Annotated in this window: 38 protein-coding genes; 9 read left to right on the plus strand and 29 right to left on the minus strand. The window is 57.4% G+C overall.

Going from position 1 to position 51829, the window contains the following annotated elements:
* The 3 genes from LBO03_03085 to LBO03_03095 form a co-directional block, all read left to right on the plus strand.
* On the plus strand, positions 1-282 hold a 282-nt coding region (locus tag LBO03_03085; protein MDR3348579.1), incomplete at its 5' end, for an anion permease.
* 115 nt (positions 283-397) lie between these two features.
* Positions 398-1132: a Fic family protein gene (locus LBO03_03090; GenBank protein ID MDR3348580.1), complete on the plus strand. Its 735-nt coding sequence runs from the start codon at positions 398-400 to the stop codon at positions 1130-1132.
* 97 nt (positions 1133-1229) lie between these two features.
* On the plus strand, positions 1230-1508 hold the full coding sequence (locus LBO03_03095) for a hypothetical protein (protein MDR3348581.1): 279 nt from the start codon (positions 1230-1232) through the stop codon (positions 1506-1508).
* Positions 1509-1776: 268 nt separating this feature from the next.
* On the opposite strand, the gene LBO03_03100 is transcribed toward LBO03_03095, so the two are convergent.
* Positions 1777-2931, minus strand: a complete 1155-nt coding sequence (locus LBO03_03100) for a sodium ion-translocating decarboxylase subunit beta (protein MDR3348582.1) — start codon at positions 2929-2931, stop codon at positions 1777-1779.
* Between the two features lie 608 nt (positions 2932-3539).
* Between LBO03_03100 and LBO03_03105 the strand changes: the two genes are divergently transcribed.
* From LBO03_03105 to LBO03_03115, 3 genes are all read left to right on the plus strand, one after another.
* Positions 3540-4577: an ABC transporter substrate-binding protein gene (locus tag LBO03_03105; protein MDR3348583.1), complete on the plus strand. Its 1038-nt coding sequence runs from the start codon at positions 3540-3542 to the stop codon at positions 4575-4577.
* 161 nt (positions 4578-4738) lie between these two features.
* A complete protein-coding gene (locus LBO03_03110; GenBank protein MDR3348584.1) occupies positions 4739-6427 on the plus strand; it encodes an iron ABC transporter permease in 1689 nt (562 codons plus the stop codon).
* A 55-nt stretch (positions 6428-6482) separates the two neighbouring features.
* Positions 6483-7535, plus strand: coding sequence for an ABC transporter ATP-binding protein (locus tag LBO03_03115; protein ID MDR3348585.1), 1053 nt, complete (start codon positions 6483-6485; stop codon positions 7533-7535).
* 77 nt (positions 7536-7612) lie between these two features.
* On the opposite strand, the gene LBO03_03120 is transcribed toward LBO03_03115, so the two are convergent.
* The 9 genes from LBO03_03120 to rpoB form a co-directional block, all read right to left on the minus strand.
* Positions 7613-8344 carry an isoprenylcysteine carboxylmethyltransferase family protein gene (locus LBO03_03120; protein ID MDR3348586.1) on the minus strand — a complete coding sequence of 244 codons (732 nt, stop codon included), beginning with the start codon at positions 8342-8344 and terminating at the stop codon, positions 7613-7615.
* 237 nt (positions 8345-8581) lie between these two features.
* Positions 8582-10945: an endonuclease MutS2 gene (locus LBO03_03125; protein ID MDR3348587.1), complete on the minus strand. Its 2364-nt coding sequence runs from the start codon at positions 10943-10945 to the stop codon at positions 8582-8584.
* On the minus strand, positions 10946-13396 hold the full coding sequence (locus LBO03_03130; GenBank protein MDR3348588.1) for a U32 family peptidase: 2451 nt from the start codon (positions 13394-13396) through the stop codon (positions 10946-10948). It abuts the gene before it with no gap.
* A gap of 94 nt (positions 13397-13490) precedes the next feature.
* Positions 13491-13754, minus strand: a complete 264-nt coding sequence (locus LBO03_03135) for a cell division protein ZapA (GenBank protein ID MDR3348589.1) — start codon at positions 13752-13754, stop codon at positions 13491-13493.
* Between the two features lie 33 nt (positions 13755-13787).
* A complete protein-coding gene (locus LBO03_03140; GenBank protein ID MDR3348590.1) occupies positions 13788-14471 on the minus strand; it encodes a hypothetical protein in 684 nt (227 codons plus the stop codon).
* Positions 14468-15664 carry a pyridoxal phosphate-dependent aminotransferase gene (locus tag LBO03_03145; GenBank protein ID MDR3348591.1) on the minus strand — a complete coding sequence of 399 codons (1197 nt, stop codon included), beginning with the start codon at positions 15662-15664 and terminating at the stop codon, positions 14468-14470. Before LBO03_03145 ends, LBO03_03140 begins: the two co-directional genes overlap by 4 nt.
* A 96-nt stretch (positions 15665-15760) precedes the next feature.
* Positions 15761-16339, minus strand: a complete 579-nt coding sequence (locus tag LBO03_03150; GenBank protein ID MDR3348592.1) for a hypothetical protein — start codon at positions 16337-16339, stop codon at positions 15761-15763.
* Positions 16340-16553: 214 nt separating this feature from the next.
* Positions 16554-20504 (minus strand): DNA-directed RNA polymerase subunit beta', encoded by a 3951-nt coding sequence (rpoC, locus tag LBO03_03155; protein MDR3348593.1) that lies wholly within the window; start codon positions 20502-20504, stop codon positions 16554-16556.
* A gap of 17 nt (positions 20505-20521) precedes the next feature.
* On the minus strand, positions 20522-24247 hold the full coding sequence (gene rpoB / locus LBO03_03160) for a DNA-directed RNA polymerase subunit beta (GenBank protein MDR3348594.1): 3726 nt from the start codon (positions 24245-24247) through the stop codon (positions 20522-20524).
* Between the two features lie 383 nt (positions 24248-24630).
* On the opposite strand from rpoB, the gene LBO03_03165 reads away from it, so the two are divergent.
* Together LBO03_03165 and LBO03_03170 are read left to right on the plus strand one after the other, a co-directional pair.
* The gene (locus tag LBO03_03165; protein MDR3348595.1) at positions 24631-24996 is read left to right on the plus strand and encodes a cell division protein SepF; all 366 of its coding nucleotides are present in this window, start codon (positions 24631-24633) and stop codon (positions 24994-24996) included.
* A gap of 134 nt (positions 24997-25130) precedes the next feature.
* Complete coding sequence (locus LBO03_03170; protein MDR3348596.1) at positions 25131-28571, plus strand: DNA polymerase III subunit alpha; 3441 nt, start codon at positions 25131-25133, stop codon at positions 28569-28571.
* A gap of 39 nt (positions 28572-28610) precedes the next feature.
* Here LBO03_03170 and LBO03_03175 read toward each other — a convergent pair whose 3' ends face one another.
* The 15 genes from LBO03_03175 to LBO03_03245 form a co-directional block, all read right to left on the minus strand.
* Positions 28611-29579 (minus strand): P1 family peptidase, encoded by a 969-nt coding sequence (locus tag LBO03_03175; protein ID MDR3348597.1) that lies wholly within the window; start codon positions 29577-29579, stop codon positions 28611-28613.
* 15 nt (positions 29580-29594) lie between these two features.
* Positions 29595-30866 carry a nickel-dependent lactate racemase gene (gene larA, locus LBO03_03180; GenBank protein ID MDR3348598.1) on the minus strand — a complete coding sequence of 424 codons (1272 nt, stop codon included), beginning with the start codon at positions 30864-30866 and terminating at the stop codon, positions 29595-29597.
* A gap of 59 nt (positions 30867-30925) precedes the next feature.
* On the minus strand, positions 30926-31573 hold the full coding sequence (locus LBO03_03185; protein MDR3348599.1) for a hypothetical protein: 648 nt from the start codon (positions 31571-31573) through the stop codon (positions 30926-30928).
* 78 nt (positions 31574-31651) lie between these two features.
* Entirely contained in the window at positions 31652-32257 is a 606-nt protein-coding gene (locus LBO03_03190) for a hypothetical protein (protein ID MDR3348600.1), read from the minus strand.
* A gap of 738 nt (positions 32258-32995) precedes the next feature.
* Entirely contained in the window at positions 32996-33775 is a 780-nt protein-coding gene (locus LBO03_03195) for a putative hydro-lyase (GenBank protein MDR3348601.1), read from the minus strand.
* Positions 33776-33858: 83 nt separating this feature from the next.
* A complete protein-coding gene (locus LBO03_03200; protein MDR3348602.1) occupies positions 33859-34878 on the minus strand; it encodes a DUF4392 domain-containing protein in 1020 nt (339 codons plus the stop codon).
* Positions 34879-34927: 49 nt separating this feature from the next.
* Positions 34928-35692: a LamB/YcsF family protein gene (locus LBO03_03205; protein ID MDR3348603.1), complete on the minus strand. Its 765-nt coding sequence runs from the start codon at positions 35690-35692 to the stop codon at positions 34928-34930.
* A complete protein-coding gene (locus LBO03_03210) occupies positions 35689-36696 on the minus strand; it encodes a biotin-dependent carboxyltransferase family protein (GenBank protein ID MDR3348604.1) in 1008 nt (335 codons plus the stop codon). Before LBO03_03210 ends, LBO03_03205 begins: the two co-directional genes overlap by 4 nt.
* On the minus strand, positions 36690-37412 hold the full coding sequence (gene pxpB, locus LBO03_03215; protein ID MDR3348605.1) for a 5-oxoprolinase subunit PxpB: 723 nt from the start codon (positions 37410-37412) through the stop codon (positions 36690-36692). The genes LBO03_03210 and pxpB overlap by 7 nt, the downstream gene beginning before the upstream one ends.
* Positions 37413-37610: 198 nt before the next feature.
* The gene (locus tag LBO03_03220; protein ID MDR3348606.1) at positions 37611-40469 is read right to left on the minus strand and encodes an insulinase family protein; all 2859 of its coding nucleotides are present in this window, start codon (positions 40467-40469) and stop codon (positions 37611-37613) included.
* A 261-nt stretch (positions 40470-40730) separates the two neighbouring features.
* Complete coding sequence (locus tag LBO03_03225) at positions 40731-42257, minus strand: YifB family Mg chelatase-like AAA ATPase (protein ID MDR3348607.1); 1527 nt, start codon at positions 42255-42257, stop codon at positions 40731-40733.
* Between the two features lie 24 nt (positions 42258-42281).
* Complete coding sequence (locus tag LBO03_03230; protein ID MDR3348608.1) at positions 42282-42641, minus strand: YraN family protein; 360 nt, start codon at positions 42639-42641, stop codon at positions 42282-42284.
* 228 nt (positions 42642-42869) lie between these two features.
* Positions 42870-44063 (minus strand): betaine/proline/choline family ABC transporter ATP-binding protein, encoded by a 1194-nt coding sequence (locus tag LBO03_03235; GenBank protein ID MDR3348609.1) that lies wholly within the window; start codon positions 44061-44063, stop codon positions 42870-42872.
* Positions 44060-44923 carry an ABC transporter permease subunit gene (locus LBO03_03240; GenBank protein ID MDR3348610.1) on the minus strand — a complete coding sequence of 288 codons (864 nt, stop codon included), beginning with the start codon at positions 44921-44923 and terminating at the stop codon, positions 44060-44062. The genes LBO03_03235 and LBO03_03240 overlap by 4 nt, the downstream gene beginning before the upstream one ends.
* 17 nt (positions 44924-44940) lie before the next feature.
* Positions 44941-45936, minus strand: a complete 996-nt coding sequence (locus LBO03_03245; protein ID MDR3348611.1) for an ABC transporter substrate-binding protein — start codon at positions 45934-45936, stop codon at positions 44941-44943.
* Between the two features lie 376 nt (positions 45937-46312).
* Here LBO03_03245 and LBO03_03250 point away from each other — a divergent pair, with 376 nt between their 5' ends.
* On the plus strand, positions 46313-48067 hold the full coding sequence (locus tag LBO03_03250; GenBank protein MDR3348612.1) for an NFACT family protein: 1755 nt from the start codon (positions 46313-46315) through the stop codon (positions 48065-48067).
* Here LBO03_03250 and LBO03_03255 read toward each other — a convergent pair.
* From LBO03_03255 to LBO03_03270, 4 genes are all read right to left on the minus strand, one after another.
* Positions 48064-49008: a nitronate monooxygenase gene (locus LBO03_03255; GenBank protein ID MDR3348613.1), complete on the minus strand. Its 945-nt coding sequence runs from the start codon at positions 49006-49008 to the stop codon at positions 48064-48066. The genes LBO03_03250 and LBO03_03255 overlap by 4 nt on opposite strands.
* A gap of 121 nt (positions 49009-49129) precedes the next feature.
* Positions 49130-50263 (minus strand): acyl-CoA dehydrogenase family protein, encoded by a 1134-nt coding sequence (locus LBO03_03260; GenBank protein ID MDR3348614.1) that lies wholly within the window; start codon positions 50261-50263, stop codon positions 49130-49132.
* Positions 50264-50395: 132 nt separating this feature from the next.
* Positions 50396-50854, minus strand: coding sequence for a PaaI family thioesterase (locus tag LBO03_03265; protein ID MDR3348615.1), 459 nt, complete (start codon positions 50852-50854; stop codon positions 50396-50398).
* Between the two features lie 20 nt (positions 50855-50874).
* A complete protein-coding gene (locus LBO03_03270; protein ID MDR3348616.1) occupies positions 50875-51462 on the minus strand; it encodes a peptidoglycan-binding protein in 588 nt (195 codons plus the stop codon).
* Between the last annotated feature and the right edge of the window lie 367 nt (positions 51463-51829).

Genomic DNA, 51829 nt, shown 5'->3' on the forward strand with positions numbered 1-51829 from the left:
TTCATGTCCAACACGGCGGCCTCGGCGCTTTTGTGCCCGATCGGCGTATTTATCGCCGGCAACGTCGGCGCCGACCCGAAAGCGGTGGTCATGGCCATAGCGGTCGCCGCCTCCTGCGCTTTCGCCACCCCGGTCGGCACGCCGCCCAACACCTTGGTGCTCGGCCCCGGCAACTACAGATTCCTGGACTATGTCAAAGCCGGCAGCGGCCTGGTGCTGGTGTCCTTCGTGGTCTGCCTGCTCATTATCCCGATTGTCTGGCCGTTCTTCCCGGGCAAATAAACCTCTTTGGGCAAACAAAGCGCGCGGGGACAATCCCCGCGCGCTTTGTTTGCCGCCGCCCTTGACGGGGCGGCGGCATTGAAGTTATAATATGCTTGCGCAAGAGGAGCAGGCAATGGATTTTACGAAAATAGACGAGTTGAAAAGCAAGCTAGCGGCCATGCGTACCTTCAACGAGACGGAACTGCAAAGGCTGCGGCAAGAATTTGTAATTGAGAACACTTACAATTCCAACGCTATCGAGGGAAATACGCTGACCTTGCAGGAAACCGCCCTTATTTTACAAAAAGGGATAACGGTAGCGGAAAAGCCAATAAAAGAACATTTAGAAGCGATAGGGCATAAGGACGCTTTTGAGTATATATTGAGTATTGCAAAAGCAAACGCGCCGCTTACGGAGAAAATTATCAAAGACATCCATTCCTTGGTTTTGTTAAGCGATGCGCCAAATAGAGGCGTATATCGCCGCCTTCCCGTAACTATTTCCGGGGCGGCGCATACGCCGCCGCAGCCTTACCTTGTGCCGGTGCAAATGGAAAAGCTCATAAGGGACTATGAAAGCATGAAACAAGGGCGGCACATTATTGCCGCCGCGGCGGAGTTTCATTTGCGTTTTGAGGGCGTCCATCCCTTCATTGACGGAAATGGGCGGACAGGCCGGCTCATACTTAACTTGGAGCTTATCGGGGCGGGGCTGCTGCCAGTCGATGTCAAATTCGCCGACCGTCGGAAATACTACGCCTGCTTTGATGATTATTTTAAAAGCGGACAGGCCTGTATGCTTACGGAACTGATAGCGGACTATGAGATGGAGCAATTGCAAAAATATATTGACATCAAAGCGCTCTGACGCTATCGGAAACGCTCAGGGAAAGGGCGTTGGCCGGCCAGCGGCGCGTCCCCCCGCAAGCGGCAAATATTAACCATTTCGCGCAAGGAGTGAGAAAATGGAAGAACTTACGGCCGCCGACTTCATCTACGCCAAGAAAATCGGCGTAACCCTCGTGTTCGCTTTCTGCCTGTTCGCCCTTATCGCCGGGATAATCGGCGAAGAACGCAAGGCGCGCTGGTTCAAAAAAAGGACCACTTATTCTTTTTTTACGCGGCGCGGCGCGTTGGGGGACTTCATTAATTTCGGCTATCCCCGCACGCCGGAGGGGATAGCGATCTTTATCGCCGCCATTGGCAGCATCTTTTCTTTTGGCTATTGGTATATCTTCCTGTAGATCCGCCTTCTGCCCCGGCATTTTGTTTTCAGGCCGCGCGCGGGGAGCGGGCAAGTTAAGGCCGCCGTGCGAGCAGAGCCTGTCAGCGCTATCCGAAATGTTTAGATTTTGAGCGAATTTTTCGTCCTGCGTTTGGCCGCGCAAAGCGGCGAATTGTCTTTACAATCTTAGCCCGCGTTTTGAGCTTGGAACAGACCAAGGCCGCCGGCAGGCGCGAAAAAACATCCCCCGCGGGGGATGTTTTTTCGCGGCACACGCCGGTCATTGGTTATTTGTAAATGGTCAGGAACACGCCGGCCGCTACGGCGGTGCCGATACACCCGGCCACGTTCGGGCCCATGGCGTGCATCAGGAGGAAGTTGAAGGGATCCACTTCCGCGCCGACCTTCTGGGAGACGCGGGCGGCCATCGGCACGGCGGACACGCCGGCGGAGCCGATGAGCGGGTTGATCTTGCCGCCGGAAAGGGCGCACATGATGTTGCCGAAAATCATGCCGCCAAAAGTGGAGAAAGCGAAGGCGATCAGGCCGAGAGCCAGTATGCCGAGGGTCTGGCTGTTCAGGAAAGCCTCGGCGGAAGCGGTGGCGCCGACGGTTACGCCGATGCAGATGACCGTGATGAACATCATGGCGTCGCCGGCCGTCCGGGCAAGGTTAGGGGTTACGCCGCATTCGCGGAAGAGGTTGCCCAGCATCAACATGCCGATGAGGGCGGCCGCGCTCGGCACGAGCAGGGAGGCGACGATGGTGCTGACGATCGGGAAGACGATTTTCTCGCGCGCGGACACCGGGCGCAGCTGATCCATCACTATGGCGCGGTTCGCCCTGCTGCTGCACAGCCGCATGATCGGCGGCTGGATGATGGGGACCAGCGACATGTAGGAATAGGCCGACACGGCGATCGCCCCGAGCAGGTGCGGCGCGAGCTTGGTCGAGAGGTAAATGGAGGTCGGGCCGTCGGCGCCGCCGATGATCCCGATGGAAGCCGCTTCCTGCGGGGTGAAGCCCAAGACGATGGCGCCGAGGAAGGCGACAAATACGCCGAGCTGGGCGGCCGCGCCGAGGAAGATGCTGATCGGGTTGGCGATGAGCGGCCCAAAGTCGGTCAGGGCGCCGACCCCGAGGAAGATGAGCGGCGGGAAGATGCCGAGCTCATCGCCCTGGTAGATGTACCACAGCAGGCCGCCGACCGCGTGCGTGCCGTCGGCGTTGACTGCGGGCGGAGCCATGAGGTAGGTCAGGGGCAGGTTGACCATCAGCATGCCGAAAGAGATGGGCACCAAAAGGAGCGGCTCATAGTCTTTGGCGATTGCCAGCCACATCAGTATGAGCGACACGGTAACCATGATGATCGTTCCCACGTTAATGCCGGGCAAACCGGAATCCTTAAAAAAATCTAAGATTGCGTTAATAAATAAATCCATCTTTTATCCTCCTAAAAAATCTTGAAATGCTTATTGTCCCGTCATTCTTTCTTGTTGACCAAAGGGATGAGCAACAGCATGCCGTACAGGATGCCGAGCACAAGAAAAACCACCAGCATGCCCACTACCAGGGTAATCGAGCCGTTAAGCAGTTGTTCAGCCATATTTTCACCTCGCTTTCATACAAAAATGGCGGCAACCCGCCTGCTACTGGCGCGAAACGATCGGCCGACGGCGGGAAGAACCCCCGCCGCCCGCCGGCGCAACGGCGTCAATACATGATTGTCCCGCCTTTTTTCATATATACAGTATATATGAATTCCCCAATATATACAATACTTTTTGGAATTTTTCGGCGGCGGCGAAATCCGGCGCCGACCGGACGGCTTGGGCGGGGCTGTTTGTCTTTTGCAAAAAAATTTTGCGCTCCGCCGATAATTTAATTATAATAGACATGGAAAGACAACGAGAGATTGGCAAACGGCGGCCCTTGAAACGGAAGATTCCGCCAAAACGCGGCTTAGGAGGGATGCGGTTACCGGCGGCGGGCGCTTCCGCGAAGATAAAGGGATGGGAAAAAGACAAAAATTGAGGAGGTTGGTTTGAAGATGGTTTTTTCGGTCAAAAGGTTGGCCGCGGCGTGCGCGGCGGCCGCCCTGATCGCCGCCCTGGCGGGCTGCGGCGGCGGACAGAAGGAGGCGCCGGCGGCGGGCGGGGGTGCCTCCGGCAAGATAATGATCTATACGTCGATTTATCCCGATATAATCGACATGGTAAAACCTATTATCAAAAAGGCCCTGCCCGGCTTGGAAGTGGACTGGTTCCAGGCCGGCACGGAAAAGGTCATAGCCAAAATGGCCGGCGAGATGGAAGCGAAAAAGATTGCCGCGGACGCTTTGATGGTCGCCGACCCTTCTTATTATTACACCTTGAAAGACCAGAAGATGCTGCTTAATTACGCTTCGCCCGCCGCCAAGGACGTCGCCATCGAAAAGGACAAGGACGGCGCCTGGACGCCCGTCAGGATCAGCAACATGATCATCGCCTACAACACGTCCAAGCTGAAAGCCGAGGACGCGCCCAAAACTTGGAAGGACCTGACCGACCCGAAATGGAAAGGCAAGATCGCCATGCCCAACCCGCTGATGTCGGGAACCGCGTTTGTCGCGGCGGCGGCTTTGTCGGAAAAATACGGCTGGGAGTATTTTGACAAGCTCAAAGCCAACGGCCTGCGGGTGGAGGAAGGCAATTCCGCCATCCAAAACAAGCTTTTGACCGGCGAGTACCTGGCTGTCATGATTTTGGAAGAGAACATCCTGAAAATGATTGAAACCAAAAAAGAACCGGTAAAAGTCGTCTATCCCGAGGACGGCGTCGTCGTCGTACCCAGCCCGATCGGCATCATGGCCGCCAGCAAGAACCCCGCCGGCGCCAAGGCGGCGGTAGACTGGTGGCTGTCCAAGGCGGGGCAGGAGACGGTCGTTACCGGCTGGATGCACTCGGTGCGCGAGGACGTCAAGCCGCCGAACGGGGCGCCCGCGCTCAAAACCTTTTACGGCAAAGCCGTGAAAACCGATTGGATAAAATTCTCCAAAGAGAAGGAAAAATACAAAGAGGAATTTCGTACGCGGGTGATAGAAAAATAAGGCCGAAAATGTTATAATGGCGCGGGAGGGAGCAAACAAGGGGCTTTGTTCCCTCTTGCCCAAAACGCCGGGCAAAGGCCGGCGCTTTGCGGCTGCCCGTTGCGCGGGGCTTGTTTCGCGCTTGATTAATTGGTTTCATTGCCGGTTGGGAGCGGTGAATTTTGCCAAAACGAAATTTTTCCCTGCCTTCGTTTGACAGCAAGACGACCGTCATTTTGCTGTGCGTCGCCTTGCTGCTGATTTTTACGGCGCTGCCGCTGCTTTATCTGGCGGCGTCCAGTTTTATGTCGGGCGGCAGCTTCGATTTCAGCAATTATAAGGACGTTTACAGCCGCAGCGTGAACTGGCGCGCCTTGCTCAATACGCTGAAGCTGTCTTTTGCGACGATGGTCTCCAGCGTGCTTCTCACCTTTCCCTTGGCCTGGCTGATCGGCAGGACCAACCTGCCGGGACGGGGGGGCTTTCGCACCTGGCTTGTCGCGACTTACATGATCCCCCCCTATGTCGGGGCGATTGCCTGGGTACAGCTTTTAAATCCCAGCGTGGGCTATTTGAATATGGTTTTAAAATGGGCGTTCGGCCTTGACGCGTCGCCTTTCGACATTTATACGATGGGCGGGCTTACCTGGGTGCTGACGCTTTTTTATTCCCCTTTCGCTTTCATCGCCATATCCCGCGCCATGGAGAAGATGGACCCGGCGCTGGAGGAAGCGGCCCGGATCGCGGGCGCGTCCCCGCTCCGGACCCTGCGGGACGTTACCATGCCGCTCATGGCCCCGAGCATCCTGGCGGGCGGCCTTTTGGTGTTCATATCGGCGGCGTCCTGTTTCGGCATACCATCGATCGTGGGCATGCCCAGCAACATCGAGGTGATGACGACCCGGATCGTTACCTACGTTTATATGGGCGACAGCAAGGGCATCCGCGACGCCACCGCCCTGGCGACGATCCTCATGCTGCTCGCCAACGCCCTTTTGCTGGCCATGGGCCGGTTTGCCGGGCAAAAGGACTATACTACCATCGGCGGCAAAAGCACCCGCCCCAATATCGTGAACTTGGGCGCATGGCGCTGGCCGGCGCTGGCCGCGGTCGGCTTTTACACGGCCGTGGCGGTCGCGCTGCCGCTTGGCTCCATACTCCTGACTTCGCTTATCGGCACCATGTCCAAGCCCATCGGTCTGGACAACCTGACTTTTGAAAACTGGAAGCCGGTCATCGCCAGCGACCAGTATCTGGCGCCGATTTTCAACAGCCTCCAATACGGAGTGGCGGCGGCGACGGTCGGCACTCTGCTGGCGGTGTTCATATCGTACCTTTTGGTGAAAACGACGGCCAGGGGACGGCAGCTGCCGGATTTATTGGTTACGGCCGGCGGCGCGGCGCCCAGCATCGTGATAGCGCTGGCGCTTATCATCGCCTTTTCCGGCAAATTCGTCGTCAATTTGTATTCCACCGCCGGCATATTGGTAGCCGCTTATCTGGTCAAATATATGACCATGGCCGTCCGCACCATTTCCGCCTCGCTCGTGCAGGTACATTCTTCGCTGGAGGAAGCGGCGCTGAGTTCGGGCGCCGGCTGGCTGCGCGCCTGCCGGGACATCATCCTGCCGCTGATCGCCCCATCGGTGGTGGCGGGCTGGTTTTTGATCTTCATGCCGTCTTTTTATGAACTTACCATGTCCATTTTGCTCTATGGTTCGGAAACCAAGACAATCGGCGTGCTTTTATATGAGCTGCAGACTTACGCGGACACCCAGAACGCTTCCGTGCTGTCGGTAATCATACTGGCGATCGTTTTGATCGGCAACATCATCCTCAATAAAGCCAGCAAAGGCAGCATCGGCATATAATGGCAAAACGAGGCCGCGCTGCCGGGCGCGGCGTTTCGGAAGGCGGGGGACTAATTTGGCGCAGGTAAAGATAGAACACGTAAGCAAGAAGTTCGGCGAAGTAACCGCCGTGAATGATTTTTCCGTAACCATAAGCGATGGGGAGTTTGTTTCCATACTGGGGCCTTCCGGCTGCGGCAAAACCACCGTGCTGCGGATGATCGCGGGGTTTGAGCGCGCGAGCGGCGGCGACATTTATCTCGGCGACAAGCTGGTGTCGTCCGCCGGCAGCCGGGTGTTCCTGCCGCCGGAAAAGCGCGGCATCGGCATGGTGTTCCAGTCCTACGCCGTCTGGCCGCACATGACGGTGTTCGACAACGTCGCCTATCCGCTGAAAATCCAAAAGAAAAGCAAGGAGGAAATCCGGCGGCGGACGGAAGAAGTCATAGAATTAGTGCATCTTGCGCCGTATATTTCCCGCTACCCGCACCAGCTCTCCGGCGGCCAGCAGCAAAGGGTGGCGCTTGGGCGCGCCCTGGCGGGCAAGCCCGCCCTGCTCCTTTTGGACGAGCCTTTGTCCAACTTGGACGCCAAGCTGCGCGAAAGCATGCGGTTTGAAATAAAGTCCCTGCAGGAAAAGACCGGCGTTACCGTCATCTATGTAACCCACGACCAAGCCGAGGCCATGGCCATGTCCGATCGGATAGTGGTCATGCACGGCGGCGTCATCCAGCAGATCGACCGCCCGATCATGGTTTATGAAAAACCGGCCAACAAAGTGGTCGCGGATTTTATCGGGCTGGTGAACTTTATCGGCGCGACGGTGGAGGGCAACATGGCGCAGATTCACGGTCTGCGCTATGAAATCAGCAACGAGGCGGGCATAGCGGGCAAGGCCCTGGCGGCGGCGCGGCCGGAACACATCAAGATCGGCAAGGCCGCGCGCCCGGACGCCCTGGCCGGACGCCTCCTGCACAAGGTTTACCTGGGCGATTCGGTGGATTACCGGGTGCAAATCGGCGGGGACGAAATACGCATTATCAACAAAGCCACGCATTTTGAGGAATTTGCCCTTGGCGACGAGGTCTATGTCAATTTTAAAAAGCTGATGGTCTTTAAGGCAGAGTAAAAGCCCGCGTTGACAGCCCCCCCATAGGCAAAAGCCGCGCCAACAAAGCAGGGCGCGGCTTTTGCCTATGGGGGGGCTTAACGGTCAAGCCGGTTGGAAAACTGGACGATGAGCGCGACGCTTAAATAAACCGCGCCGGAGAGGGAAAAAAGGGCGAGCCAGGACGGTTCGATGTGCAAAGCCTGATGGTCCAGATAGTATTCGGCGATTTTCAGCGCCCAGATGGTTATGACCAGGGTGAAAACGCTTATACATTCGCGCCTTACCGCCATTTTCCAGGAAAAGGGAAGATCCGGCCTTTTCCAGAGGGAGAGGTCGGGGAAGAATATCGGCGTCTTTTTGGCCCATTCCTCGTATTCGCGGCCGAATTTTTCGCGCAGGAAACTTTCTTCGGCGAAAATGATGCGTTCGTGGTAGAGGGCGAACACCGGCAGATACAAAATGAGCAGCCAGAAGTGCCGGACGAACAGCACTGGGGCGAGAAAGGTGAAAAAGTTGCCGAAATATACCGGGTTGCGCATGAGCGAATACATGCCGCTGGTATTGAGCCGCTCGGCGTAAGGGCGGCTGGTGCCGCGCCCGGAAGTCATGTAAGGGACGAAGGCCACGGTCAGGACCCGGATCAGTATCCCGGCAAGCCCGACCAAAAGGCAGACGGCGGCCCAGCGGGCGTCGTCAAAATGGCCGTTGCGCGCGGGATGGCTGAAGTATTGCGTGGCGAAGGTCGCGCCGAGGAAAAAAAGCGGCAGATAGCCCCGCCAGCGGAAGAGGAAAAGGCCGGACTGTTTGAATTTTTCGTCGATCAGCATTGTCTCCACCTTTTTTCATAATTATTTTGCCGTAATGAAGCCATAAATAAATTATATGAAAAAAACATGGTTTGCGCAACTGTGTTTGGCGCGGCGCCCGGACGCGCCGGAAACGCCCCCCGGCTTGTTTTATATAAGGCGCGGCGGTTCGGGATTTTTCGCAAAACGGGCGGCAAGCGTTAAGGCAGCCCCGAACAAGCGCCGGCGGCACCGCGCCGCAAGGTACGGGCGGCATCCTCAAAGGAAAAGGATGGTCGCGCCGCTGCCGCCCGCGTCGGGGGCGGCCAGCTCGTGCGCGCGCACCAAGGGGTGGCGGCCGAAATAGCCGTCAAGCCCGCGCCGCAGGGCGCCCGCGCCCTTTCCGTGTATGACGCGCACTTGGGAGGCGTTGGCCAGCGCCGCGTCGTCAATGTATTTGTCCAGTTCCAAAATCGCTTCTTCCACCGTCTTGCCGCGCACGTCTATTTCGCTTTTGAAAGCGGCCGCCTTGGCCAGCGCCTCCTCCCCGCCCTGCCGGAAGAAAGCCGCCGGCGGGGCGCCGCTTTGCCCTTGCTCGGCCTGTACGCATTTTTTGGCGGCGATGCTCATTCTTAAAATCCCGATCCGCAGGGTAACGTCTTCCCCCGCTGCGGAAAGGACGATGCCCTTTTGCCTTAGCGACGGCACGTATACCCATTGGCCGGGGCGGACATTGGCGGCGGTGAGCGGCCGGCCGGCCGGCGGTTCGTCTTCTTCCGGCAAGTTTATGTCGAAAAGCCGCCGGCGCGCCTTGTCAATCGCCGTCTGCCGGGCTTTGCCGTCGGTTTCCTGATAAAGGGCTTTGATGGCTTTTATGGCTTCTTCCGCCTCCAGCCTGGCCTGCCGCAGCGTTTCCGCCGCCTGTTCGCGGCATTTGTCGATTATGTCGCGCTTTTTGGCGGCAATTTCGCTTTCCCGGCGCGCGGCCCGTTCCCAAAGCGTCGCCGCGTCCCGGCGCAGCCCTTCCAGCTCAAGGTTGCGCCGCTCGTATTCTTTGCGCTCGTTTTCCAGGCCGGCCAGGAGATTTTGCAGCTCTTTGTGCGCGCTGCCGACGAAAGTCTCCGCCCGCGCTATGATTTTTGGCGCAAGCCCTATGCGGGCGGCGATGGACAAAGCGTTGCTGCTGCCCGGCGTGCCCATCAAAAGGCGATAGGTCGGTTTAAGCGAAACCGGGTCAAATTCCACGCTGGCGTTTTCCATGCCGGCGTTATGAAAAGCAAACACTTTAAGTTCGCCGTAATGGGTGGTCAGGACGGTCGTCGCGCCTTTGTCCCGCAGGTTTTCCAGCACGGCCATCGCCAGGGCCGCCCCTTCCCTAGGGTCGGTGCCGGCGCATATTTCGTCCAGCAGCACCAGCGAGCCGCCGTCCGCCTCCTCCAGTATGCCCGCGATGTTTTTTATCTGGCCGGAAAAAGTGCTGAGATCTTGCTCGATGCTCTGTTCGTCGCCGATATCGGCGTATATCGATGGAAAGACCGGCATCCGCGTACCCGCGCCGGCGGGCAGGAAAAGGCCGGACTGCGCCATGAGCGCGAACAGGCCGATGATTTTCAGCGTTACTGTCTTGCCGCCGGCGTTGGAGCCGGTAATGACCAGCGTCTTTGTCCCGCCGCCGGCCCTTGCGTCCACCGGCGTTACCGCTTCGGGGCGGATAAGCGGGTGGCGCCCTTTGACGATGTCCACGCGCCCGTCTTTGCTAAGCTCGGGCGGGACGGCTTTAAGGAGAAGGGCCAGCCGCGCCTTGGCAAATACCAAGTCAAGCCGCGTCAGGGCGGCGAGGTTTTCGAGAAGCGGGCCGGCCGCGCCGCCGACCCGAAGCGAAAGCAGTTTGAGGATGCGCTCGGTTTCTTCTTGTTCCTCCGCCCGCAGTTTTTTGACTTCGTTGTTCAGTTCCACCGCCGCGAGCGGCTCAATGAACACCGTGGCCCCGCTGCCCGAATGATCGTGGACTATTCCCGGCATGAGCCGCCGGTACTCCTGCTTGACCGGTATGACGTAGCGCCCGCCGCGCATGGTAACAAGCTGGTCTTGAAAATAGCGGCGGTTTTGCTCCGCGCGCAGCAGGTTTTCCAGTTCTTCGCGGACGCGTTCCTGGGTGGCGCGGATCTGCCGGCGCAGGCGGAAAAGTTCGGGCGAGGCCTGGTCGCTCAACTCCCCGTCCGGGGATATGGCCTTTTCCAGTTCTTCTTCCAATTGCCGCAAAACCACAATGCCGCCCGCCTCGGCGCAAAGAAGCGGCGCGGTTTCCTCGAGCGGCGCGAAAAATTCCTTCATCCGCCGCATGGCGCAAAGGGCGTTCCCGACCCGGGCCAGTTCCGCCGCAGGCAGCGCCGCCTCCAGCGCCGCCCGCTTAACCGCGCTTTCTATGTCGCTCAAGCCGCCGAAAGGCGGCGCGAGCGCGCCGCGAAGTATCGCCAAGGCTTCGCCGGTTCGCAAAAGGCGCGTTTGCGCCTGTTCAAAATCCGTCGCCGGCAAAAGGGCCAGGGCCTTTGCGCGCCCCCGCGAGGTCGCGGCGCAGTCGGCCAGCCTGTCCAATATTTTATGAAATTCCAACGCTTTGAGCGTTGCCTCGCCAATCGGCATTTACAATACTCCCCTGAAATAATGGCCGCGCGTCGTTCCCGCCCGCGCCGCGAAATCGCCCTTGCCGTCTATCGCCCGCCGATAGTCCGCCACCCGCCGCCTGACCTCTTGCGCCGAAAGATAACGGGCGTCTATGCGCAGGCGCTCTACCGGCGCGGCGGACAGGCGCGCCACCTGCCCGATAAGGCAAAGCTCCTTAGAGTTGAGGATGCGCATGCGCCCCAGTTGGTCGGTAACTATCGGGAATTGTTCGCCGAAACGGTCTTTGAGAAAATATTGTTTGTCGGCGCAAGGGCGGGCGCAGGATTTCCCCCCGCCGTTTCCCAGCCAAACGCCGATGGCGCAATATTCGCTGATCATCAGTTCCGCGCGGCCATCGGCCATGCACTCCAGGGGCAGTATCCCTTTGCCGGACAACTCTTCCGCCTGCGGCAGGGTAAGTTCCTGTGAAAGGGTTACGCCGGCCGCCCCCTCGTCGCGCCAAAATTCGAGCGCCGGGGCGTTGAAGGCGTTGAGCTGGCAGTTTACCCAGACCGGCAGGGCGCGCGCGCGCGCGGCGGCGTAAGCGGCAAGGGATGAGACGAGTACGCCGCCGCCGATTTCCCCGAAGATATCGACAAGGCCGCTCAGGGTAGCTCGGTCGCTTTCCAAAGTAAGGCGCGGCGCGGCGAACCAGATTTCCTTGCCGCTTGCCCGGGCGGCCCGCGCCGCCTGCCGGTATTCGTCCGCGCCGGCCGGCCGGCGGCTGTAGCCGTCGCCGTATATGAGTACGTCCGCGCCGCTTTCCAGGGCGGCGCAAAGCTGATCAAGGCTGCCGGCGTGGACGCTGAGAAGCGGTTTGCCGCAGGCTTGCCGACGGTTTGCCGGCGCTTTTGCGCCGCCGGGCGGCGATATTTTCCCCCGGCGCAAAAAGGCGTCCAGCCGGTTTTGCCGCAGCGCCGCGATCGCCCGCCGCCGGGCGTCGTTTATTTCGCTGAGCGGAACCATTACGTCGCCGACCAGATCCAAATCCAGTTTTTCCAAGTAAAAGTCCGTGCCGCCCAACCGGCCGACCTGCTTTTTGACGCTTTCGGCGGTGAGGGGGCGCCCGCGCGCCGGCTCGCCGCGAAAAGAAGTGGCGGCCGCGCCGCTGTTGCCGTCCGCGTCAATGTAGGTAACGGCAAACGCTTCGCCCGGCGCGGCGCGCGCGACGGCCGTGACCGGCAGGGAAAAGGCGTCCGCCGCAGTAAAAAAACCGCGCGCGCGGCTCATGAGTTGCTGCTCGAAGGTACGGAACGCCCGGTCGTTCACCTTTACGGGGTGCGGGAAGGCTATGCGCGCCGTTTCGCCGCGCCGGGCGCAGGCGGCCGCCCGATCGCCCACTTGCAGCCCTTTCACCGCGCCGGCCGCCCGGCCGCCCGCGCTTATCCAAATTTCGATTTCGTCGCCCTCGTTCAAGTCCTCTTCCAATTTTAACTCAATATAAGGGTTTCCCCGCGCGGCGGCGCTTACCCTTCCTATCGGCACGCCCCGGTTGTTGGGGCGGCGGTCGCTCAAAAAAGCCTGCCCCGGCCTGCCGGCAAGATAGGCCGTAGTAAAGCCGCGGTTGAAAATCTGCCGCAAATCGCGCCGGTCTTTTTCCGGCACATGAAACGCGCCGGCATAATAGCTGTCGATGGCGCGCCGGTAGATTTCGGTCGTTACGGCCACGTATTCCGGGCGTCTCATGCGCCCTTCAATCTTGAAAGCGGAAACGCCCGCGCCGATAAGGGCGGGGAGAAGGTCTATCGCGTTAAGGTCCTTGGGGCTTAAAAGATACTGGCCGGCGGCGCCTTCCGCAATGACCTTTCCCCCGTCCGCGCCCGTCATGGCGTAAGGCAGGCGGCAAGGCTGCGCGCATTGGCCGCGGTTGCCGCTGCGCCCGCCGATGAGGCTGCTCATCAGGCATTGCCCGGAATAGCTTACGCAAAGCGCGCCGTGGATGAACACTTCGATTTCGCAGACGGCGGCGGCGCAGATGGATCTTATGTCCTCAAGCGAACTCTCGCGCGCCAGCACTACCCGCGAAAAGCCGTGCCGGCGCGCGAACTGCGCGCCGCCGAGATCGGTTACGGTCATCTGCGTGCTGGCAAAGAGCGGCATGTCCGGCGCAACTGCGCGTGCGAGCGCCGCCGCCCCCAAGTCCTGCACGATAACGGCGTCCGCGCCCGCGTTGTAAAGAAAGGCCAGATATTCCGCCAAGTCCGGCATTTCGCCGTCCAAGGCCAAGATGTTGACCGTTACGTAGATGCGCGCGCCGCGCAGGTGCGCGTATTCTACCGCTGTTTTCAATTCTTCCGGCGCGAAATTGTCCGCGAACCGGCGCGCCCCGAACCGGCGCCCGCCTATATAAACCGCGTCCGCGCCCGCGTTCACCGCCGCCCGCAGCGCGTCCATGCCGCCGGCGGGCGACATAAGCTCTACTTTTGCCATTGCCTTTCGTACCGTCCCGCAATCCCCCGCCGTCGGGCAGGGGGCGATATGTGCCTTTGTTTTGTCCCTTTTCGCGTAAGCGGCCAGTTCCTGCCTAAGGACGGGACATTTCCTCTTTGATGGCCGCCAGCAAACCCTCGTAGGCTTCTTTGCCGTTTATCGCCTCATCCGCCAATTCCAGCGCCGCCAGTACGGCGACCCGCAGGCCGGCGGAGGAAATCGCCGGCTGCATGCTGGCGATTCGCCGCATGCGGCTGTCTACGTATTCGGCCAATTCTTGCACCTTTTCCTCGGAAAGGTCGGCTTTCAGCGCATATTGCTCGTTGAAAATATTGACGATGATGCGTTGTTTGTCCATGCGTTGCCACCCCGTTTCATTGGAGTCCGCCCACTATGCGCCGCCGGCGATTTGCTGCCGGAAGTCTTGCAAATAGTCGGCCAGGCACTCCTTTAGTTTCCGGTCAAGCTCCTTTACCGTGCGCGCGTCGAAAAAGGCGGTGGTTTCGATGTTGCCGGCGCGTTTTTTCTCGGCGAAAAATTCATCGCGCAGTTCATTGTAATAGACGGCGAATTGATGGCCGCCGGCAAAGTCGCTGTAATCGGCTACGATAAAAGAACCGTTGATGAAAGGCGCCGGCGCGTCCGGGCTGATATAAAGTTCAAATCCGCAGCAGGCGGCGGGCAGGGCCCCCTGATAAGCCCAGTCCGGTATGCCCTTGTCCTTTAGCAAAGGATAGTCCCTGGCGCGGCTGAACGCGGCCAGCTCCGCCGCCGCGTCCGCCAGCCCTTCCCGCAAAAGCGCGGCAAAAAGATTAAGATCCGGCGTTATATATTTACTGTCATTATATTCGTTGAGGCCGAAAATATAGCGCAGCATATAGTCGCGCGTCGCGCTGTTATAAAAACAACGCAATTTTTTGCGCGCCGGGGCGTTTTCATAGCTGAAAATATCTATGTTGCCGTTATTTTCACGCGGCCCGGCCGACAAGGAAAAACCCGCCAGTTCGCGGGGCAGGCCCGCTAGGTACGGCCAGGCGCCCAAAGCCGCCAAGCGTTCTTTTTCTTTGTCGGTCATGATGTTTTCCCGGCAATCCCCTTCTTTGCCAGCGCCTCTTGCAAACGCGCGAAGGCGTCGCGCAGGACTGCCCGCGGGCAGGCTATGTTTACCCTCTGGAAGCCTTCCCCGCCCGCGCCGAACATCGTGCCCGCGTCCAGCCAGAGTTTTGCCCGGCCGACGATGATTTCATCCAATTCCCGCGCGCATAGGCCCAAAGCTTTAAAGTCCAGCCAAACCAGATACGTCCCTTCCGGTTCCACCAAGCTGACGCCGGGCAGATGGTTTTTCACAAATTCACGGACAAAAGCGAGGTTGCCGGCAAGATAGGACAAAAGGCCGTCCAGCCAGGCATCCCCTTCGCGATAGGCCGCTTTGCAGGCGACGAGACCCATAATGCCCGGCTCGCCGTAGCCCGTTGCCGCCAATTGCCTTTGGAACTTGTCCCTCAGCGGCTTGTTGGCGATAAAGATATTGGAAGACTTGAGGCCGGCCAAGTTAAAGGTCTTGCTCGGCGCGGTGCAAGTAATGGTGTTGTCGGCAAATTCCGGGTTTACATCCGCAAAAACCAAATGCCGGTTCCCCGCGTAGACAAAATCCTGATGCACCTCGTCCGAAATGACGATTGCCCCGCGCTTTAAACAAATCCGGCCGAGGGCTTCCAATTCATCCCGCCGCCAGACGCGCCCCACGGGGTTGTGCGGGTTGCAGGCGATAAAAAGCTTGACTCGGTTTTTGACGATCTTGTCCTCAAAATCCTCAAAATCAATGCTGTACCTGCCGTCTTTGTACGCCAGCCGGTTGACGGCCAGGGTTCGCCCGGTGTCATTTACCGCGTTGGCAAAAGGATAATACACCGGCTGCTGGATGATCACGGCGTCCCCCGCCCGCGTAAGCGCCTGTATGAGGTTGTAGAGCGCGAATACGACGCCAGGGGCTTTGACCAGCCAGCCCTCTTTTATGTCCCAGCCGTGGCGGCGCTTAAACCATGCCCGCAAAACGCCCTGATAGTCCCCGCGGCTTTCCGAATAGCCGAATACGCCATGCCGCGCCCGCGCCTCAAGCGCGTCCAGCACGCAGGCGGGGGCGCGAAAATCCATGTCGGCGACCCACAAAGGCAAAACGTCGGCCGGTTTTCCCCGGCGCGCGGCGAAATCGTACTTTAAGCTGTCGGTGTCCCGGCGCTCTATTATTTCGTCAAAAATTTCCTCCATGCACAAAAGCCTTCCTTCCTTTTTTGCCCGGCCCCGCTCAGGCCATTGGCGCTTTGGGCGGCGCAACCGTCCCCGGTTGGCGTCAAGCGTGCCGGCCTAACGCGCAAAAAAGACATTTAAGAACACAACCGCGCCCCATATGCAAAAAAACGCGAAAATAAGTCCGCAAAACAGCCATTTTATGATCGGCAAAAAAGAATGGCCGCGGTTTGTTTCCGCCACGAAAGAGCCGCCTCGTTTTTCCCAAAGGCTGTCCTGCCCGTAGGCTAAGCGCGCCTCCTCCAAGGCTTTGCCGCATTTTGCGGCAACGACCGAGCGCCCGTCCGTCAAATTGGCGGCCGTGCCGAACATGCCGATGGCCCGTCCAAACTCCCCGGCCCACATATAAAGCTCGCCTAAGGAAAACATCGCTTCGGCGTGCATTTCGCTGGCCGTTATGTATAAGGTGTAATTGTCGCCGGCGGCCGCTTTTATTTTAGACAACAGCGGCCACATGTCAATTCGGTAAAACACCTCCGTTTGTTCGGCCGTTTTGACGCCGGAAGAGCCCTTGGCCGGCTTTTTCTTGATCTGTTCGCCGACCTGCGCCTTTAATTTGTCTAACAGCCGCTTTGTTTCTGAAAGGATAGCGGTCGCGCTTTCCGGCTGCTTGCTGTAATCTTCTTCTACCGGCACGCCTTTGCCCTCCCCCGATTTGGAAGATGCGCAATATATCGTTACATCACATTATATTATATATTATGGCAAACATCAAATGCCAAAATCAGGGCGCGCGCGAAAGCCGGCCCGCCCGGCCGCTTGCGCCCAAAAAAGCGCGCCTGCCTGTGTCGGCGGGCGCGCTTTTGGGCAATGCGGACGTTGGCGGCAAAATGTTTTCCCCGGGATGCCGCTATGTATATTTTATTTTTATGTTCCGGTATCTGCTCATGCCCGTGCCCGCCGGGACGAGTTTGCCGATGATGACGTTTTCTTTCAGTCCGAGCAGAGGATCTATCTTGCCTTTGATCGCGGCATCTGTAAGGACGCGGGTGGTTTCCTGGAAGGAAGCTGCCGACAGGAAAGAATCGGTAGCAAGCGACGCCTTGGTAATGCCGAGCAGCACGGGTTTGCCCTCGGCCGGCATAAGCCCGGCTTCTTCGACCTTGCGGTTGTTCTCCTTGAATTCGTTGGCGTCAATATATTCCCCGGGCAGCATGGCGGTGCCGCCTGTTTCTTCGACCCGGACTTTGCGCATCATCTGGCGGATCATTACTTCAATATGCCGATCGTTTATTTCGACGCCCTGGGACTTATAGACTTTTTGCACTTCGCGCGCGAGATAGCGCTGGGTAGCGCGCACGCCGCTGATGCGCAGTATGTCGTGCGGGTTGAGCGACCCTTCGGTAAGCCTTGCCCCCACCGCCACTTCCTGCCCTTCGCTTACGCTTATCTTGGCGCCGTAGGGAATGTTGTAAGGTATTTCTTCCCCGCTTTCGGTAGTTATGGTAACTTTGCGCACGCCTTTGTTTTCGCCGAGCGAGGCTTTCCCGGCGTGTTCGGAAATAACCCCCGGCCGCTTGGGCTTTCTGGCCTCAAAGAGTTCTTCCACCCGCGGCAGGCCCTGGGTAATGTCGTCGCCCGCCACGCCGCCGGTGTGGAAGGTCCTCATGGTCAGCTGGGTGCCGGGTTCGCCGATGGACTGGGCGGCGATTATGCCTACCGCCTCGCCGATGTCAACAAGCGCGCCGGTAGCCAGGTTCTTGCCGTAACATTTGCGGCATACGCCGTATTTTGAGCGGCAGTTAAGCACGGAACGGATCAGGACCGTCTTTTTGAGCTTGATTATTTCGTCCGCGGCATCCTCGGTAATCGTTTCGTTTATCGGATAAAGCACTTTGCCCGTGGCGGGGTCTTTGATGTCCTCCGCCAAGGTGCGCCCGACGATGCGATCGCGCAAAGGCTCGATGACGGCCCGGTCGTCCTTGCCCTCGGTGATGGCCTCTACCTCTATGCCTTCTATTTCGTTGCGCTTCACTTTAAATTCCCGGACAGGCTGTTTTATGATTTCCTGTAGGTTCTCTTTTGTGAATTCCTGCCCCTTTTCCAGAACCAAGGCGCCGCTTTCGTCGGTTATGTCCTCAAACGCTTTATAGCCCAGTATTTCATGCGACAGGTTGGCAAATATGGCGTCGTCTATTTCCGCGGCGGGCAGATTGAAAATCATGGTCTCGTCCGGGTCGCCTTCGTAGACCGGCCGCAGGAAAAGTTCATAAACCGCGCTGTTGTTGAAAAGCTCAAATAGCCGGCCGTCGATCAGGGTATCCGTCTGCGCCAGTACCTGCCCGCTGGCCGCGTCCGTAACGTCGCCCGCCAAATAGCGCCCCGTCAGTATTTCCTCGAGTTTCCTGACCGAGTGCCCGGTAGCGGCGCGCCGTACATTCTGCCGTTCCTTGTGCAAATTGACGGCAAACACGTCGCAGTCTTCCTCGCGCACGATGACGTCTTGCGCGACGTCCACCAAGCGCCTGGTCAGATAGCCGGAGTCGGCCGTCCGCAGCGCCGTGTCGGCAAGCCCTTTGCGCGCGCCGTGCGTCGATATGAAGTATTCCAGCACGGTCAGGCCCTCGCGAAAGTTAGCCTTGATCGGCCAGTCGATGATCCGCCCCGAAGGGTCGGCCATCAGCCCGCGCATGCCGGCCAGCTGCCTTATCTGCTGAATGTTGCCGCGGGCGCCGGAATTGGCCATCATGTATATGGGATTGAAAGCGTCCAGCGTGCTGGCCATCAACTCTTTGGTTACTTCCTCGGTGGCGTCGCCCCAGAGCTTGATCACTTTGCGGTAGCGTTCTTCCTCGGACAAAAGGCCGCGCCGGAAAGCCTGCTCCGTCCTGTCCACTTCGTTTTCCGCCTCGTCGAGTATCTCCTTTTTGCGCTCCGGCACTTTTATATCGGAGACGGCGATGGTTATGCCGGCGATGCAGGCGTTGTGGTAGCCCATGCTTTTAATGTCGTCAAGTACCCGCGCGGTTTGGGTATTGCCGTATAACTTGTGCGCTTTCGCGACCAGCCGGCCGAGTTCTTTTTTGTCGATAAGTTTTTCCAAATGCCATTTTCCGCCGTCTTGGTAAAAATAACGCATGTCGCGCGGCAAAGCCTCGTTGAATATGGCGTTCCCGACGGTAGTTTCGACAATCGTGCAGCCATTTTCCGGCAGTTCGCCGTTGATATAGGAATTGTCGAAACGTATTTTGACGGGGGCGTGCAAATCCACCAGGCCGTTGAAATGGGCCAACAAAGCTTCGTTGACGCTGCTGTAGATCCCGCCCTCACCTTTTGCGCCTTTTTTCCTTATCGTCAGATAATACGAGCCCAGCACCATGTCCTGCGTAGGCACGGCCACCGGCTTGCCGTCTTTGGGCGCGAGGATGTTGTGCGCCGAGAGCATCAAAATGCGCGCTTCCGCCTGGGACTCTACCGACAGCGGCACGTGGACGGCCATCTGGTCGCCGTCGAAGTCGGCGTTGTAGGCGGTGCAGACCAAGGGATGTATTTTTATGGCGCGGCCTTCCGAAAGCACGGGCTCAAACGCCTGTATGCCCAACCTGTGCAGCGTCGGGGCGCGGTTCAAAAGCACGGGGTGTTCCTTGATCACCTCTTCCAGGACATCCCACACTTCCGGGCGGGCCTTTTCCACCATGCGCTTGGCGCTTTTGATGTTGTGCGCCTGTCCGCCGTTCACTAAGCGTTTCATGACAAAGGGCTTGAAAAGTTCCAGCGCCATTTCTTTCGGCAGGCCGCATTGGTGCATTTTCAGTTCCGGCCCGACGACGATAACCGAGCGGCCGGAATAGTCGACGCGCTTGCCCAAAAGGTTCTGGCGGAAACGCCCTTGCTTTCCTTTCAGCATGTCCGAGAGCGATTTCAGCGGGCGGTTGCCCGGGCCGGTTACCGGCCGGCCGCGCCGTCCGTTGTCGATAAGCGCGTCCACCGCTTCCTGCAGCATGCGTTTTTCATTGCGGACGATGATGTCGGGCGCGCTAAGTTCCAGCAGCCTTTTCAGGCGATTGTTGCGGTTGATGACCCGCCGGTACAGATCGTTAAGGTCGGAAGTCGCGAAACGCCCGCCGTCGAGCTGCACCATCGGGCGCAATTCCGGCGGGATCACCGGTATTACGTCCATGACCATCCACTCCGGGCGGTTGCCGGATTTCTTGAAAGCCTCGCAGACTTCCAGCCGCCTTACCGCCCTCACTTTTCTCTGGCCGCTCACTTCGCCCAGTTCCTCGCGCAGTTTGCGGGAAAGCTCGTCAAGGTCTATTTCCATCAGGAGCTTTTTGATCGCGTCGGCGCCCATGCCGACTTTAAAGGCGTTGCCGTAGCGCTCGCGGTAGTCGTAATACTCCGCTTCGGACAAAAGCTGTTTTTTGATTAGCGGCGTCTCGCCCGGATCGAGCACTATATAAGAAGCGAAATAAAGCACTTTTTCCAACGAACGCGGCGACACGTCCAGTATCAGCCCCATGCGGCTGGGTATGCCTTTGAAATACCAGATGTGGGAAACCGGCGCGGCCAGGTCGATATGCCCCATGCGGTCGCGGCGGACTTTAGAGCGGGTAACTTCCACCCCGCAGCGGTCGCAGACAATCCCTTTGTAGCGAATACGTTTATATTTGCCGCAGTGGCACTCCCAGTCCTTGGTCGGGCCGAAAATTTTCTCGCAAAACAACCCGTCGCGTTCGGGCTTTAAGGTGCGGTAATTAATGGTTTCGGGTTTTCTGACTTCGCCGTGCGACCATTCGCGGATTTGCCCGGGCGAAGCCAAGCCTATACGCATAGAATCAAAATTGTTTACGTCCAACATAAATTACGCGCTCCTTTTTATTTTTTTTCGTCCGCGTCAAGGCCGGAAAGCTCAAAATCCTCTTTCTCTACCTGCCCGCGCCGCCCCTTGACCAAGCCGCCGTCCCCATCGCCGTCCGCCTCCAGTTCGGCCAGTTCTTCAAGCGCCACGGTCTCGCCGGCATCTTCTATGTACATGGCGTCGGACGGGGCTTCTACCGGCAGGATGCCGCCTTCTTCGGCGACAAGGTCAAATTCGCGGGCCGTTTCCGCGACGTCTTCCTCGATGTCGCGTATAAGTATTTCCTCCGCGTCCTCGCTCAATACCTTTATGTCGAGAGCAATGCTCTGCAGTTCCTTGATCAGCACTTTGAAAGACTCCGGCACGCCGGGTTCCGGCACATTGTCGCCTTTGACGATGGATTCGTAAGTCTTTACCCTGCCCACGATATCGTCGGATTTTACGGTCAGCAGCTCTTGCAGAGTATAGGCGGCTCCGTAGGCCTCCAAAGCCCATACTTCCATTTCTCCGAAACGCTGTCCGCCAAACTGCGCCTTGCCGCCGAGCGGCTGCTGCGTAACCAGCGAATAAGGGCCGGTGGAACGGGCGTGTATCTTGTCGTCCACCAGATGGTGGAGTTTGAGCATGTATACATAGCCGACCGTAACTTTGTTGTCGAAAGGCTCGCCGGTACGTCCGTCGTAGAGCACCGACTTGCCGTCGGGATCTACGCCCGCCAGCTCGACCGTCCGAAAAATGTCCTCTTCGCTGGCGCCGTCGAAAACCGGCGTGGCAATTTGTAGGCCGGTTTTATCCGGCACGGGCATGCCCTGGGTTTTGACGTCATAGCCGATCGCGTCGAGCTTTTTGGCCAGTTCGCCCGGCTCGCCGTGTTCCAGCTCCACGCCGATCGCCGCCGCCGCCCAGCCGAGATGCGCCTCCAATATCTGCCCTATGTTCATGCGGCTGGGCACGCCGAGCGGATTGAGCACTATCTGCACCGGCCTTCCGTCCGGCAGAAACGGCATGTCCTCGCAAGGCATGATCCGCGACACCACGCCTTTGTTGCCGTGGCGCCCGGCCATTTTGTCGCCTTCGGATATTTTCCTCTTTTGCGCTATATATACGCGTACCTGCTCGTTGACGCCGGGGGAAAGCTCGTCCCCGTTTTCGCGGCTGAACACTTTGACGTTGACGATCTTGCCCGCCTCGCCGTGCGGCACCCGCAGGGAAGTGTCGCGCACCTCGCGCGCCTTTTCGCCAAAAATAGCGCGCAAAAGCCGCTCCTCGGCGGTAAGCTCGGTTTCGCCCTTGGGCGTAACCTTGCCGACCAGTATGTCGCCCGGCCGCACCTCCGCGCCTATCCTTATTATGCCGCGATCGTCAAGATCCTTGAGCGCGTCCTCCGATACGTTCGGAATGTCGCAGGTGATCTCCTCCGGGCCTAACTTGGTGTCGCGGGCGTCGCACTCATATTCCTCGATATGTATGGAGGTGAACACGTCTTCTTTTACCAAGTCCTCGTTAAGCAAAATGGCATCCTCGTAATTATAGCCTTCCCAGGGCATGTAAGCGACGATCACGTTGTAGCCGAGCGACAGCTCGCCGCCGCTGGTCGCCGGGCCGTCGGCCAGCACTTCGCCTTTTTCCACCTGGTCGCCTTTGCTGACGATCGGCCGCTGGTTTATGCAAGTGCCCTGGTTGGAACGCTTGAATTTCAAAAGTTTGTAAACGTCCTGCTCGCCCGTTTGCCGGCGCACCACGATCTCCTGGCCGGTTACCTTCTCCACCGTGCCGGCGTTTTTCGCCAGCACGCAGACGCCGGAATCAACCGCCGCCTTGTATTCTATCCCCGTGCCGACAAGCGGGGCTTGCGTGCGCAAAAGCGGCACGGCCTGCCTTTGCATGTTCGCCCCCATCAAAGCCCGGTTGGCGTCGTCATTTTCCAGAAAAGGGATGAGCGCGGTCGCGATGGACACGACCTGTTTGGGGGAAACGTCCATATAGTCCACCTGGTCGGCCGGCTCCACCGGAAATTCATTGCGGTAGCGCACCGTTACGTTCTCTTCCTTGAACCAGCCGTCCTCCAGCTCCTCGTTGGCCTGGGCGCAGATGTATTCGTCCTCCTCGTCCGCCGTCAGGTACACCACTTCGTCGGTTACCCGGCGGTTGGCCTTGTCTACCCGGCGGTAAGGCGTTTCCATGAACCCGTACTCGTTGACGATGGCAAAAGTGGACAAAGAGCCGATAAGCCCGATATTGGGCCCTTCCGGCGTCTCTATCGGGCACATGCGCCCGTAATGGGAATGATGCACGTCGCGCACCTCAAACCCCGCGCGCTCGCGGCTCAAGCCGCCCGGGCCCAGCGCCGACAGGCGCCGTTTGTGCGTAAGCTCGCCCAGCGGGTTGGTCTGGTCCATGAACTGCGAAAGCTGGCTGGAACCAAAAAACTCCTTGATCGCGGCCACCACCGGGCGGATATTGATCAGGGCCTGCGGCGTTATGACATTGGAATCCTGAATGGTCATGCGCTCTTTGACTACCCGTTCCATGCGGGCAAGGCCGATACGGAACTGATTCTGCATAAGCTCGCCCACCGAGCGCAGCCGCCGGTTGCCCAAGTGGTCGATGTCGTCGGCCTTGCCTACGCCGTCCATCAGGTTGAGCAAATAACTGAACGCCGCGAAAATGTCCGGCGCGGCGATGGTCCGGTGATTGTCCGGCAGGCTTTCGTTGCAGATGGCCTTTACCGTCTTGTCGCCGCAGCGGATGCGTATCCCCTTCAGCCCCGGGCCGTCAAAAACCCTGCTTTTGGCTACTTTGCCCAACCATTCGGCGTTCATGAAAGTTCCGGCCGGCGCTATGGTCTTGCCGGTTTTCGGATCGACGATGTCCTCCGCCAGTGTCTGGTTGGCGACGCGCCGCTGCCAGTTGAGCTTTTTGCCCAGTTTGTAGCGGCCGACCTTCGCCAGGTCATAGCGCTTGGGATCAAAAAAAGTTGACTCCAGAAGCTGCACGGCGTTTTCCACCGTCGGCGGCTCGCCCGGGCGCAGCCTTTTGTAAAGCTCGATGAGCGTCTCGTCGCGAGTGCTGGTATTGTCGCGTTCCAAGGTGTTGTGTACCCTGATGTCATTGTCGAAAAGCCCCGCCATATCGGCGTTGGACACTAGTCCGAGCGCGCGCAGCAGCACCGTGGCCGGCAGTTTCCTGGTGCGGTCCACGCGGGCGTAGACGACATCGTTCACATCGGTTTCAAACTCTATCCAGGCGCCCCGGTTGGGAATGATGGTCGCGTTGTAGAGCAATTTGCCGCTGGAATCCATCGCGACATTGTAATAAACGCCGGGGGAGCGCACAAGCTGGCTGACAATGACCCTTTCGGCTCCGTTGATGATAAAAGTGCCCGTATCCGTCATGAGCGGCAGATCGCCCATAAAAACCTTCGATTCTTTTATTTCGCCCGTTTCCTTGTAAAGGAGGCGCACGTTCACGTTGAGCGGGACCGCATAGCTGGCGTCGCGCTCCTTGCATTCTTCCACGTCATACTTGGGGTCGCCGAAAGTAAAGCCTTCAAAAGTAAGCTCAAGATTGCCGGTAAAATCCTGTATCGGCGAAATATCCTGAAAAGTTTCCGCAAGCCCTTCGCGCAAAAACCACTGGTAAGAATTTTTTTGAATGGCCAAAAGATTGGGCATTTCCAAAACTTCCTGTATCTTTGAATAACTGTAGCGGTTCTTTTTCCCTACCGAAATAGCTTTAAACATTCATTACTTCACCCCTTGAAAATTCTTTTGCAAAAACGCGCCGCCCGGCCGGCAAACGGCCCCTTGCGGCGCAAAAACAAAAAACAGGCTGTCTTTTCGCCAACAAACAACCTGCACTCAACGATAGCGATAAAAATCCTCCTTTATAACAAGTCACTGTCCTCATTATCAGAAGCGCCGCGCCTCTTATAAAGCAGTAGATATTTATTTTCATTGCAAAAATTAATTATAGCACTAATATTTTTTTTGTCAATAGGGGATTTTTTTGCGCCGCCCGGGAAAATTTTCCTGAAGTATTGGAATCCGGGGAAAAACCTGATATAATTAAAAAGGGTTTATCCAGATTTTGCTGACAGTATTGTCAAGAGGCGGTGAGTGCGGCCATGGCAAGCGATATAATAAAAAAGATCGGCGGGGCCCTTGGGTTTGAGGACGAGGAAAACAAGCGCTTCGGCCCCTTGGCTCCGGTTAAAAGAACGCAGCTAAGGATAGTCGTGTACAGCCCCAAAGAATTTGGCGATGTCAGGTCTATGGCGGAATCCCTTTTGGAAAGGGCCGCCGTGCTCATTTGTTTTGAAAATGTCGACGACGATTTGTGCCGACGGATAATCGACTATATGAACGGGGTCGGTTACGCGCTGGATGCCAGGGTAGAGAAAATTTCCAACCGCCTTGTCATTTACGCGCCGGAAAACGCGGCGATAGAAAAAGAAATGCCGCCGCCGGCAAAATCTTTCAAATGGTTTTAAGCGTTATAAAAAGGCCGCTTGACGGCCTTTTTTGTCTTTCGGGCGCCGGCCGCGCTTTTCACCGGCGGGGTTGACGCCGCTTCGCCGCGTCCGCGCGGCCAAACAAAAACTATTGGCAACAGCGGGGGGTTTTTATGCCAGGTTTTGTTCATTTGCACGCGCATAGCCAATACAGCCTGCTGGACGGCGCCGCCCGCATCGACAAAATGATCGCGCGCGCCAAGGAACTGGACATGCCGGCCATCGCCATCACCGACCACGGCGTGATGCACGGCGTGATTGATTTTTATAAGGAAGCCGTCAAGCAGGGCGTCAAGCCCATCATCGGCTGCGAGATATATATGGCGGCGGGGGATCGCCGAAGCCGGACGCCGGCCGGCAATTACCACTTGATCCTCCTGGCCGAGGACAATACGGGCTATCACAATTTGATCAAGATTGTTTCGGCAGCCCAACTGGAAGGGTTTTACTACAAGCCGCGCGCGGACAAAGAACTCCTGCGCCGCCACAGCGAGGGGCTCATCTGCCTGTCCGCCTGCCTGGCCGGCGAAATACCGGCGAAAATACTGGCCGGCGACTATGGCGGCGCGCGCGCCGCCATAGAGGAATATATCGGCATTTACGGCAAAGACAATTTTTTTCTGGAAGCGCAGAACCATTTTTTGCCGGAAGACCGGAAGGTCAACGACGCCCTGCGGGGCTTCGCGCGCGAATACGGCCTCGGGCTTGTGGCCACCAACGATTCCCATTATATTGAGCGCGCCGACAGCGAGGCGCAGGACATACTTTTGTGCATACAGACCAACAAGACCGTAATGGACGCCGACCGCATGAGGTTTGCCAACGACGAGTTTTACATTAAATCCGCCGCAGAAATGCGGGAGCTTTTTCCCGATTTGCCGGATGCGCTGGAGAATACGCTTAAAATCGCGCAACGCTGCAACGTAAAGCTGGAGTTTGGCAGTCTGTCGCTGCCCGAATTCGCCGTGCCGGAGGGGGAGACGGCGGCGGGATTGCTGGCGCGGCTTTGCCGGGAAAGCCTGCCGCGAAAATATCCGGACGATGATGGCAAGATAGCCGGGGAGCGGCTGGCCTTTGAGCTTAAAACCATAAACAACATGGGCTATGACAGTTATTTTCTCATCGTTTGGGATTTTGTCAAATTTGCCCGCGAAAACGGCATAGCGGTCGGCCCGGGGCGCGGTTCGGCCGCCGGCAGCATCGTGGCGTATCTTCTGAACATAACCGGCATCGACCCGCTGAAATACGATCTTTTGTTTGAGCGTTTTTTAAACCCTGACCGCGTAAGCATGCCTGACATAGACATTGATTTTTGCTATGAGCGGCGGGGCGAAGTATTTGCGTACATAGTGGAAAAATACGGCAGCGACCGGGTGGCGCAAATCGTTACTTTCGGGACGATGGCCGCCCGGGCGGCCATCCGCGATGTCGGGCGCGCCCTGAACATGCCTTACGGCGACGTCGATAAAATCGCCAGGCAAATCCCCTACGAATTGGGCATATCGCTGGAAAAGGCGTTGGCCGCCAACAATGAGCTGCGCGATCTCACGCGCGATTTCCCCGAAATAGGCAAGCTCGTAAACCTCGCCCGCGCCTTGGAAGGCACGCCGCGCCACCATTCCGTGCACGCCGCCGGGGTGGTCATCACGCCCCGGCCGCTCACCGATTTCGTGCCGCTCCTATATTCCGCCGATAACTTTGTCACTACCCAGTACGACAAGAACCGGCTGGAAGACATCGGCCTTTTGAAAATGGACCTTCTGGGGCTGAGGACCCTTACCATCGTCGCCGACGCCCTGTCCATGATCGGGCAAAGCGGAAAAACAGCCATAACCACCGACGACATACCGCTCAAGGACAAGGCGGCGGCCGACATGCTCAAGCGCGGGGAAACCGCCGGCGTGTTCCAGATGGAATCGGACGGCATGACGCAATTGGTGAAAAATTTCGGGCCGGAAGAGTTCGGCGACATGATCCCCCTGGTTGCGCTTTACCGCCCCGGACCTTTGGGCGCGGGCATGTTGTCGGACTTTACCGACAGGCGGCACGGCCGGGCAAAGATTAGTTACCCGCACCCTTTGCTTGAGCCGATACTTAAAGACACTTTCGGCGTCATCCTCTACCAGGAGCAAGTCATGCGGATCGCGTCGGTACTGGCGGGCTTTACCCTCGCGCAGGCGGATATCCTGCGCAAGGCGATGGGCAAGAAGGATGCGCGGGCCCTGGCCAAACAGAAAGCGGCCTTTGTCGCGGGCGCGGCGAAAAATGCCGTGGGCGCGGCAAAGGCCGAGGAAATATTTTCCTTGCTGGAATATTTCGCCGGTTACGGCTTCAACAAGTCGCACAGCGCGGCTTACGGCCTGCTGGCCTGGCAGACCGCCTGGCTCAAGGCGCATTACCCGCGCGAGTTCATGGCGGCTACGCTTTCCAACACCAATGACAAAGTCGGCAAATATATAGAAGCGTGCCGGCACATGGGCATCAAAATACTGCCGCCGGACGTCAACGCCAGCGCCAGCACCTTTGCCGTGGACGGGGGCGGCATCCGTTTCGGGCTGGCCGCCGTGCAGCATGTCGGCGAAACCGCCGTGGCGGCAATACTGAAAGCGCGCAAACAGGGCGGCGACTTTAGTTCCATAGTGGACTTTTGCCGACGGGTGGATTTGCGGACGGTCAACAAGCGCGTGCTGGAGAGCCTCATAAAATGCGGCGCTTTTGACCGCATGGGCAAGCGCTCGCAGCTTCTGGCCGTGCTGGAGGATGCCGTGGCGCTGGCCGGCCGGCAGCAGCGCGACAAAGCGAGCGGGCAACTCGGGCTTTTTGACAGCGACGCGACGGAGAGCGGCGCGGATCTGCCTCTGCCTGACCTTGAGGAAATGGCCGTGGAAATGATGCTGGCGGAGGAGAAAAACCTCATAGGCTTTTATTTGACGGCCCATCCGCTCGATCGCTACCGCGAGCAGTGGGAGACCCTCCGGCCAATCGCGTCCCTTGGCGGCGGCGGGCACGAGGAAGGCGGAGCTTTAACGGAAACGAACGCAACGTGCGGCAACGGGCGCGCGCAAGACGGCGCCAAGGTGGAAGTGGGCGGAATCATAACCCAATGCAAAAGGATGAATACCAAAAAAGGCGATACCATGGCAACGCTGACGCTGGAAGATTTTACCGGGGATATCGAGGTGCTGCTTTTCCCGCAGACATTTAAGAAAGCGGCGAACTGCGCCGCTATCGATCAGGCGGTAAAAATATGGGGAAGCGTGCAAAGCGACGTGCGCGACGACGGCGCGCGGCTAAAGATCGTCGCCGACGCCGTGCTGCCCCTGGCCGGCCTGGCGCCGCCCCTCAAATTGCGGCTGCCCAACGGATTGGACAATCGCGCTTCCTATCTTAAAATTAAAGGCATACTCGCAAAATACGCGGGCGGATCGCCGGTGAGCATCGAATTGCCTTCAGGCCATACCATCCTGGCCGAACAGCGCTGCCGGGTGGACGCGGGCAGCCCCGGACTGCGCGGCGAGCTTTCCGCGCTCATCGGGGCGGAGAACATAGTATAAACTTTTATCGCCGGGCCAACCCGCCCCCAAGCCTTCCCCTCAAAGCGGCGCGGCCATGTCCCGCGCCGCTTTGAGTCCGTAAGCGGAACCGGCGTTTTGGACGGCGTTCAAAATCGCCCGCTCGACTACCCGCGCGGCGATCGTTCCCGCAATGTTGATGTCGGCGGCAACGCCGCCGACCGACAGGGCGTAAACGCTGTCGCCGTCGGCCATGGTATGCACGGGCGATATCGCCCGCGCCAGGCCGTCCTGCGCCATAGCGGCTATTTTCGCAAGCTGCGGCTTGTTAAAGGCGGCGTTGGTAACAACTGCGGCCAGGGTGGTGTTTTCGGCCAGAGCGCCGCGCGCGCCGAAACAGTCCCGGCACATCATTTCGTCCGTGCAGGCAAATCCCGCGCCGCCGTCGGCGAGCATGCCGGCGACGATCTTTCCGCCATCGTAGACGTCGCCAAACGCGTTCACCACGGCCAAGGCGCCGATTTTCAGATCGCCGGACTCTGCGGCGTAAAGGCCGAGGCCGGATTTCATCATCAGCCGCCGGTCTTTTTTGTATTTGCCGACAGTCGCGCCGACGCCGGCGCCGACATTGCCCTGGCGCAAGAGATTGTTTTGCGCGTCTTCGCAGGCGGCGTAAGCCATGTCCTGATCAGGAAAGGCCGCAGGCGAGCCGACGGAGAGATCATAGATGCAGGAAGCGCAGACTAAAGGGACAACGGCGCTGCTCGTTTGATAACCTATGCCGCGTTCCGCCAGATAGCGCATGACGCCGCCCGCCGCGTCCAATCCGAACGCGCTGCCGCCCGCGAAAAGCACGGCGTGAATTTTTTCCGGGCCGGCCAGCGGGTTGAGCAGTTCGGTTTCGCGGGAAGCCGGCCCGCCGCCGCGCACATCGACGCCGGCCGGGGCGCCTTCGGCAAAAATGAGCACGGTGCAGCCGGTTCCCAGCCGATCATTTTGCGCGTGGCCTATTTTTACATTGCCGATCTGCGTTATCGCTATTTCCCGCACGGGGCGCCCTCCTTTTTACTGCCTGACGCGCGGGACGGTCAGGCTGCCCTGCGGCATGAGGTAGATGGAAGGCCGTTCGCCGACAATGGTTTTTGCTATGTCCATAGCCTGCGCAAAAGACGCGGCGGGGGTAAAAAGCAGTTTGCGGGCAAGTTCCGGCGCAAGGCTGGAAACAAGTATAAAGGTCGCCTTCTTCATCAGCCTGGTCACGGAAAAAGCTTTGTGCGCGCCGATTTGAAAATCGCGCCGGATCTCTTCTTCCACCGCTTCCGGCGTGACGCAACGTGCCATCAGCTTTTCGTAGGTTTCCGATCCCGACCCCTCGGAACATTCGCCGAAAAGGATCGCCGCCCCGCCTTCGCGTACCGCGCAATGGGCGTTGTCCATGGTTTTTTGCAGTTGGTACACATTGATGTCCTTGGGGTAGCCCCCGCAAGTCGCGACCACCAAATCGGCCGGCGCGGGTATTTCCACGCCGTAAGCCTGATCGACCATTTGGCAAGCCTTGAGGTGGGCGGTTATGTAATTGCCGGCGAACACGCCGAGAAATTCCTTGTTTTCGTTCAGGACGACGTTTAAAAGAAAAGCGGGCGGGCATTTTTTCACCGCTTCCATTTGATCCTCGTACACCGGGTTGCCTTCCAGCCGGCCGATGGCCGCGCCCGGGCGAAGCATCAGCGCGTGGTTTTTCCGGATGCTTTCATAATAGGCCGCCCCGGGGAAAATCGCCTTGCGCCCGCCGCCGAAACCGGCGAAAAAATGATGCACAATGCTGCCGGTGCAAATGATATAGTCGCTTTCCACCATTTTTTTATAGAGACAAACGGGCGTGCCGTAAGAAGTATCGCCAAGGTAAACGTACTGGCTGCGGTCTTTGCAGTCGGGATTGTATTTTTTCAGTCGCCTGGCCGCGTCCCGGCCTACTTCCCGCTCCATTTCCTCTTCGCTCATGGCGCGGTGCGTCCCGAGCGCGAAGATAAGGGATATATTCTCGTCCGCAATGCCGGCGGCGTTGATAACATCAAGCAGAACCGGCATAAAGACATGCGTGTTGGCGACGCGGGTGGTGTCGTTCACGAGCAGGGACACTGTTTTCCCCGGTTTGAGGATCGCGCGCAAAGGCGGCGAGTCAATGGGGTTTTCCAACGCGCGGCGAATGGCGCCGGCCGGATCGGGCAAGACCGGCAAAGCCGCCATTTTAAGCTCGCCGAGCAGCCCGTCCTCCGGTACGGAGAAATCCATATGCGAATGTCCGTATTTAAAACGGAAATTTTTTGTTTTTGCCATTGCCGTCCTCCTTACGGTTGTTGTTGCCGCAGAAACTTAGATGCCAAACTCAAACAGACCTAAGGCTTGCCGCCGCCCGGCGACTTTCTGGCTTCGCTCAACGCCAGAAAATAAGGAACAATGCCCCGGATTTGGCTCAGCCGCCAGATGCCGCTTTCCGCTTTGTCCAGCAAGGCGTTAAAAGTGAATTCCCTGTTAAGTTCGTGATCGAAAATTATTACCTCCACGCTGGCTTTGCCGCCGTCCGAGCGCGCGGCGCCCGTTCCCCGGTAATCTATTTTGCCGGGCTTGAAACGGCCGGCGATGTTTTTGGCGATGGATTTGGGGCCGGGAATCTTAAAAGCCCCCTCCCTTTCCCTGCTTTGTCCGCTTGCGGCGCCCGGCCGCGCAGACAACAATTCTTCCCGTATCTCTTCCTTTGCGGCGGCGACAAAAGGCTGTTTGAACAAACCGGCCAGCCCTGACGCTAGGCGTTTCTCCTCTATCGGCATGCCCTCGGCCGCCGCGGCCGCTATATCGTCAAAAACATGCCCGAGCACGCCGTCCAAATCTACGCGCCGCTCAAAATCCGCCAGGTCGTGGCGGCCGGCCGCCCGCCAAATTAAAAAAAGCGAGTATGAGGGCGTGCTTTGATAATAAAAATAACAGGCCGCGCCGACAACGAGCAAAACAAGGGCGGCGGGGAACGCGAAGCGTAATTTTCTCATCGGGAAACCTCTGATGACCGTCGCGCCGCAAAGCCGTCCTTGGGCGCGTTTTATTTTTGCCGCCGGACGCGGCTGTTCTTAAAAGTCAATCTTGCTGAAATCAATCTTTTCCAAAATTTTAACGAGCGCTTTGTTGAAGGCCCGATCATAAGCCGTTCCCTGCGCGCTTCCGGTTTCGGAAAATACTTCGTCGATCAAATAATTTTTCGCTTCTTTGTCCGCCAGCACCATTTCAAAAAGAATGGTGCGCTTGGAACGGATGCCTGTCCAGACGTTCCATTTTACTTGGTCGCTTGACACCCTCGCGTTAAGGAAAAGGACATAGTCCGCTTGCGCGTCCCCGGCCAGGGCGATCAGGTCCTTTTGCTTTACGATAAAGCCGGAATCCGCTTCCCGCGCCGTATCGGCGGAGGTGTTCTCCCGGACGTAGCGGCGCAATATTTTGTTGGTTGAGTCAAAGGGAAGGACGCTGGCCTTTTTCCCCTTTTCGATTTCCGCCTTGAGCTCCTGATGAATCTTGGCCGCGGACGCGGTAGGGTCGGAAATGCCTTTGGGGTCAAGAAACACATATAAAGCTATTTTGGGCAGCCCTTCCTCCGGGAGCAGCGTGATTTGCGCATCAACTTTCGGAACGCCGGCGCCGAACGCGAGAACAAACGACAGCAGGACAAGGATTTTTTTCATTGAACAAAACCTCCTTGAAAAATTTTGCGTTTCTATGCAAATACCTTGCGAGAACTTCCGGCAATAGCTTGACGCCTCATACTGTCCGCAGCTTAAAACACGCTTTAAGATTTGCGAGACAATTCTCGTCCCGCAGGCGCAAAACGCAGGCAGATCCTGAGGCGCGGCGAAACTTTAGGGAAAGCGGGGCGGCAAATTGGCCGCAAACAAAGACTGCATGATTTCAATCTGATCCCGGCATTATATCAATGCTTGCGCGCAATCCGCAAAATCCAATCATGGCAGGCCGCGCCCGGTAAACTTTTGGGGCAAATAGGGCATGTTTAAAAAATCGCTTTCGGTATATTTCCAAGACAATTTTTCGTTATGCAAGGAAGCGCCGGCGACTTATTGCCCGAGGAAGCCTGCTATGAGACGCTGCCGCGGCAGGGCGGCCAAGAAGCCGCAATGGATTTTTCCGGCACGCCCCAAAGCCGGCCGTTCGCGCTCTCCCGCATGGCGGACATTTGCGCCGATCGCCCGTAAACGCGGCTACTCCGGCCTTTTGGGAAAACGCGCAAAATCAAGCGGCGACAGGCCGGCCTTTCTATTTTCCCGGCGCAAGACAAGGCACTTAACCGGCCCTTATGTCCATGTTGGCGCTTCGCGTTTTTCCCGGCGCGGGGAAAGGGGCAATCGGCGGACACGCGCCGCCTAACGGCAGGGCGCCCTGCCATTTTTTTCGCCTGCAAGACTTTGTCAGAAAACGGAAAGGTCTTCGTCGAATTTGTCGCAGATAAACATGTAGCCAGGCGCATGGGTAATCATTATCGGCGGCTTGCTGGCCATGGCGACCGACTGGGGGGTTACGCCGCAAGCCCAGAACACGGGTATTTCGCCTTCCCTGATAACCGGCGGGTCGCCGAAGTCCGGTTTGTTTATGTCCTTTACTCCGATGGCGGCCGGGTCGCCCAGGTGGACGGGGCTGCCGTGCACGGACGGGAAACGCGCCGTAACCTTGACGGCCCTGATCGCGTCCGCCGGCGACAGCGGCCGCATGCTGCAAACCATGTCGCCGTGAAAGGTTCCCGCCGGCACGCAGGGCATATTAGTTATGTACATAGGCACGTTGCGTTTTTCCTCAATATGCCTGATCGGCAGCCCGGCGTTCAGCATGGCGGTTTCAAAAGAAAAACTGCAGCCGATGAGAAAGGCCACAAAGTCGTCCCGCCAGACGTTTTCCAGGTTCTTCAGCTCGCTTGTTTTGACGCCGTTTTCATAAACGAAATAACGCGGCACGTCATAGCGGATATCGGCGCCGGGCGCCATGAGGCGCGGCACGGGCGATCCCGTGTCGGTAACGTCGAGGATGGGGCAGGGTTTGGGGTTGCGCTGGGCGAACAGCAAAAAGTCATAGGCCAGGTCTTTGGTCACAATGGCCAAGTTTGCCTGTACGTGGCCGGGCGCGAGGCCGGACGTCGGGGCGTCGATAATGCCTTCCCTTATTTTTTGCCTTGTTTGGGCCGCTGTTTTATTCATGGCCGATAAATCTCCCTTTCATTTTTTATCTGTAAACTCCCGCCCCAAGCACTTTTACAGGCGTTTGGGGGAACGCGCCGCGTTTACCGCCCGCCCTGCCGCACGGCGGCGCGCATAAGCTCAACCATCGCCGTATGCACTGGCAGGGCGCACCCGTCGACGCTGTATTCCACCCCGCCGCTCATGGCATCGTGAAAGCCGCTGTCGGCGGCGTTTTTCAATATGCGCTCCTCCAGCTCCGGCGTGTGCGCCAGTTCAGGGCGTCCGCACAGCGCGGCCAACATGCCGGCCACCGCGTAACAGCCCCAGTTGGAAACGGCCGCAGCCAAAAGATAGTCAACCGGGGTCGCGGGCGCGATGCCCTTTCCGCAAGGGCATAAACATTCGCGTCCGTATTTTATGTTTTCCCGGACGCAATCTTTGATATTGGCCATGCCTATTTCATTGCCGCCGTCGCCGATGCCGACGGTTTTGATTTTCCGCCGCCGCGCCTCCCGGAATATGTAGTCGATCTTTGCCTGCGCCGCCGATGTGTCAAAGCCGGTCATGGAGTGTATGCGGCCTTCCTCGTTCATGCCGCCGCGCTCAATGGCGACGCAGACGGCAGGATTGATTTCCTCAAGCAATTTGGCCGCCGCCGCCTCGGCCTGCGCCGCCTCGGCCGGGAAAGGCAAAATGGAAAGCGTCATGAGCTTTTCGCGTTCTATGGATTGGTCGAGCGCGTCCGGCTCGACGCAATGAAAGCCGGCCGCCTGGGCGACTTTTTTCATGCCGCCGACAAGCCCGGCGTCGGTTACGATCACGCAGGCCGCTTTGCAAAGCCGGCGCAAGGCCCTGGCCAAAACAACCGTGCCGCCGGGCCCGTCCGTTTCGCCAAAGCCGGGCGCCGCTTCCGGTTGGTCTATCCAGCCGGTGGCCAGGACAACCCGGCTTTTGGCGTTTATGGAATTTTTCAATATTTTCGCCGCCCCCAGCGCCAAAGGCTCCGGGCTCAATTTTCTCGCCGCCTCGTACAGGCGGGCGATGCTTCCCCGCGCGGCTATGTCGACGCGCATGAGGCCGTCCAATGTTTCGCCGATCCGGCAAAGCGCTTCTTTGTCCATTATCCGCCATGCTCCTCCAATTTAAAAGTCGCCGCCATCGGCACTGCCTCTACAGCCATTGTCCGAAAGCTTCCAGCTGCAAGCCGGCGCTTTGCAAATCATCGCGTATTTTGCGGATAAGCTCCACCGCGCCCGGAGTGTCGCCGTGCACGCAAATGGTCTGCGCGTCGATGGCGACATCCGTACCGTCGATGCTTTTTACTTTTTTTTCTTTGATCACTCGCAAAACACGGCCGGAGACCGCGGCGGCATCATGGATGACCGATCCTTCCACTTTGCGGGAAACAAGGTTGCCCTCCGCCGTATAGGCGCGGTCGGCAAAAAACTCTTCCACCCAGCGCACCCCGGCGGCTTTGGCGCCTTTTACCATCTCCGATTTGGCCATGCAGACCATTATCAAGTTTGCGTCCACCGCTTTTATCGCCCTGGCAATGGTTTCCGCCACGGCGGCGTCTTTTTCCGCCACGTTATAAAGCGCGCCGTGCGCCTTCACATGCTGCATGGGCACGCCTTCCGCCGCGCAAAAGCCTTTCAGCGCGCTTACCTGATAGATTACGTCGGCGATTATCTCCTCCGGCGCAAGGTTCATCACCCGGCGGCCGAAACCCACCAAGTCGGGGAAAGACGGATGCGCGCCGACGGCCGCGCCGTACTGTTTTGCCAGCCGCACCGCCCGCCGCATGTTCAGCGGGTCGGAGGCGTGAAAGCCGCAGGCGATGTTTACCGAAGTTACCAGCGGCATCACTTGCGTATCTTCGCCTAAGCGGTACATGCTGAAATTTTCGCCGGTATCGCAGTTTAAGTCTATTTTCACTTAAAAACCTCCTCAATTTTCACATCGTACTGTTCCTTGTTGACGGCCAGCCGCCAAAGACACGCCGGCGCCTTTTCTTTCGCGAATTCACGGAGCTTGGCCAGCCGCCCTTCGTATTCCGCCAAAGCCCAAAGCGATTCTTCCTCGGTTACCGCCCGGAATTTTATCCAGTCGCCGGGACGGCATTGCGCCAATAGCGGAAGATCGGGGCTTATGACGAAACAAAGCTTAGTATAGCCGCCGGTAGTCTGGCAGTCGTTGAGCATTATGATCGGCTGCCCGCTGCCCGGTACCTGGACGCCGCCGCTTATAAGCGCGTCGGAGATAATGTCGGCGCCGGCTTTGTGCTGGAGCCGCGGCCCGCGCAGACGGTAGCCCATGCGGTCGGAATCGGCTTCGATCAAGTATTGCGCGCTTTCCAGGACGGCAAACGCGCCGTCCTCAAAAGCGTCTTCCTGCGGGCCCGGCAGCACCCTGAGCAAAACAGGGCCCAGCGTCGGCTTTAACCCGGCGGGCAGGATTCTTCCCTGTCCACCCGCGCTTTCTTTTATCGGCAGCAGATCGCCTTTTTTCAGCGCCCGCCCCTCCATCCCCCCAATGCCGGAACGGGTGTGGGTACTGGTGCTATCCATCGTCTTTGCTATTTTAAAACCGCCGGCGACCGCCAGATAAGCGCGGCAGCCGCTGACGGCGAAAGACAGGGCCAGTTTCTGGCCTTTTTTTACCCGGCGCGACAACCAGTTGCCAAACGCAGCGCCATCAAGTTCCGCCGACATGTCGGCGCCGGCGAGCGCGACCAGCGTATCGGCGCAAAATTCATATTCGCCGCCGAACATGGTCAATTCCAGCAGCGGGGCGTTTTCATCGTTGCCGGCAAGCAGGTTGGCCGCGCGGCAGGCGTAATCGTCCAGCGCGCCGGCTTGCGGCACGCCAAAGGCCAGAAACCCCGTCCGGCCAAGATCCTGGACGGTAGAGAAAAGCCCCGGATTCAACACTTTCAGCATTTTCCCACCGCCGCTTCCGCCAGCAAACGGCTATATTCTTCTTCCCCCACCGGCGCAAATTCTATCAGGTCGCCGGGCTGCACTATGAAAGGCTTGTCGCTGTTTTTGTCGAATATCCTGCGGGGCGTCCGGCCGATAAGCCGCCAGCCGCCGGGGCTGTCCACCGGATACATGCCCGTCTGGCTCCCGGCTATGCCGACCGAGCCGGCCGGCACATTAGTTCTGGGCGTTTTGAGCCGGGGACAGGCGATTCTTTCGTCCAACCCGCCCAAATATGGGAATCCCGGCAAAAACCCAAGCATATATACTTTATATTTGACCGACGAGTGGATGTTGACGACTGCTTCCGCAGACAAGCCGCTGTGGCGCGCCACCGCCGCAAGGTCGGGCCCAAATTCCCCGCCGTAGCGCACCGGTATTTTTACGGTACGGGATGAGCGCGCGAAAGACGCTTGCGCGAACATGTCCCGGTTTTCGGCGATATAAGTTTCAATCAAGCCGCGCAGTTCTTTTTTGCTGACGGCAAACGGATCAAAAACGATAGAAAGCGAACGGTAAGTCGGCACTATGTCAACAATGCCCGGGTAAGGGCGCCCCCCGGCGAAAAAGCGCGCGAGCAAATGCACCCTGGCGTTTATTTTTTCATCAATGGCGCAGCCAAATTCAACGGCAATGGCCCGGTCGCCGGTTGTTAAAATTTTAAAAGCAAAAGGCACGGCGGCCTCCTTTGTTATGGGGCGTATTTTCATTGCGCTTCGGCGCCTTGGGCAAAACTAATGGCATTACGGTTTTATTCTGCCCCAAACGGGAAAACCCTTTTTTCGCAATTTTCACGCTTTTCGGGTTCAATGCCGGGCAGCCCTGCGCTTTGGCCGCAACGCGGCGAGCAAGCCTCTTGCCGATGCGGGCGTTTGTCAGGAAACGGCGTTCACGATTGCCGCGAAAACATCTTTGGCGGCCATAATTTTTTCTTCCCCGCCCAAAACGCACAGGTAATTGTCCGCCAAAAGCGCGCGCACCGGTTCCGCCAACGCCCTGATCTCGGCGGCGGCGCAGCCTAGGATCTCATCGCGCTCTTTTTGCCGCATTTTCAAATCCAAGCCGCGCAGGTAATATTCCACCGCCCGCTCCAACCGCAGGGAAACGGACAGCGGCTTGTCTAGGTTGCTGATCGCGCCGATCACGTATTTTCGCATCTCGCGCTCATCCGGGGAAAATTTTTCAATGTAAAGAGGCATTTCTTTAAATACCGCGAGAGTGTCCGCAAGATTGGGGTCGCGGTAGGAATTGAACACCGCGCTGCCGTTATAGTCAAACCTGGCGTTGGCGCCGTAGGCGCCGCCCTTTACCCGTATTTTGTTCCAAAGATAGTCATAGCGCATGATGTTTTCCAAAACGCGCATCGCGCCGCCGTAACGGTAGCCGTGCCGGGCAAAGTTGCCGCCGGCGGCCACGTACTGCACTTGGGCGGAGACGATTATGCCTTCGTTTTTCGTCTTTTGCGCAAAACTATATTTTTGCTTTTCATATATCTGCGCTTTCAAAGGGGAAAAGGCCAAGGACGTTTGCGCAAATACGGCGGCGCGGTCGCTCTCGCCGCAGCAATACGCGACGAGCAGGCCGTTGCGGGCAAAGAGGATGCCGGCGGTTGCTTGCAATTTTTCCTGTATTTTTTTTATATCTTCTTGTAACAATAAATTTAAAAACCGATAATAACTCAAAAAACCCTGTTCGCTATATTTGCCGGCAAGCGAAAAATAAGAAACAAGCCTTTCGGTTACTATGGACTGCCCGCGGGCAAAAAACTCCGCGTCCCAGACGGCCTTGCACTCCCCGATAAGTTCCCAAAGGCGCTTTTCGTCGGAAAACACGCTGTTAAGCAATATTTCGGCCATGATGCCGCACAATTTATCTATGTCGCGGACAAAAGCCTTGCCGGAGACGACAAATTTCGGGCTGTACTCGTCCGCGCCGCCGGCGGCGGGAAAGGTCCTGACATTAAACGCTAAGCCGCCCGTATGGGCATTGATCGTTTTGGCAAGTTCAGCGTAGCCGTATTTTTCGGTTGCGATCCTGCCCAGGAGAGTTTTCAGCAGATGCGCGAAGGGCACCAGTTCCTCCGGCAAGCCCCGCGCGTCAAAATACAGGTTGACATACGCTATTTTATCGGTGAAGGCCGGCAGGTAGAGAAAATCCACTTCATCCTTGTTTTCCAAGCTGTATTTGATTTCTTCCGCCGCGCGGTTTATGTCGCCGCGCTCAAGCAGCGGTATTTTGTCCAACATTTCCCGGCTGTCCGCTTTGCTTTGAACCTCCAGCAGTTTTTTGGTGTTGTCGAGGCAATCGCCCAGTTCTTTGGCGGTGAAGTTCTTTTTTACCGCCGCCAGCTCTTGCGCGATCTTTAGGTTGCTTCCCTCTTGCAGACCGTAACGCGGCGCTAGCGACAATACCGCCCTGTGCGTGTTGTCCAAAAGGCAGTTTTCGATAAGCGATTCATAATAACGGGTGGACAGCTTGTCCCGCAGCCCGCCAAGCAACCGGTCGTAAGCCAGGTAAAGCAGGGGGCTGGCGCCGTACAGCCAACTGTCCATGCAGTTTATCGCGTAGATAAGCCCTTTGGGGTAAACGCCAAAATCCGCTTCGCGCAAGTTAAATTCCATTATGTTCAAAGAAGCGGCAAGCAGTTCTTTGTCTATGCCTTCGATGCTGATGTTTTGCAGCGTCCGATAAATAGTGCCGACAAACTTGTTTTGATCCTCCGTCCGCGCGCCGGCCGCCTTTACGGAAAACACCGGCTGGAGGATACTGCGGGAAAAAGACCCGGACACTTCTTTGCCCACCCCGGCGTCAATTAAGGCTTTTTTCAGGGGCGAGGCCGCAGTTTCCAAAAGGTAGTGTTCCAAAAGTTGCAGGGCCAAATTTTGTTCGGCGTTCAGGGCATCGCCCACAACTGCGTACCAAGCCAAAAAAGTTTTGTTTTTTGCGCTTTCGTCTTTAGCTAAAGGATAAAAGCCCTCCATTTTTGCCGTGCGCGCCGGCATCGCCTGTTTCGCGGGCGGCGGGGCGGCCGGTATCCGACCGAAAGCCGACAGGTATTCCCGGTCAAGGAAATCCAACGTTTCTTCAATCGCCAAATCGCCGTAAAGGAAAATATAGCTGTTGGACGGATGATAGAAAGTCCGATGAAAACGCGTGAATTCTTCCCAACCAAGTTGCGGTATGCTGTCGGGGCTCCCGCCGGACTCAAATCCGTAGGGCGAGGCGGGAAACAGGGCTTTCATCGCCTGCTGTTCCAAAATCGCCTCCGGCGACGAAAACACGCCTTTCATCTCGTTATACACCACCCCCTTGTATTCGAGCGGCAAATCGGGCGACAACAGCTCGTAATGCCAGCCTTCCTGCTGGAAAATATACTTGTTGCGATATATGTCGGGATAAAACACGGCATCAAGGTAAACGTCCATGAGGTTGCGAAAATCCTTGCCGTTGCGGCTGGCCACCGGGTACATGGTCTTGTCCGGGAAGGTCATGGCGTTGACGAAGGTATTCAGCGAACCTTTTACCAATTCGACAAACGGCTCTTTCAGCGGGTATTTGCGCGACCCGCACAGCACGGAATGTTCCAGTATGTGCGGCAGGCCGGTGTCGTCGGACGGCGGCGTATAGAAACTGATCGAAAAAACTTTATTGTCGTCTTTGCTGGCCAGATAAAGCAGCCTGGCGCCGCTTTTCTGATGCCGCATTACATAAGCGTCTGCGTCAATTTCCGCCACACGGGTTTTGCCCTCCAGCAAAAAACCCGCATAATTGCCGTTAATATTCATAAGACTTTTCGCAATGCCCCCCCTGCCTTTATCGGACATGGGGAAAAATCGCGCCCTCCTTTGTCGTAAAAATTTTCAATGTGCCGCCGCTGAAATCAATGGCCGCATTGAAACCGTGAATTTTAAGAAAACGTGCCCGAAACGCAATTGACAAAAAACAGTTCCCGGGCGGCCGGCCGCTTTTGGCGGCAATTGCGCGGCGAAAAACCTTTATGCCTTAAAATTCGTGCGCAGTTGCACCGCTTCCGCCAGGTGCTTGCTTTCTATGGTGGACGCATGGTCAAGGTCGGCGATGGTTTGCGCGACTTTTATTATGCGGTCATGGCTGCGCGCGGAAAGGCCAAGGCTGTCAAAGGCTTTTTCCAACAATTGCTCCGCGGCGCGCGAAAGAGCGCAATGCTTTTTTATTTCTTTATGCCCCATGTGCCCGTTGCAATATAGCCCCTGCCCGTCAAAACGCGCCAGCTGGCGCTCCCTCGCTTCCTGCACGCGCGCGCGTATTGCCCGGGAAAGTTCCGGCGGCTGTTCGCCGCCTTTTATCTCTTTATATTCCATCCGCGGGACGCGCACTTGCAAATCAATGCGGTCAAGCAAAGGGCCGGACAATCTCTTGCGGTAACGCTCAATATCCGCCGCGCCGCAAGAACACGCGTGCGTTGGATCGCCCTGATAGCCGCAGGGGCAGGGGTTCATGGCCGCGACCAGGATAAATCTGGCCGGATACCGCAACGAAGCCTGTACCCTGGCGATCGACACTTCGCCGTCTTCCAGCGGCTGGCGCAGGGCTTCCAGGGCCAAACGGGAAAACTCGGGAAATTCGTCCAAAAACAGCACGCCGTTGTGGCTTAAAGTAACTTCACCCGGTTTGGGTATGCGCCCGCCGCCGATTAAACCGCCGTAGGATATGGTATGGTGCGGGCTGCGAAAGGGCCGCGTAAGCACCGGGCCGTCCTTTTTGCTTAAAAGCCCGGCGACGCTGTATATTTTAGTTACCTCCAGCGATTCCTGCTCGGTCATAGCCGGCAGTATGCCGGGCATCCTCCTTGCCAGCATGGTCTTGCCGGAACCGGGACTGCCGACCAGCATGATATTGTGCCCGCCGGCCGCCGCTATTTCCATGGCGCGTTTGGCCATGCGCTGCCCTTGCACGTCGGAAAAGTCGTCGGCCGTTTCGGCGTTTTGGCAAAATTGCTTAAAATCCGTCGGCGCCGCCGGATCTAAAGTCTTTTCGGCGTTAAGGTGCCCCACTATGTCAAGGACGCTGTCCGCGCCGTAAATGGTCAGGCCGCCCGCAAGCGCCGCCTCCGCCACGTTGCCGCCGGCCAGAAAGAGCGTTTTCTTGCCCTGGCTGCGGGCGTGCGCCGCCATGGGAAGGACGCCCGACACATCGCGTATAAACCCTTCCAGGGAAAGTTCGCCGATAAATACGGCTTCTATGCAGTCCAATTGGCAGATCTGGCCGCTGGCCGCCAATATGCCGACGGCGATAGGCAGATCAAGCCCCGACCCGTCTTTTTTGACGTCGGCGGGCGCCAGGTTGACTGTTATGCGCGTGGCGGGAAAGGAAAAGCCGCTGTTTTTAATCGCCGCCCGCACTCTTTCCCTGGCCTCCTTCACCGCTACGTCGGGAAGTCCCACAATATCAAAAGCCGGCAGGCCATTGGCTATGTCCACTTCAACCGTTACCAGCACCCCGTCAAGGCCATAAGTCGCTTCCCCAAAAGTACGAGCAAACAAGCCGGTTCCCCTTTTCAGCAAAAATCAATCATAAGTAAAAGCGGCGACAATATGGTTGATGCCCTCGCCCCCGGGCATGAAATATACTTCTATGACGTCAAAACGGTAGGACGTGAAGGGCGGGCGTTCTTCTTTTATATAAGAAAGCGCGGCCGACATCACGCGCCGGCGTTTTGTCCTGGTAACGGCTTCCGCCGCCGCGCCGAACTTTTCGTTCGTCCGCGCCTTGACCTCGACGAACACCAGTTCGCCGCCTTTGCGCGCGACTATGTCCAATTCCCCCTGCCTGGTGGAATAATTGGCCGCCAATATTTCATATTTGTGTTTCAGCAAAAAAGCGCGGGCAATTTGCTCGCCTTTTTGCCCAACGGCATTTTTCGGCATACAAGGCGTCCTTTATGTTCCATGCGACTGCATCCAACTATAATAATAACATAAAAATTTTATTTGTTCCTCTATTTTATAATTTGCCGCCAAAGCCGCCGCGGCGGCAAACGCAAAGCGCGGGCGGCGGGGCAAAATAACGCCGGGAACATCCGGCAATCTCCCGCCGCGCCGGCCGCAGGCGATTGTCGGATGTTCCCGCAAACAATTTTTCAGGGCGCGCCCGTATCAGAAAAAAGAAAGCACCGACGCTTTCGTGATTATGCCGCGAAACAAATCGCTTTCGTCAAGCACTACCAAAGGATATTTCGCCTCCGCCGCCAAGGGGATGATGTCGGCCACCGGGGCGTTTATGTCCCTTACTATCTGCAAGTCGCGAACGATCGCCTCGGAAAAAGTTTTCTTCCCGTCCCGCACCAAGAGGGCGTTCTCAAGCGTCATGAGGCCGATGAAATTTAAATGGTCGCCCACGATGTAGGCGCTGGAAACGCCGCTGTTGCGCATAAAAGCCAGCGCCATGTGGATGCCGTCGCCCATCTTGATCATGCAGGTGGGAGTCGATATGACATTGCGGACGGACAGAACTTGCCGGACATCGACGCTGTTGGTGAATTTTCTGACATAGTCGTCGGCCGGACTGGACAGCATGTCCTCGGGAGTGCCTTCCTGCACCATCCGGCCGTCGCGCAAGATGCCGACGCGCGTGCCGATGCGGAAGGCTTCGTTGATGTCATGGGTAATAAAAATGATAGTTTTTTTCATTTTGTTTTGTATGCGCATAAGCTCAAACTGCAAGTCGTTCTTTACCAAAGGGTCAAGCGCCGAAAAGGCCTCGTCCATTAACAGAATATCCGGATCGTTGGCCAGGGCGCGGGCAATGCCGACTCTTTGCTTCATGCCGCCGGACAGCTTGTTTATCGGCGTCCCTTCGCAGCCTTCAAGCCCAACCATCGCGAGCATTTCCATGCCCTTGGCTTCGCGCGCTTTTTTATCGACTCCGCGCACCTCAAGGCCGTAGCAGACGTTTGACAGGACGTTCCTGTGCGTCATCAGCCCGAAATGCTGGAACACCATGGCTATTTTCGTCCGCCTAAGTTCCAGCAGCCGGCGCTCGCCATAGGCCGTAACATCCTCGCCTTCGATGAACACCTTGCCAAAGGTGGGCGGGTTAAGCATGTTGATGCAGCGCAGAATGGTTGATTTGCCCGAGCCGGAAAGCCCGATAAGCACAAAAATCTCCCCGCGCCCGGCCTCAAAGGAAATATCCACCGCCGCCGCCGTAACGCCGGTTTTTTCCAATACGGCCTCATTCGTCGCGTTTTTTTGCAGCATCCGCAAAGCGGCGTGCTTATCGACGGCAAACTCGCGCGCGCGGTAAAACTTATAAAGGTTTTTAACTTCCACAATCGCCGGAACGCTCACCCTGCCCGCCTCTCTTTGCTCATGGCCTGCGTAAGGCGGTCAATGATTATGGCGATGATGACGATGGACGCGCCGGCAATTATGCCGCGCCCGGATTCAGTGCGGTTGATGGCGATAAGCACTTCCATGCCGAGGCCGTTCGCGCCGATCATCGCGCAGGTTACCACCATGCCGACGGTCATCATCATCGTTTGGTTGACGCCGGCCATGATCGTAGGCTTGGCCTGCGGTATCTGTACCTTCAAAAGCGTCTGCCAGCGCGAAGATCCAAACGCTTTCGCCGCCTCCGTAACTTCCGGGTCCACCTGCCTTATGCCGTGGCTGGTCAGCCGTATGACCGGCACTACCGAATAAACAAAGGTGGCCAGGACCGCCGGCGCTTTGCCCGGCCCCATAAGCATGACCGCAGGGATCATGTAGACAAAAACCGGCATGGTCTGCATAGCGTCCAGCACAGGCCGCAGCCAGGCTTCCGCCCGCCGTGCGGTAGATACGAACACCCCGACCGGAAAGCCGAAAAGCAGGGAAAAAAACACCGCCGTGATCACTACGGAAAGAGTTTCGTTCATCATCTCCCAATAACCGAAAATCCCGACCGCCATAAGCATCGCGCCGTACAAGGCGGCGCTTTTCGCCCGGCCGGTCAGCCGCCTGGCGGCGGCCATCACCATGATGATGAACAGCCACCAAGGGATATGCGCGATCACTTGATAGACAAGCCCGATGAAAGTATTTAGAAAGCCCTTGAATATAGCGAAAAAATCACTATAATGTATATTGAGGTAACGCATAAAAGCGTCAATATCGTCAGTAAAATCCAGATGCAGCCACTGCGGGAAATTTATCAGCCATTCGCGCATAAATACCTCCCCATATACTATTTTGCGACATATTCGCGCACCGTCCGCGCCTTGTCCGCAGGCAGCCATTTATCCAGCATGTCGGGATATTTTTTTAACATGTATTTGGCGGCGCCGGCATAGTCGGCCTTGTTGTTTTGCATATAAGCGAGGGCTTCCGCCGTATAGGCGCTTGAAGTGCGGTATTTTTTCAGGAAATCGGCAAACTCCGGCTCGCGGGCGACAAATTTTTTGTTGGCGACCACCGCCACCGGCACGGACGGAAAAGCGGTCCGGCCGGCCAGAAAATCATCCTCGGTACTGTAAGGCGCGTCCTTTAACAGCACAAAGTCGTATTTTCCCGTTATCCAAGTCGGCTCCCAAAGATAGCCCGCAATCGGCTGCCCTTTTTCGTAAGCCGACACGAAAGCGGCGTACAAGGTCGCTTCCGATCCCGGGCGGAAATATATGAAGTTTTCGTTGAGCCGGTAATAGTTGAATTTTTTGAAATTTATATTGTCAACCACCCAGCCGGGGATCGCGCCGTAAAGCCGCCCTTTGCCGGGGTTTTCCTCGTCCCGGAAAACATGCGGGTAGCGCTTCAAATCCGCCACCGAAGAAAGATCGGGCGCGGCGGCCTTGATGCCGCGCCGGGCGTCGCCTTCGATGACATAGCGCGGCACGTATATGCCCTGCCGGTTGTCGTCAAAATTAATGCCCAGCTCGACAATGGAACCGGTTTTCAAATCGTCTTTGTAAGTCGCTATGTTGCTTGTCCACATTTCAAGATTGACATCAATGTCGCCGCGCAAAAGCGCGGTATGCGTAACCGGCGTGGAGCCGGTTATTACCTCTGTTTTCATATTGTAAGCTTTTTCAGCGATTATCTTTACAATTTCGTTGTGTATCCGAATGCTGTCCCAGCCGGCATCCGTCAGCGCCACCTTTTTGTCGCCCTCCGCGCCGGGGCCGCCGCAGGCCGCGCCCAGAAAAACCGCCGCCGCGACTGTCAGGATCCATAAAAATTTTTTCATGCCATACCTCCTTCGCAAACCTTCTGCGGGAACATTACATTTGCTCCCTTGTGATAATTTTGTATAACTATTTTATAATATTTATAATATTTTTGTCAACTTACGGAATTTATTAAAATTTATTTACAGCTAATAACCAATTAATTACCGTTTTTTTCAAAAAACGATATGATGAGCAAAAAGACAAGCGGACATAAAAGATGAAGCGGCCGACTGCCGCCCCGCGCCCGATAAAAACGCGGCCCGGCAATGCGCGAGGCCAATGTTTGGCGCGGCGGCAATCGAGGCGCCGCCCCCCGCGAAAACCAGGAACCCGCGTACGCGTTTTGCCCATAAAACGGCGCTTGGTCAGCGCAAAACGGAGGCCGAAGCCAAAATGAACCTTGAAGGCATTACTTTAGCTTTATTGCGGGAATTTATCAGCGAGGCGCTCCTTAACGGGCGTATCGACAAAGTTACGCAGCCAAGCCGGTTTTCGCTTCTTTTGCGCATAAGGAACCGGCAGAAGGATTTTCACCTTTACATAAACTGCCAAGGCGACGCCCCGCACATGCGGCTGCTGGCCGGACGGCCGACCGGCGCGGACGCGCCGGCGGCCTTTTGCATGTTGCTGCGCAAGCACATAGAAAACGGCCGGATAACCGCCATAAAACAAGAAAACCTGGAGCGGGCGATAATTTTTGACATAGACGCGCTGGGCGTCGGCCGCAACATCATCACGAAGAATTTGATAGTTGAGCTGACCGGCAAAAGCAGCAACATAATTTTAGCGGAGGACGGGGCCATAATCGGCTGCGCCAAGCATATCGGCGAAAATCTGAACAGATTCCGGCAAATGCTGCCCGGGCGCCCCTATCTTCCCCCGCCGCCGCAAAACGGCGGCAATGTTCTGACGGAAGGCGCCGGGGCGATAGCGGAAAACATCGCCCGGTCGCGGCTCGACCTTTCGGCGGCCGTGCTGGAAGCGACGGTGGGAATAGGGCCGTTTTCCGCCCGGGAAATTATCTGGCGCGCCGGCCTGACGCCCTCCCTGCCGGCGGCGGCGCTGGACGCGCACGACATAGCCGCCTTGTCGGAGGCCATTGAAAGCATCGCCGTCCCCATAAAAGAAAAAACCGCGCCCATCACCGTCGCCGTAAAGGACGGAAATCTCGTGGCCGGCATAGCGCCTTATAAACCGGGGCATCTGGGGGAAATTGCTATCGAAAGCTTCCCCGGCGTAAACGAGGCCGTAACCTTCGCGGCCGGATTGAAAAAAGTCCCGGCCGCGGAAAACGCCCGTCTGCTGAAATTCGTCAAAGGCGAAGAGGCGCGCGCGGAGAAAAAACTCGCGCTCTTGGCGCAAGAACACGAAACTGCGGCCAACGCCGACGAGTTCAAAAACATCGCCGACAACCTCATGCAGCGGCTGTATCTTTTGGAAAAGGGCATGGAGCGGTACGCTTTTTCCGACACCCTCACCGGCCGGTGGGTCGAGGCGCCCCTTAAAGCCGGCCTCAGCCCGGCCGAAAACGCGCAGCGTTATTACAAACTGTACGCCAAGGCCAAGCGCGCGGCCGGCAATTTACAAAAACAATTGGCACAAGGGAAAAGCCTCCTGAATTATTTGGCCGGCGTGAAATTTTCCATCGAAACCGCGCAAACGGCGGCGGAACTGGCGGAGATAAAAGACGAACTTGCCCGCGGCGGCCTTTGGAAAGAAAAATCCGCCAAAGCCGCCAAGCTCCCGCCGTCCGCCCCATTAAAAATAAAAATGCCTTCCGGCGCTTTTGTCTTTGTCGGAAAAAACAACAGGCAAAACGACCTTCTGACCTTTAAGATCGCGCGCGCCGGCGACATTTGGCTGCACGCCAAAAACATCCCCGGCTCGCACGTCATATTGCAAAACGGCGGCAAGGCCGCGGGCGGCGACGACCTAGCCGCCGCCGCCCATCTGGCGGCGTGGTTCAGCAAGGCCCGCGGCTCTTCCGGCGTCCCCGTAGACTACGCCGCGCGCCGCCATGTGCGAAAACCGGCCGGCGCCCAACCCGGCTTCGTGCTGTATGAAAACCAAAAGACGCTGCAAGTTACGGCGGACGAAGCTTTTATCAACCAATTGCTCAAACAAGCGGTGCCCGCGGCTTTGGGCTAAGCCAGCTTAATTTTCCCCGCCTCCGCCAGCGTCCGTTCGGCTTCGGCGACGATGTCCTCAATGGCCTGTTTGCAGGTTTTTATGCTGTCCAAGGGATACAGGCTCTGCCCGACTTGTACCGCCCCGCTATTTACGTCGCCCTCGACCGAGGCCAAGCGGTTGGTGCCGGCAGCCAGCCGGTTGAGCTCTTCCTGCGGCGCGCCGCTGACCTCTTTGGCCAAAAAATTGGCGGTAAAATCGTTTTTCAGGCAGCGCACGCCGCTGCCCCGTGAATAGCCCGTTACCACCGAGTCCGTATCGGCCGCCTCGATTATCCTTTTTTTGAAGGCGGGATGCGCCGGACATTCTTGCGTAAGCAAGAACCTTGACCCCATTTGGACGCCGGAAGCGCCCATCAGCATGGCCGCGGCCATGCCCTTGCCGTTGACTATGCCGCCGGCGGCGATGATCGGTATGCTCACTTTCGGCGGCACATTGCTCAAAAGGGCCATTGTCGTCAGTACGCCTATATGCCCGCCGCCTTCCATGCCTTCCATGACAAAAGCGTCGGCGCCTTTTTCTTCCACTCTTTGCGCCAGTTTTACATTGGGAATTACCGGGATGATTTTGATGCCGGCCTTTTCCAATTTCTTAAAGTGCGGCACAGGGTTTCCCGCCCCCAATGTTACGAAAGCCACCTTCTCCGCGCATACCGCGTCGATGATTTCGTCCGCGTTGGGCGAAAGCAAGGTAATGTTGGCGCCGAAAGGCTTGTCCGTCAGGCTCTTGGCCTTGCGGATTTGCTCAATCGCCCATGCCGCCGTCCGGCCGCCCATGCCGACAATGCCCGCGCCGCCTGCGTTGGAAACGGCCGCCGCCAGTACGGCGTCTGACGCCCAGGCCATTCCGCCTTGGATTATGGGATATTTGATCCCCAAAAGTTTGGTAAGCCTGTTTCCCATCTTAAAAACACCCCTCTTCAAAAAATACAAACGCCCGCGGACAAAACCGCCCGCAGGCGCAAAAAGCATCCCGCCTGTGTTTATGGTAGCCTCTTGTCATTATACCGCAAAAAGCCCCTTTTTAATAGATAAGCTTGTTCGCGATGACCAATCGCTGGATTTGGTTGGTGCCCTCGTATATTTGCATTATTTTCGCGTCGCGCATATATTTTTCGGCGGGATATTCCTTGGAATAGCCGTACCCACCCATGATTTGCAGCGCGTTGGTGGTAACCTCCATCGCCGTATCCGACGCGTAGCATTTGGCGATGGCGGCTTCTTTGGAAAACTCCAGGCCGTGATCGCGCAGCCAGCAGGCTTTTAAAACCAGCAGCCTTGCTGCTTCCACGCGCATGGCCATGTCGGCGAGCATGGCTTGCACCAGTTGGAAAGAGGCGATCGGCTGGCCGAACTGCCGCCGTTCTTTAGAATATTTTACCGCCGCGTCAAGCGCGGCCTGCGCCAGCCCGACCGACACGGCGCCGACAAACGGCCTTGCCGCGTCGAGAGTGTTCATGGCGATCCGGAAGCCTTCGCCTTCGCGGCCCAAGCGTCTGCTTTCCGGCAAGCGCACGTTATCCAGTATGAGCTCGCAAGTGGTGGAAGCGCGTATTCCCATTTTGTCCTCTTTTTTGCCGAAAGAAAACCCCGGCGTGCCTTTGGGCACTATGAAGGCGGTAAGCCCCCTGATGCCGGCCGATTTCCTGGTATTGGCAAAAACGAGATATACATCGGCAATGCCGCCGTTGGTAATAAAAGTTTTCGTGCCGTTCAAAACATAATGACTGCCGTCTTTTACGGCGCCGGTAGCGACCGAACCGGCATCCGAGCCGGCGTTGGGCTCGGTAAGCGCGAAAGCGGCAAATTTGCCCTCGTTCAAAAGGTCAAAATGATACTTTTTCTGTTCTTCCGTGCCGCGCAGCAATACGGGATAAGTGGCGAGCGAATTGGCCGCCACGGAAGTCGCGACGCCGGCGCAGCCTTTGCCAAGCTCCTCATAGATGACGCTGATGGTTACGCCGTCAAGGCCGGCCCCGCCAAACTCTTCCGGCACGATCAGGTTCAAAAGCCCTGTGTCGCCGAGCTTTTTTATAAGTTCGGGGCGCATGGCGCCTTCCCTGTCCATTTCGGCGGCGTACGGTTTAATTTCTTTTTCGACCAGTTCAGCGACAAGTTTGCGAAACTCCAATTGTTCCGGCGAAAGACTAAAATCCATGCTAATCCTCCTTGCTTCATTGCAATGTAGACGGCAAGGCAGCCGATGCAAAGCTAACCGCCTGGGCGGCGCGAGAGCGCGCGCGCAGGCTTTCCTTGCCCATAAAACCGCTTTTGGCGGTTTTTCCCCGGGTCAGGTGATTTTGTCAATTATTTCCTCAAATACCCCTATTACATAATAAGTTGAGCGCAAGGAACTGATTACGCGCCTGCCGCCGTCAAAAACCTTGGCGCCCATTACGATGGTATGGCGCCCGCTGTGCAAAACGCCGGCCTCGCAGGTGATCAGGGAAGGGGCGTATACATTCGCGATGAAATTAATATGCGTATCGAGCGTAACCACTCTCTTGCCCAAAGAAGCGCAAGCCACCCCCATGCAGGAGTCGCCTATGCTCATGATCGCGCCTCCGTGCAGGTTGGCGTAAAGGTTGGTATGTTTGCCGGCCTCCACCATCATGCTTTGTATGGCGCGCCCTTTGTAGGCTTGCTCTATGTGCAGGCCCAAAAGGTTGTAAAAGTGGTTGCGCTCCGAATATTGCCGGCGCAGATATTCTAGGACAAAAATCTCATTTTCGCTCATTTCCCGTGGCATAACCGCGTCTTTCTCCCACCTTAATCTAAAATATATACCGTAACCATTCTGCGGCCAAACTTTAAGGCGTCAGGCCTTGATTCGTACGCAAGATCTATCCGGCTGCCTTTGATGGCGCCGCCGGTGTCGTCGGCTACGGCGTAACCGTAGCCTGCCACAAAAAGCCGCGTGCCGAGCGGTATGAAGCGCGGATCCACCGCGACCAGCCCCCGGCGCAGGCGGTTGCCGCCGGCGGTGTAAAGGCCGCAGCCGGGATCGTCGCTGGTGTAGGCGGTCGCCTCCATAGTCAGCACGCGCTTGTAGCGCGAGGGCGGCGTATTCATGATGCGCTTGGCGCGTTTCACAATCTGGCCCATGACCGACTTTGTGATCACGCCGTCTTCGGGCAGCCCTGCCAATTTTTGAAAAGACATGACCGCCTGCCGCGTTTCCGGGCCAAACTTGCTGTCCAAGGGGCCTTTGTACACTCCTAAGTGCGAAAGCAGCAATTGGATATGCGATATATTGTCGCCGCGCATGCCTTCGCGGGCCACCAAATCAAAAGGCCCGGCGTGACAAGGAGCCAAAAAGCAGAAAGCGGCAAGCAGAACCGGGACAATCCGTTTCATGCGATCAATCCTTTGGGCATAATATTTGCTTGCGCAAACAATGTAATATTTTTTGTATTATTAATTCAGTATACTTTAACAAGCCTGCAATGTCAAAAACAAATTGCCCTCCGCGCCGCCTGCCAAAGATCGCGATGTTGCGCCGATCCGTCCGCCGCGGGCGGCGGCCTTTTGCCCGTTGCGGGCTCGGGGGCAATTCGCGCTCGCCCAAAAAGCCAAAGCAAAAGGCCCCCCGCCCGTAACAGGGGGCCTTTGCCGCGCGGGGCAAGCCCCGCGCAGGGCAATATAACACAAATCAGAGGAGTACGCTAAATTGTTGCCGCCCCGCGAGCCTTTTCAAAACGGGCGGGCTTTGCTAGGGGGCGCG

Source organism: Acidaminococcales bacterium, assembly GCA_031290885.1.
In the GTDB taxonomy this organism is placed as follows: domain Bacteria; phylum Bacillota; class Negativicutes; order Acidaminococcales; family JAISLQ01; genus JAISLQ01.

What these genes read in the sequence shown, in the direction of transcription:
- LBO03_03210 (MDR3348604.1), bottom strand. Translation starts at nt 36,696, where the DNA reads ATGCTGAAAGTGTTGAATCCGGGGCTTTTCTCTACCGTCCAGGATCTT.
- LBO03_03230 (MDR3348608.1), bottom strand. Translation starts at nt 42,641, where the DNA reads ATGCCGAAAAATGCCGTTGGGCAAAAAGGCGAGCAAATTGCCCGCGCT.
- LBO03_03250 (MDR3348612.1), top strand. Translation starts at nt 46,313, where the DNA reads ATGAACCTTGAAGGCATTACTTTAGCTTTATTGCGGGAATTTATCAGC.
- LBO03_03265 (MDR3348615.1), bottom strand. Translation starts at nt 50,854, where the DNA reads ATGCCACGGGAAATGAGCGAAAATGAGATTTTTGTCCTAGAATATCTG.
- LBO03_03240 (MDR3348610.1), bottom strand. Translation starts at nt 44,923, where the DNA reads ATGCGCGAATGGCTGATAAATTTCCCGCAGTGGCTGCATCTGGATTTT.
- LBO03_03260 (MDR3348614.1), bottom strand. Translation starts at nt 50,263, where the DNA reads ATGGATTTTAGTCTTTCGCCGGAACAATTGGAGTTTCGCAAACTTGTC.
- LBO03_03105 (MDR3348583.1), top strand. Translation starts at nt 3,540, where the DNA reads ATGGTTTTTTCGGTCAAAAGGTTGGCCGCGGCGTGCGCGGCGGCCGCC.
- LBO03_03145 (MDR3348591.1), bottom strand. Translation starts at nt 15,664, where the DNA reads ATGGAGGAAATTTTTGACGAAATAATAGAGCGCCGGGACACCGACAGC.
- LBO03_03100 (MDR3348582.1), bottom strand. Translation starts at nt 2,931, where the DNA reads ATGGATTTATTTATTAACGCAATCTTAGATTTTTTTAAGGATTCCGGT.
- LBO03_03195 (MDR3348601.1), bottom strand. Translation starts at nt 33,775, where the DNA reads ATGAATAAAACAGCGGCCCAAACAAGGCAAAAAATAAGGGAAGGCATT.
- LBO03_03120 (MDR3348586.1), bottom strand. Translation starts at nt 8,344, where the DNA reads ATGCTGATCGACGAAAAATTCAAACAGTCCGGCCTTTTCCTCTTCCGC.
- LBO03_03140 (MDR3348590.1), bottom strand. Translation starts at nt 14,471, where the DNA reads ATGACCGACAAAGAAAAAGAACGCTTGGCGGCTTTGGGCGCCTGGCCG.
- LBO03_03190 (MDR3348600.1), bottom strand. Translation starts at nt 32,257, where the DNA reads ATGAAAAAAATCCTTGTCCTGCTGTCGTTTGTTCTCGCGTTCGGCGCC.
- LBO03_03165 (MDR3348595.1), top strand. Translation starts at nt 24,631, where the DNA reads ATGGCAAGCGATATAATAAAAAAGATCGGCGGGGCCCTTGGGTTTGAG.
- LBO03_03245 (MDR3348611.1), bottom strand. Translation starts at nt 45,936, where the DNA reads ATGAAAAAATTTTTATGGATCCTGACAGTCGCGGCGGCGGTTTTTCTG.
- LBO03_03135 (MDR3348589.1), bottom strand. Translation starts at nt 13,754, where the DNA reads ATGGACAAACAACGCATCATCGTCAATATTTTCAACGAGCAATATGCG.
- LBO03_03090 (MDR3348580.1), top strand. Translation starts at nt 398, where the DNA reads ATGGATTTTACGAAAATAGACGAGTTGAAAAGCAAGCTAGCGGCCATG.
- LBO03_03170 (MDR3348596.1), top strand. Translation starts at nt 25,131, where the DNA reads ATGCCAGGTTTTGTTCATTTGCACGCGCATAGCCAATACAGCCTGCTG.
- LBO03_03130 (MDR3348588.1), bottom strand. Translation starts at nt 13,396, where the DNA reads ATGGCAAAAGTAGAGCTTATGTCGCCCGCCGGCGGCATGGACGCGCTG.
- LBO03_03255 (MDR3348613.1), bottom strand. Translation starts at nt 49,008, where the DNA reads ATGGGAAACAGGCTTACCAAACTTTTGGGGATCAAATATCCCATAATC.
- larA (MDR3348598.1), bottom strand. Translation starts at nt 30,866, where the DNA reads ATGGCAAAAACAAAAAATTTCCGTTTTAAATACGGACATTCGCATATG.
- LBO03_03185 (MDR3348599.1), bottom strand. Translation starts at nt 31,573, where the DNA reads ATGAGAAAATTACGCTTCGCGTTCCCCGCCGCCCTTGTTTTGCTCGTT.
- LBO03_03095 (MDR3348581.1), top strand. Translation starts at nt 1,230, where the DNA reads ATGGAAGAACTTACGGCCGCCGACTTCATCTACGCCAAGAAAATCGGC.
- rpoC (MDR3348593.1), bottom strand. Translation starts at nt 20,504, where the DNA reads ATGTTGGACGTAAACAATTTTGATTCTATGCGTATAGGCTTGGCTTCG.
- LBO03_03125 (MDR3348587.1), bottom strand. Translation starts at nt 10,945, where the DNA reads ATGCCGATTGGCGAGGCAACGCTCAAAGCGTTGGAATTTCATAAAATA.
- rpoB (MDR3348594.1), bottom strand. Translation starts at nt 24,247, where the DNA reads ATGTTTAAAGCTATTTCGGTAGGGAAAAAGAACCGCTACAGTTATTCA.
- LBO03_03270 (MDR3348616.1), bottom strand. Translation starts at nt 51,462, where the DNA reads ATGAAACGGATTGTCCCGGTTCTGCTTGCCGCTTTCTGCTTTTTGGCT.
- LBO03_03200 (MDR3348602.1), bottom strand. Translation starts at nt 34,878, where the DNA reads ATGGACAAAGAAGCGCTTTGCCGGATCGGCGAAACATTGGACGGCCTC.